This window comes from Pseudomonas sp. BP11-1-1, from assembly GCF_052112105.1.
GTDB lineage: Bacteria > Pseudomonadota > Gammaproteobacteria > Pseudomonadales > Pseudomonadaceae > Aquipseudomonas > Aquipseudomonas alvandae.
Genome location: NZ_JAUTYU010000001.1, coordinates 400,944 through 458,614 on the forward strand (window position 1 = coordinate 400,944; position 57,671 = coordinate 458,614).

A 57,671-nucleotide genomic window follows, 5' to 3' on the forward strand; every position below is an offset into this window, starting at 1 on the left:
CTGGGCCGACTGCGTGCGCCTTGACCGTGCCCTGAACCTGATCGACGTAATGGTCGAAGGAGAAGCCGTTGACTTCCAAAATGCTTGAAGAGGCCCTCGCCTCAGCCGAAGCCGTCGAGCGTCAATTGCAGCGACTGGATCCGACGCTGGCGGAAATCGCCGGACGCTTGCGTCGTCAACCGCCGCAAGTGGCGATGACCGTGGCTCGGGGCAGTTCCGACCACGCCGCCAGTTATTTCGCTTACCTGACCATGCAGCAATTGGGCTTGCCGGTGGCATCGCTGCCGATGTCGGTGGTCACGCTGCAACAGGCGCCGCTGAAGGTCAGCGGCCAGGTGGCGTTCGCGTTCTCGCAGTCGGGGCAGAGCCCGGACCTGGTCAACAGCCTGCGCCTGTTGCGCAAGCGCGGCGCGTTGAGCGTGGCGATGGTCAACGCAGAGGATTCTCCGCTGGAGGCGGCCTGCGAATTCAGCGTGCCGTTGTGCGCCGGCATCGAGAGCAGTGTAGCCGCGACCAAGAGTTTCATTGCCACCCTCAGCGCCAGTGCGCGGTTGGTGGCCCACTGGAAGGACGACACCGAGTTGCTCGAAGCCGGCCATGCGCTGCCCGAAGGCCTGCGCGACGCGGCGAGCCAGGATTGGAGCGCCGCCGTCGAAGCGCTGCGTGACTGCCAACGGCTCATGGTGATTGGTCGTGGCGCCGGTTTTGCCATCGCCCAGGAAGCGGCACTCAAGTTCAAGGAAACCTCGGCGATCCAGGCCGAAGCCTTCAGCAGCGCCGAAGTCCGTCACGGGCCGATGGCCCTGATCGACGAAAACTATCCGCTGCTGGTTTTTGCTCCGCGCGGTGCCGAGCAGGCTGGCGTGTTGAGCCTGGCCGCCGACATGCGCGAGCGCGGCGCCCGGGTACTGCTGGCCGCCCCCGATGACATCGCCGAGCGCGACTTGACGCTGAGTCGCGCCGGGCATCCGGCCCTGGACCCGATCCTGGCGATCCAGAGCTTTTACGGCATGGCCGCCCGATTGGCCGTGGCCCGAGGCCTGGACCCCGATCAGCCACGGCACTTGAGCAAGGTCACCCGGACCCACTGAACCGCCAGCGTTCTTTTCATGCAAGGCCAATGATCCCAAAGAGAGCGAGCCCATGCCCAACAACAATAAAGAGCTGATCCTCAGCGCCCCGCTCAGCGGTCCGGTGCTCACCCTCGCCAACGTGCCGGACGCGGTGTTCGCCAGCGGTGCGATGGGCGATGGGATCGCCATTGATCCACTGAACGATACCCTCTACGCCCCCTGCGACGGCGAGGTGATCCACGTCGCTCGTACCGGCCACGCCGTAACACTGCGGGCCGACAACGGCGCCGAATTGCTGCTGCACCTCGGGCTGGACACCGTCGAGTTGCAGGGCGACGGTTTTTCCATACTGGTCAAGGAAGGTGCGCGAGTCAGCAACGGCCAGGCGCTGCTGCGCTATGACCTGGACAACGTGGCCCAGCGCTGCAAAAGCCTGGTCAGCCTGTTGGTCATCACCAACGGCGAACACTTCCAGGCACGGCCGATCACACTTAAAGGCGTCAAGGTCGGCGAACCGTTGCTGCACATCGTCAGCAAGACACCGAATGAAACACGTGACGATGAGTTGGACGTCGGCATCGAGGTGTTCGGCCAGATCCGTATCGCCCATCGGGGAGGCCTGCACGCCCGACCGGCAGCCTTGGTCCGCCAGACCGCGCAAGGGTTCAAGAGTCGCTCGCAGCTGCACTTTGGCGGTCGGTCGGCGTCCTGCGACAGCGTCATGGGCATGATGGGCCTGGCGATCAACGAACAGGCTGAGGTGCATGTCAGTTGTCGCGGCAGCGATGCCGAAGCGGCGTTGCAAGCGCTGTTGACCACCCTGTCCACGGCCCTGGCCGAAGAGGCTCATACCCAGGCGCCCCAGGCCAAGGCACCGAGCCGGGCCGCTGAAGAGGGTGTGCTGCACGGCGTCTGCGCCGCCCCCGGACTGGTCAGCGGGACGCTGGTCCGGCTGGAGGGCATTCAATTGCCCGAGGATGTCGGTGGACATGACGTCGAAGAGCAACGTCAACGACTGCGCCAAGCCCTGGCCCACGTCAGTCGCGACATCCAGATCACGCTGGAACACGCCAAGGCCCGGCGCCACATCGATGAGCAGGCCATTTTCAGCGCCCATCTGGCGTTGCTGGAAGACCCGGTCCTGCTGGACGCCGCTGACCTCTCGATCGATCAGGGCCGTGCCGCGCCCCATGCCTGGAGCCAGTCCATCGACATGCAGTGCCAGGTGCTACGGCAATTGGGCAGTGCACTGCTGGCCGAGCGCGCCAATGATTTGCACGACCTGCGCCAGCGGGTTCTGCGGGTGTTGCTGGGTGAAGCCTGTAAGTTCGACGTACCGACAGGCGCGATCGTCGCCGCGCGAGAGCTGACCCCCTCAGACCTGTTGCAACTCAGCGCCCAAGGCGTGGCCGGCGTATGTATGGCCGAAGGCGGCGCGACCTCCCACGTGGCGATCCTGGCCCGGGGCAAAGGCCTGCCCTGCCTGGTGGCGTTGGGCGAGGCCCTGCTTGCACAGGCGCCGGGCCAATCGGTGGTGCTGGACGCAGACGGCGGCCGCCTCGAACTCACGCCAAGCGCCGAGCGACTGACACAAGTGCAGCAAGTGCACAGTCAACGCGTCGCCTTGCGCGCCCAGCAACAGACCCTCGCCCATACGCCGGCGCGAACGGTTGATGGAATAGGGATCGAAGTCGCCGCCAACGCTGCCTCCAGCATCGAAGCGGGCGAGGCCTTCGCCAACGGTGCCGATGGCATCGGCTTGCTGCGCACCGAATTTCTCTTCGTCGACCGCCACACCGCCCCCGACGACGAAGAACAACGCGAGGCCTATCAGGCCGTGCTCGATGCCATGGGCGACAGGCCCGTGATCATCCGCACCATCGACGTCGGTGGCGACAAGCAATTGGACTACCTGCCGCTGCCGGCCGAAGCCAACCCGGTGCTCGGCCTGCGAGGCATTCGCCTGGCCCAGGTACGGCCGGAACTGTTGGATCAGCAATTGCGGGCGCTGCTGCAAACCCGTCCACTGCAGCGCTGCCGCATTCTGTTGCCGATGGTCACCGAGGTTGACGAACTGCTGCACATCCGCCAGCGCCTTGATGCCTTGGCCGCCGAACTCGGCCTGGAGGAGCGCCCGCAGCTTGGGGTGATGATCGAAGTGCCAGCCGCCGCACTGCTCGCCGAACAGCTGGCCGAACACGCAGATTTCCTGTCCATCGGCACCAACGACCTGTCCCAGTACACCCTCGCCATGGACCGCGACCACGCCGGTCTCGCCGCCCGGGTCGATGCCCTGCACCCGGCGCTGTTGCGGCTGATCGCCCAGACCTGCGTCGGTGCGGCCAGGCATGGGCGCTGGGTCGGGGTGTGCGGGGCCCTGGCCTCCGATCCGCTGGCGACGCCGGTGCTGATCGGGCTGGGTGTACGGGAACTGTCGGTCAGCCCGCCGCAGGTCGGTGAGATCAAGGACCGCGTACGCCACCTGGATGCCGCCCAGTGCCAGCGCATCAGTACCGACTTGCTGAACCTGGCCAGCGCCGCCGCCGTGCGCCAGGCCTGTCATCAACATTGGCCCCTGGGCTGAAGCCCGTCGAAGAACAATAAAAGGAGAGACGCCATGTACCAGCATTTCATCGAAGGGCTGCAACGCCTCGGCCGGGCGCTGATGCTGCCGATCGCGATCCTGCCGATCGCCGGCCTGCTCCTGCGCCTGGGTGACACGGACCTATTGAATATCGCGATAATCCACGACGCTGGCGAAGCGATTTTTGCCAACCTGCCGATGATCTTCGCCATCGGCATCGCCGTGGGGTTCGCCCGGGACAACAACGGCACCGCCGGACTGGCCGGGGCCATCGGTTACCTGGTCATGATCGCGACCCTGAAGGTGCTCGACGCGACCATCAACATGGGCATGCTCGCCGGGATCATCAGTGGCCTGTTGGCCGGCGCGCTGTACAACCGTTTCAAGGACATCAAGCTGCCGGAGTACCTGGCGTTCTTTGGCGGCCGGCGCTTCGTGCCGATCGTCACCGGTTTCAGCGCCGTCGGCCTGGGCCTGGTGTTCGGCCTGGTCTGGCCGCCGATCCAGCACGGCATCAACAGCTTCGGCGAGCTGCTGATGGCCAGCGGTAGCTTCGGTGCGTTCGTCTTCGGTGTATTCAATCGATTGCTGATCGTCACCGGCCTGCACCACATCCTCAACAACATGGCCTGGTTCATCTTCGGCAGCTTCACCGACCCGACTACCGGCGCGGTGGTCACTGGCGACCTGACCCGTTATTTCGCCGGCGACCCCAAGGGCGGCCAGTTCATGACCGGCATGTTCCCGGTGATGCTTTTCGGCCTGCCCGCCGCGTGCCTGGCGATGTACCGCAACGCCCTGCCCCAGCGGCGCAAGGTCATGGGCGGGATCCTGCTGTCGATGGCGCTGACTTCGTTCCTGACCGGCGTCACCGAGCCGATCGAATTTGCGTTCATGTTCCTAGCGCCGCTGTTGTACCTGGTCCATGCGCTGCTCACTGGCCTGTCGATGGCGGTGACCAACCTGCTGAATATCCACCTGGGCTTTACCTTCTCGGGCGGTTTCATCGACATGGTCCTGGGCTGGGGCAAATCCACCAACGGTTGGTTGGTCATCCCGGTGGGCCTGGCCTACGCGGCGATTTATTACCTGGTGTTCGACTTCTGCATCCGCCGCTTCGACCTGAAGACGCCGGGGCGTGAGGAAGTACCGGTGCGCGATAAACCGGTCATCGCCGAAAACCAACGCGCCGCTGCGTATATCCAAGCCTTGGGCGGTGCCGACAACCTGATCACTGTCGGCGCCTGCACCACCCGCCTGCGCCTGGACATGGTGGATCGCGGCAAGGCGTCCGACGCGCAGCTCAAGGCCCTCGGCGCGATGGCCGTGGTCAGACCGGGTAATGGCGGCAGCTTGCAAGTGGTGGTGGGGCCGATGGCGGATAGCATTGCGGATGAAATTCGCTTGGCGTTGCCCTCTTCCGATCAGATCGTCAGTGCGCCCGCGAACGCTGCGGTCGAGCCGGCTTTACCGACAACTGCCTCGGAGGCCGAAGCACAGCAATGGCTCGATGCCCTGGGCAGTGGCAGGAACGTGTTGCAGCTCGATTGCGTGGCGATGAGCCGTTTGCGCGTGCGGTTGGCCGATGGCAAGAGGTTGTCGGAAAGCCAGCTCAAGGCGCTTGGGTGCCAGGGGATCAGCTCACTGGACGGTGGCGTTTGGCATTTGTTGTTGGGGGAGAAGGCGCCGGGGTTGTGGCGGGCGTTGGAGGCGCTGCTGCTGAGTCGTAAGGCGGATGTCAAAGCCTAGGCCTTCGCCGACTGTCTGGCCCTTCGCGAGCAAGCCCGCCCCACAGGGGTTCGGTGTCGATTACGTGTTTTGTGAACAACACACATCCACTGTGGGAGCGAGCTTGCTCGCGATGGGGCCTGCACACACCCAACACCTATATCTGACACAGCACAACCCCTGTGGCGAGGGAGCTTGCTCCCTCGCCACAGGGGTTTGTGTACACAGGAATCACATGCAATAAAAAACCCGCTGAATCGATCAGCGGGTTTTTTATTACAACAGCGGGAGAATCAGAATTCCTCCAACCGCCACACCTCATACGCCGGTGTCTCGTAGGGATGGCTCTGTTTCAGCGCCTCCACCACGGGGCGGATCAACTCATCGGCGACAACAAGCTCTACCTTCCACTCCTCGACCTGCTCGACCTGCCCGGCCTCGCCGATGAACGGCTGGCTGCCGTCCAACGGGCGAAACTGACCCAGGCCCAGCACCTGCCAGGCGCAGTGGTCATAGTCGCCGATTCGTCCGCCACCGGCAGCGAATACGGCGCTTTTGACCTCGTCCACATGACTGGCCGGGACGAAGAAGCAGAGCTTGTACACCGCCTCAGTTCACCCAGACGCGGGCGTTGCGGAACATGCGCATCCATGGCGCGTCTTCGTTCCAGTCGTCCGAACGCCACGAGTTCTGCACCGCGCGGAACACCCGCTCAGGGTGCGGCATCATGATCGTGACGCGGCCGTCGCGGCTGGTCAGGCCAGTGATCCCGCGCGGCGAGCCGTTCGGGTTGGCCGGGTAGGTTTCAGTGACCTTGCCGTGGTTGTCGACGAAACGCAGCGACACGCAACCGGACAGGTCGGCTTCGAGCAACGCTTCTTCGCTCTGGAACTCCGCATGGCCTTCGCCGTGGGCGATGGCGATCGGCATGCGCGAACCGGCCATGCCCTGCAGGAAGATCGAGTTCGATTCTTGCACCTGAACCATCGCGACACGGGCTTCGAACTGCTCGGAACGGTTACGCACGAAGTGCGGCCAGAACTCGCTGCCCGGGATCAGCTCGTGCAGGTTGGACATCATCTGGCAACCGTTGCACACGCCAAGGGTGAAGCTGTCGGTGCGTTCGAAAAAGCCTTGGAACGCATCGCGGGCGCGGCTGTTGAACAGCGCCGACTTGGCCCAGCCTTCACCGGCACCCAGCACGTCACCGTAGGAGAAGCCGCCGCAGGCGACCATGCCCTTGAAGTCGTTCAGATCGACACGACCGGCGAGGATGTCACTCATGTGCACGTCGATCGCGTTGAAACCGGCGCGGTCGAACGCTGCCGCCATCTCCACCTGGCCGTTGACGCCCTGCTCGCGCAGGACGGCCACTTGTGGGCGAATGCCTTTCTTGATGTACGGCGCGGCCACATTGTCGTTGACGTCGTAGCTGAGCTTGGCGCTCAGGCCCGGATTGTCTTCTTCCAGCAGCGCGTCGAATTCCTGCTCGGCGCATTCGACGTTGTCACGCAGGCGCTGGATCTGGTAGCTGGTCTCGGCCCACTGGCGCTGCAACAGGCGGCGCTGGCCTTCGAAGACGGTGTCGCCGTTGAAGGTGATGTTGATGTGGGCGTTGTTGATCGGCTGGCCGATCACCGAGACGCACTCGGCCAGGCCGGCGGCGCTGAACTGGGCGAGGATGTCCGGGGTGGCGTCCTGGCGAACCTGGATCACCGCACCCAACTCTTCGTTGAACAGGATCGCCGGGATCTCGGCGGCGGATTCGGCGACGCTGTCCAGGGTCAGGTTCAGGCCGCAGTGACCGGCGAAGGCCATTTCCATCACGGTGGTCAGCAAGCCGCCATCGGAACGGTCGTGGTAGGCCAGCAGGTGACCGTCGGCGTTGAGGCCCTGGATCACGGCGAAGAACGCCTTCAGGTCTTCGGCATCGTCGACGTCCGGCGCTTGCGAGCCGAGCTTGCCATGCACCTGGGCCAGGATCGAGGCGCCCATGCGGTTCTGGCCACGGCCCAGGTCGATCAGGATCAGGTCGGTGGTGCCCTTGTCCATGCGCAGTTGCGGGGTCAGGGTCTGGCGGATGTCCGTGACCGGGGCGAAACCGGTCACGATCAGCGACAGCGGCGAGGTCACGCTCTTGTCCACGCCTTCGTCATTCCAGCGCGTGGCCATGGACATGGAGTCCTTGCCCACCGGAATGGTGATGCCCAGCTCAGGGCACAGCTCCATGCCGACAGCCTTGACGGTGTCGTACAGGCGGGCGTCTTCACCCGGGTGACCGGCGGCGGACATCCAGTTGGCCGACAGCTTGATGTCGGAAATCTTGCCGATGCGCGAAGCCGCGATGTTGGTCAGGGTTTCGCCGATCGCCATGCGGCCCGACGCCGGGGCGTCCAGCAGCGCCAGCGGCGTGCGCTCGCCCATGGCCATGGCTTCGCCGGTGTAGACGTCGAAGCTGGTGGCGGTCACGGCCACGTCGGCCACCGGTACCTGCCACGGGCCGACCATCTGGTCGCGGGCCACAAGGCCGGTGATGGTGCGGTCGCCGATGGTGATCAGGAAGCTCTTGCTCGCCACGGCCGGGTGATGCAGCACGCGCTCGATGGAATCGGCGATGTCGAGGGTGGACGGATCGAAATCGTCGCCCAGCTCGGTTTCGCGAACGGCCGAACGGTGCATGCGCGGGGCCTTGCCCAGCAGCACTTCCAGCGGCATGTCCACCGGGCTGTTGCCGAAATGGCTGTCAGTCACGGTCAGTTGCGGTTCGGCGGTGGCTTCACCGACCACGGCGAACGGGCAACGCTCGCGCTCGCAAATGGCCTGGAAGCGCTCGAAGTCGGCCGGGCCGACCGCCAGGACATAACGTTCCTGGGATTCGTTGCTCCAGATTTCGTGCGGGGCCATGCCCGGCTCGTCGTTCGGAATGTTGCGCAATTCGAAGCGACCACCACGGCCACCATCGTTGACCAGCTCCGGGAAGGCGTTGGACAGGCCGCCCGCGCCGACGTCGTGGATGAAGCTGATCGGGTTGTGCTCACCCAACTGCCAGCAACGGTCGATGACTTCCTGGCAGCGGCGTTCCATTTCCGGGTTTTCCCGTTGGACCGAAGCGAAGTCCAGGTCTGCCGAGCTGGTGCCGGTGGCCATGGACGAAGCCGCGCCGCCACCCAGGCCGATCAACATGGCCGGGCCGCCGAGGACGATCAGCTTGGAGCCGACCACGATCTCGCCTTTCTGCACGTGTTCGGCGCGGATGTTGCCCATGCCGCCGGCGAGCATGATCGGCTTGTGGTAGCCGCGAACCTCTTCGCCACGTGGAGTGGTGATGGATTGTTCGAAGGTACGGAAGTAGCCAGTCAGGGCCGGGCGACCGAATTCGTTGTTGAACGCCGCGCCGCCCAGTGGGCCTTCGATCATGATGTCGAGGGCGTTGACGATGCGCTCAGGCTTGCCGTACGGCTTTTCCCACGGCTGTTCGAAGCCCGGGATCTGCAGGTTCGACACGGTGAAGCCAGTCAGGCCGGCCTTGGGCTTGGCACCGCGACCGGTGGCGCCTTCGTCGCGGATCTCGCCACCGGAACCGGTGGACGCGCCCGGGAACGGGGCAATGGCCGTCGGGTGGTTGTGGGTCTCGACCTTCATGAGGATGTGCACCGGCTCCTGGACCGCACCGTACTGGCGGGTCTCAGGGTTCGGGTAGAAACGACCGGCAACGTTGCCGACGATGACTGCGGCGTTGTCCTTGTAGGCCGACAGCACACCTTCGTTGTGCATCTGGTAGGTGTTCTTGATCATGCCGAACAGGCTTTTTTCCTGGCTCTGGCCGTCAATGTCCCAACTGGCGTTGAAGATCTTGTGGCGGCAGTGCTCGGAGTTGGCCTGGGCGAACATCATCAGTTCGATGTCATGCGGGTTGCGCTTCAAGCCCTGGAAGGCGTTGACCAGGTAATCGATCTCGTCTTCGGCCAGGGCCAGGCCCAGCTCGGCGTTGGCTTTTTCCAGCGCGGCACGGCCACCGCCCAGCACGTCGATGGCGGTCAGTGGCTTGGGTTCGGCGTGGCTGAACAGGCCGGCAGCCTGTTCCAGGTTGCCCAGGACGACCTGGGTCATGCGGTCATGCAGGCCATCGGCGATCAGTTGGGCCTCGGCCTCGCTGAACTCACCGGCGACATAAAAGGCAATGCCGCGCTCCAGGCGCTGGATTTTTGCCAGGCCGCAGTTGCGGGCGATGTCGCTGGCCTTGCTCGACCATGGCGAAATGGTGCCGAAACGCGGCAATACCAGGAACAGGCGACCGGTTGGCTCCTGGACCGGAACACTTGGACCGTACTTCAGAAGGCGCGCGAGCACCTGCTGTTCGTCGCCGGTCAAACCGCCGGTGACTTCGGCGAAGTGAGCGAATTCAGCATACAAGCCGCTGACAGCCGGGACTTTCTGGCTCAGTTGCTCAAGAAGTTTGCTGTGGCGAAAGGCAGAAAGGGCAGGAGCGCCGCGCAGGATCAACATCTTCGGGACAGCCTCGGGAAGGGGTGTGCTTTGAGGCCGTGCATTCTAGCCTAAACCGCTGGCGACGGCACCCGAAACGGTACGTGTGATGCCAGCCGAACGTCGGTCGTGCCGCCGGCCGCTCGCTGGCGCGGCCATCCGGCGCGCGCCCCGGAGTTATTTTTTATCGGAAGGAACCCCGCCGGGCGCCGGCCCGCCTGGCTCGCGGACATGTTTTGCAACCTCTAGCAGACTGGCCTTTTGCTGTCGATATATGGCGGTCGAGGCCGTTTGCGTATACTGCGCAGATGTTTTCCCCAACGGCTTTGCGTCCGCGGTACGCCAGATGGCTGATCGCAACCGGACTCTTCCTGGTGCTCAGTGGTTGTGTTGAGAAACCCAACACACTGGAGCGCGTAAAGGAGGATGGCGTGCTGCGGGTCGTTACCCGGAACAGCCCCGCCACCTACTTCCAGGATCGCAATGGTGAGACCGGCTTCGAATATGAGCTGGTGAAGCGCTTCGCCGAGGATTTGGGGGTCGAGCTGAAAATCGAGACCGCCGACAACCTGGATGACCTGTTCGGCCAGATAGGCAAGCCGAATGGCCCGGTATTGGCCGCCGCGGGCCTGGTCAGCAGCGAGCCACGCAAGCAGCAGGTGCGGTTCTCCCATCCGTATCTGGAAGTCACCCCCCAGATCATCTACCGCAACGGCCAGTCACGCCCCACCGACGCGGCAGGCCTGGCCGGCAAGAAGATCATGGTGCTCAAGGGCAGCACCCACGCCGAGCAATTGGCGCAGTTGAAGCAGCAATATCCAGGCATCGAATACGAAGAGTCCGACGCGGTTGAAGTCGTCGACCTGCTGCGCATGGTCGATGAGGGCCAGATCGACCTGACCCTCGTCGATTCCAACGAAGTGGCGATGAACCAGGTGTATTTCCCCAACGTGCGCGTGGCGTTCGACCTGGGCGACGCCCGCAGCCAGAGTTGGGCGGTCGGCCCCGGCGAAGACAACAGCCTGCTCAACGAGATCAATGCTTACCTGGACAAGGTGCAGAAGAACGGCACGCTGCAACGCCTCAAGGACCGCTATTACGGGCACGTCGATGTCCTCGGCTACATGGGCGCGACAACCTTTGCCCAACACCTGCAGCAACGGCTGCCCAAGTATGAGCAGCACTTCAAGGCCTACGCCAAGAAAGAAAAAGTCGATTGGCGCTTGCTGGCCGCCATCGGTTACCAGGAATCACTCTGGCAACCGGCGGTCACGTCCAAGACCGGCGTGCGCGGCCTGATGATGCTGACCCAGAACACCGCCCAGGCCATGGGCGTGTCCAATCGCCTGGATCCGAAGCAGAGCATCATGGGCGGCGCCAAATACCTGGCCTACATGAAGGATCAACTGGACGAGAGCATCGAAGAACCGGACCGCACCTGGTTCGCCCTCGCCGCCTACAACGTGGGCAGTGGCCACCTCGACGACGCGCGCAAGCTCGCTGCCAAGGAAGGCCTGAACCCGAACAAATGGCTGGATGTGAAGAAGATCCTGCCGCGCCTCTCCCAGAAGCAGTGGTACAGCAAGACCCGCTACGGCTACGCCCGGGGCGGCGAGCCGGTGCATTTCGTGGCGAACATCCGTCGCTACTACGACATCCTCACCTGGGTGACGCAGCCGCAGCTCGAAGGCAACCAGGTGGCCGAAGGCAACCTGCATGTGCCGGGCGTGGACAAGAGCAAGCCAAACCAGGAATCCCCGCAGCTCTGACAGCCGTACACAACCAAATGTGGGAGCGAGCCTGCTCGCGAAAGCAGTGCATCAGTCGACATGATTGTTAACTGACACTCCGCTTTCGCGAGCAGGCTCGCTCCCACAGGGTGTGGTGGTGGGTCAGGGTCGGGCAGCCGCCAGGATCAGCGCCTTCATCTCCGCCACCGCCGACTTGAACCCGACGAACAACGCATGGGCCACCAGCGCATGGCCGATGTTCAGTTCGTTGATGCCCTTGATCGCCGCGACGGCTTCGACGTTGTGATAATGCAGGCCATGGCCGGCGTTGACGACCAGGCCTTGGGCCAGGCCAAAAGCGACGCCGTCGGCCACTCGTTGCAATTCATCGGCCACGTCGGTGGGCGTCTCGGCATCGGCGTAACGACCGGTGTGCAATTCGATGGCCGGGGCGCCGACCCGCTTGGAGGCTTCGATCTGCCGCTCGTCGGCGTCGATGAACAGCGACACCTCGGCGCCGATCTTCGAGAGGCGTTCCACCGCCAGGCTGATCCGCGATTCCTGCCCCGCGACGTCGAGGCCGCCTTCGGTGGTCAGTTCCTGCCGGGTTTCCGGTACCAGGCAGATATGCGCCGGGCGGATGCGCTCGGCGAACGCCATCATTTCCTCGGTCACGCCCATTTCGAAATTCATGCGGGTCTGCAGCACATCCTTGAGCAGCAACACGTCGCGCTCCTGGATGTGGCGACGGTCTTCACGCAGGTGCACGGTGATGCCGTCGGCACCCGCCTCTTCGGCGTCCAGCGCAGCCTTGACCGGATCCGGGTAGCGCGTACCACGGGCCTGGCGGAGGGTGGCGACATGGTCGATGTTCACGCCGAGAAGAATGCGATTGCTGGTGCTCACGAAAAGCGCTCCTGAATGGACAGAGATTCGGCCCACAGCATACGGGGAGATCAGGGCTTGCGAAACAGCTCGCGACTGACCAACGGCCGCCCACCCAGATGAACCGCCAAGGCCTGGCGCATCAAACGCTTGGCCGCCGCCAGGGCACCCGGTGCGGTCCAGTCGGCTTCGGCCATGGCCAAGAGCTCAACGCCATTGAACAGCCCCGGTTGCAACTGGTAGACCTGCTCCAGGCCCGCGTCCACTTGCAAGCGGTACAGCCCGTCGGCGGCGATGGGCTGGCCGTGCAGGTCGGTGTCGAGGGAAAAGCCATAGCCCAGGTCGTCCAGCAGGCGCCATTCGAAGGAGCGCAGCAACGGCTCCAGCGGCCGGCCTTCGGCCAGGGCCAGCAGCGTCGCGGTGTAATGATCGAAAACGGCGGGATGGGGATCTTCGGCGGGCAGCAGGCGGATCAACAGCTCATTGAGGTACAAGCCGCTGAACAACGCCTCGCCGTTGAGCCAGGCCGCGACGCCGTTGCTTTCCATGCGCCCGACGTTCTTCAACTCGCCCCGCCCGCGAAACTCGACCTCCAGCGGCACGAACGGCCGCGCCAGCGTCCCGGCCTTGCCCCGCGCCCCACGCAACACCGCCCGCAGCCGCCCCTGGGGCGTGAGGAAATCCACCAGGGCGCTGCTTTCGCGGTAGGCGCGGCTGTGGAGGACGTAGGCGGGTTGGGCGATGGGTTGGGACATTAAAGTCGCAGTTCTCACTGGGCGAGCAAAATTTTATAAACAACCCGAAACCAATGTGGGAGCGAGCTTGCTCGCGATAGCGGTCTGTCAGTCAACGTCCATGTTGAATATCAGGCCCTCATCGCGAGCAAGCTCGCTCCCACAATGGTTCTCGGTATATCCAGCTAATCAGAGGTCGCCGTAACCCAACGAACGCAACGCCCGCTCGTCATCGGACCAGCCGCCCTTCACCTTGACCCACAGGTTGAGCATGATCTTGGAGTCGAACAGCAGCTCCATGTCCTTGCGCGCCTCGGTGCCGATGCGCTTGATGCGCTCGCCCTTGTCGCCAATGATGATCTTCTTCTGGCCGTCACGTTCGACGAGGATCAAGGCATGGATATGCAGGGTCTTCCCCTGTTGCTTGAACTCTTCGATCTCGACGGTGATCTGGTATGGCAGCTCGGCACCCATCTGGCGCATGATTTTCTCGCGCACCAGTTCAGCGGCGAGGAAGCGGCTGCTGCGGTCGGTGATCTGGTCTTCGGGGAAGAAATGATCGTTTTCCGGCAGGTGCTCGGCAATCACCCGCTCCAGCGCGTCGAGGTTATGGCCATGCTGGGCGGAGATCGGGATGATCTGGGCATTCGGCAACTGCTCCTGCAACCAGCTCAGGTGCGGCATCAGTTCTGCCTTGTCTTCGATGCGATCGGTCTTGTTCAGCGCCACGATCAGCGGACCGGTCACGTACTGGACGCGCTCGAGGACCATCTGGTCTTCTTCGGTCCACTTGGTGCGATCGACCACGAAGATCACCACATCGACGTCTTTCAGCGCCGCCGAAGCAGTCTTGTTCATGTAGCGGTTCAGGGCCTTTTCACCGCCCTTGTGCATCCCCGGGGTGTCGACGTAGATCGCCTGCACGTCGCCTTCGGTCTTGATGCCCAGCATGTTGTGGCGTGTGGTTTGCGGCTTGCGCGAGGTAATCGCCAGCTTCTGGCCCAGGATGTGGTTCAACAGCGTGGACTTGCCCACGTTCGGCCGACCGACAATGGCGACATAGCCGCAGCGGGTGACGGTTGTATCAGTCATTGCCATTCTCCACGCCCAAGGCGATCAGTGCTGCAGCGGCCGCGACCTGTTCGGCAATACGACGGCTGACGCCCTGGCCTCGGCTTTTTTCATTCAAAAGGACCACTTCGCACTCGACGAAGAAGGTTCGGCAATGCGGCTCACCCTGGATATCCACCACTTCATAGCGTGGCAGTTCGCAACTGCGCGATTGCAGGAATTCCTGCAAGCGGGTCTTGGGATCCTTGTTGGTGTCCACCAGCGTCAGGCTGTCGATCTCGGACGTCAGCCAGGCCAGCACGCGCTCGCGCGCCATTTCCATGCCCGAATCCAGGTAGATCGCGCCAATCAATGCTTCCAGGGCATCGGCGAGGATCGACTCGCGACGGAAACCGCCGCTTTTCAGCTCACCCGACCCCAGGCGCAGATAATCGCCCAGGTCGAAACCACGGGCCAGTACGGCCAGGGTCTCACCTTTTACCAATCGTGCGCGCAAACGCGACAATTGGCCTTCGCGAGCCAGGGGAAAGCGTTCGAACAACGCCTCGCCGGCGACGAAATTGAGGATGGCATCGCCGAGGAATTCCAGGCGTTCGTTGTTGCGCCCGGCAAAACTGCGGTGAGTGAGGGCCAGGAGCATCAGCTCCTGATCCTTGAAAGTGTAGCCGAGCTGACGCTCGAGGCGGCTTAGAGAAACGCTCACGGTTTACCCACGCTGAGTTCGTGGCTGGATTCCACCGCCACGGCGACGAGGCGCCGCTGGCTTGGGACAATTAACGCTGTGTTCAAAAATGACGTCCTGACTATCGTTGGCTTCATGCCTTCGGGCAACCTTGTGCAGGCTCCAGAAAAGCATTCGGCGCTGTGTTCAACAGCGCCGTGTGTGATTACTTGATCAGGCCAACCCGCGAGAAATTCGGCAGGTGGCTGAGTTTGGGTTCCGGCCAGCTCATCCAGACCGCAAAGGCCTTGCCGACAATGTTGCGGTCGGGGACCATGCCCAGCAGGTCCTTGGGAATGCTCGGATCATCCCAGTAGCGGCTGTCGTTGGAGTTGTCGCGGTTGTCACCCATCATGAAGTAGTGCTCCGCCGGCACGGTCCACGAATGGTCCGGGGTGGCGCGGTAGCGGCTCATTTCCTTGCGGATCAGGTGTTCGGCTTCGCCGAGTTTTTCCTTGTAGAGCTCGGCGCTGCCCAGCGTGCCCGGCTCGGAGCCGATCAGTTGCTCGGCTACCAGCTCGCCATTGACGAACAGACGCTTGTCGGCGGTGTAGCGGATCTTGTCGCCCGGCAGGCCGACCACGCGCTTGATGTAGTTGACGTTCGGATCGCTTGGGTAGCGGAACACCATCACATCGCCGCGTTGCGGGTCGCCGATCTCGATGACTTTCTTGTCGATCACCGGCAACCGGATCCCGTAGGAAAACTTGTTCACCAGGATGAAGTCGCCCACATCCAGGGTCGGCTTCATCGAGCCGGACGGGATCTGGAACGGCTCCACCAGGAACGAGCGCAGCACGAGCACGATGAACAGCACTGGAAAGAACGACTTGCCGTACTCGACCAGCAGCGGTTCCTTGTTGAGCTTTTCAATGACCACGCCATCAGGCTGGCTGACGCTGCCCTGATAAGAGGCAATGGCGGCCCGGCGCCGGGGCGCCAGGAACAATAGATCGAGCAACCCCAACAGGCCGCAGACAAACACGGCGATAACCAGCAACAGCGGGAAATTTAGCGACATAGGACCTAACTATCCAACCTGAGCACCGCAAGGAAGGCTTCCTGTGGAATTTCCACGTTACCGACCTGCTTCATGCGTTTTTTACCGGCCTTCTGCTTTTCCAACAGCTTGCGCTTACGGCTGACGTCGCCGCCGTAGCATTTGGCCAATACGTTCTTTCTGAGCGCCTTGACGGTTGTACGCGCCACAATCTGACCGCCAATGGCGGCCTGGATTGCCACGTCGAACATCTGCCGCGGAATCAGTTCCTTCATCTTCTCGGTCAACGCGCGACCTTTGTAATGCGCGTTGTCACGGTGCACGATCAATGCCAGGGCATCGACTTTCTCGCCGTTGATCAGCACATCCAGCTTCACCAGATTAGCCGATTGGTAGCGATCGAAATGATAGTCCAGCGAAGCATAGCCGCGACTGGTGGATTTCAGCCGATCGAAGAAATCCAGCACCACTTCGTTCATCGGCAAATCGTAGGTCACCTGGACCTGCGTGCCGAGGAACAGCATGTCGTGCTGCACGCCGCGTTTTTCGATGCACAGGGTAATGACGTTGCCCAGGTGTTCCTGAGGCACAAGGATGTTGGCGCGCACGATCGGCTCGCGCATGTCCTCGATGGCCGACAGGTCCGGCAGCTTGGACGGGTTGTCGACGTAGATCGTCTCGCCGTTCTTGAGGAGCAGTTCGAAGATCACCGTTGGCGCCGTGGTGATCAGGTCCAGGTCATACTCGCGCTCCAGGCGCTCCTGGATGATTTCCATGTGCAGCATGCCCAGGAACCCGCAACGGAAACCGAAGCCCAGGGCGTCGGAGCTTTCCGGGGTGTATTGCAGGGACGAGTCGTTCAGGGTCAGCTTCTGCAGGGCTTCGCGGAAGTCCTCGAAATCATCGGAGCTGACCGGGAACAGGCCGGCGTAGACCTGCGGCTGGATACGCTTGAAACCGGGCAGCACTTCGACGTCGGGGGTGGTGCTCAAGGTCAGGGTGTCGCCGACCGGCGCACCGTGGATGTCCTTGATACCGGCGATGATGAAGCCCACTTCACCGGCCTTCAGGTCGACGGTGGCGGTGTGTTTCGGGTTGAAGACACCGACGCTGTCCACCAGGTGGATCTTGCCGGTGGATTTGACCAGGATCTTGTCGCCTTTCTTCACGCGGCCGTGGCGCACGCGAACCAGGGAGACCACGCCCAGGTAGTTGTCGAACCAGGAGTCGATGATCAACGCTTGCAGCGGATCTTCGATATTGCCGGTCGGTGCGGGAATGGTCGTTACCAAGCGCTCGAGCACTTCGTCGACGCCCAGGCCGGTCTTGGCGCTGCAGGTGACCGCGTCGGTGGCGTCGATGCCGATGATCTTCTCGATTTCTTCCTTCACGCGTTCCGGATCGGCCTGTGGCAGGTCGATCTTGTTCAGCACCGGCATGACTTCCAGGCCTTGCTCGATGGCCGTGTAGCAGTTGGCGACGGACTGGGCCTCGACGCCCTGGCCGGCATCGACCACCAGCAACGCGCCTTCACAGGCCGCCAGGGACCGGCTGACTTCGTAGGTGAAGTCGACATGGCCCGGGGTATCGATGAAGTTGAGCTGGTAGGTAATGCCGTCTTTGGCCTTGTAGTAGAGGGTAACGCTGTGGGCCTTGATGGTGATCCCGCGTTCACGCTCGAGGTCCATGGAGTCCAGGACCTGGGCTTCCATTTCACGCTCGGCCAGGCCGCCGCACATCTGGATGAAGCGATCAGCCAGCGTCGACTTGCCATGGTCAATGTGGGCGATGATGGAGAAATTGCGGATATGACTCAAATCACTCACGGATCAACACTCAAAAAGGCTGCAGGCAAGGCCCGCCGAAAAATAGCCGGGAATTGTACCTGATCCATTGAGCAAGCGTCACGTTCGCCTGTCGATGAGCACTTGTGGCGAGGGGATTTATCCCCGTTGGACTGCGCAGCAGTCCCAGAATCCATCAGGCGTCGCGATGTGTCAGACAGGACGCAGGGGGTTGCTGCGCAACCCAGCGGGGCGGTGCGACGTTTCGCTAAATCCCCTCGCCACAGAAGCTCCCCCGCCACAAGAAAATGGGATCAACCCGCCCGACGCAGCAGCCAGAGGCCGGCCAACGCGCAAACACCGGCCGGCACCAGCACCGCAAACAGCGGTGAGAAACCGAACACCAGGCTCGATGGACCCAACAAGTCCTGGGCAATACGGAAGGTAAAGCCCACCAGCACGCCGGTGAACACCCGCTGGCCGAGGGTCACCGAACGCAGCGGACCGAAGATGAAGGAAATCGCCATCAGCACCAGGGCAGCGGTCACCAGCGGTTGCAACACCTTGACCCAAAAAGCCAGCCAGTAGCGCCCGTTGTTCAGGCCCTGGTCTGCCAGGTAGTGGATGTAGCCCCACAGGCCGGTGATCGACAGCGATTCTGGCGCCATCACGACGGTGCTGAGCAGTTGCGGGCTCAACGCCACGTCCCAGCGCTCCGTTGGAGCGGCGACCACTTCGGTGCGTTTGTCGTGGAACAGAGTGGTGGTGACGTCGCTCAGTTGCCAGTGATCTTCGGCGAATTTGGCGCGTTTGGCGAAACTCGAGGACAGCATGTGCCGCTGATCGTCGAAACGATAGCGAGTCACGCCATACAAGGTACCGTTCGGCTGGACCGAGTTGATATGGATGAACTCATCACCCTGGCGGTGCCAAAGGCCGTGCTTGGCGCTTTGCGCATCGCCGCCACCCTGGGCCAGGGAACGGTTGGCCTGGGCGGTGTTCTCGGTGGCCGGGGCAACATATTCGCCGATCAGCACACCGACCAGCATCAGTACCAGCATCGGCTTCATCACTGCCCAGACAATCCGACCGATGGATACGCCAGCCGCGCGCATGATGGTCAATTCGCTGTTGCTCGCCAGGCTGCCCAAGCCAATCAGGCAGCCGATCAACGCAGCCATCGGCAACATGTCATACAGGCGCCGCGGCGCGGTCAGCAACACGTAGCTGAGGACGTCCGCCAGGGTGTAAGTGTCGCTGACGTCGCTCATTTCATCAATGAACGCGAACAAGGTCGCCAGGCCAAGAATGATCCCCAGCACAGCAAGGATCGCCATGAATACGCTGCTGCCGATGTAGCGGTCGAGTTTAACCACGGGCCACCTCCAGCGCACTGCGACGGCTGGCGAGCTTCAGGCGCATGGGCTCCCAATAGAGCAACCCGAGCCCAATGGCGAGGAATATCGAATGCACCCACCACAGGCCCAGCGCCGGCGGGATCTTGCCTTTTTCCAGGGCGCTGCGGGCGGAAATCAGGATGGTCAGGTAAGCCATGTACAAAAGGATCGCTGGCAATAGCTTGAGGAAACGGCCCTGGCGGGGGTTGACCCGCGACAGCGGAACCGCCATGAGCGTCACGATGAACACCAGCAGCGGCAGCGACAAGCGCCACTGCAGCTCGGTACGGGCGCGGATGTCATTGCTGCCCAGCAGGCTTGAAGTCGGCATCGCATCGCGATCGGTGACTTCGTCGCTGGCCTCGGGCTTGGGCAGCAACACGCCGTAGGTGTCGTATTTGATAGCGCGATAATCGGCCTGGCCCGGCTTGCCGTCGTAGCGGTAGCCATTCTCGAGAATCAGGTAGCGGTTACCGTCCGGGTTGATTTCCTGCCGACCCTTCTCGGCCACCAGCACGGAGATCCCGCGGTCTTTCTTGGCATCCGAAGACAGGTTTTTCTGGGTGATGAAGACGCCCCCCAGGTTGATCCGGTCATCCGAAAGCTGTTCGGTGTAGGTGACACGCGTCCCGTCACGCAGGGCCTGGAAGCGCCCCGGCACCAGGGTGTCGAATTCGGTCATGGCGTCCTGCTGGTTGATCAGCAGCTGGAATTGGTTGGCTCCCTGGGGCGCCAGGCTCAGGCTCAGCCAGGCCACCACCAGCGCCACCAGCGTTGCCGGGAACAACGTGATGCGAAACAGTCGCTGCTGGCTCATGCCCGTGGCGGACAGCACGGTCATTTCGCTGTCCAGGTACAGGCGACCGTAAGCCAGCAGGATGCCGAGGAACAACCCCAGCGGCAGGATCAGTTGCAGGAAGCCCGGCAGGCGGAATCCCATGATCAGGAACAACGAGCCCGGGTCCAGGGCGCCGGAGGCCGCCTGCGCGAGGTACTTGATGAAGCGCCCGCTCATGATGATGACCAGCAGCACGGCGCTGACCGCGCTCAGGGTCAGCAGGACTTCGCGGGACAGATAACGAAAGACGATCAAACCAGACACTCCACGATTGTCAGGCTATGGCGGCCAAACAAGGAAACGTATCGAGCCAGCTCACGCAGCGAGCCGCCGAAAAAAGAGCCGCATTATCCTGTGATTGGACGCGCCTGTCACTGCGCACGCTTTAACCAGACGCTTCATGGCCAAAAAGTTAACGACTACGAGGGTTGTCAGGCTCGGGCGCCGAGGTTCAAACTGCGGCCTTTGTCGCCGGCAAGCCCGGCGCTTCTTTTATATAGAAGACAGCTGTTCAGCGCGCCACTGTCTCGGCGCCTGGCCTCTTGACCATTCATTCAGGGATCCGGACATGGAACTGGTTGTAAAAAGCGTCAGCCCAGAAACGTTGAAGACCGCCACGCTGGTGGTTGCCGTTGGTGAAAACCGCAAGCTCGGCGTCGTCGCCACCCAGCTTGACGCCTTGAGCGGCGGCGCGATCAACGCCGTACTCAAGCGCGGCGACCTGGCCGGCAAAGTCGGCCAGAGCCTGTTGCTGCACAGCCTGCCCAACCTCAAGGCCGAGCGCGTGCTGCTGGTCGGCGTAGGCAAGGAAGCTGAACTGGGCGACCGTCCGTTCCGCAAGATCATTGCCGGCGTGCTGGGCACCCTGAAAAACCTCGGCGGTGGCGACGCAGCACTGGCGCTGGACGAACTGGTGGTCAAGGGCCGCGACAGCTATGGCAAGAACCGCCTGCTGGCCGAGACCCTGGTGGACGGCGAATATCAATTCGACCAATTCAAGAGCCAGAAAGCCGAACCCCGCGCCCTGAAGAAAGTCACCCTGCTGACCATCAAGGCCGCCCAGGCCGAAGTCCAGCGCGCCGTGACCCATGCCACCGCGATTGCCAACGGCATGGCCTTCACCCGCGACCTGGGCAACCTGCCGCCGAACATCTGCCACCCGACGTTCATGGGCGAACAGGCCAAGGCACTGGGCAAGGAATTCAAAGGGCTCAAGGTCGAAGTCTTCGACGAGAAGAAAATCAAGGACCTTGGCATGGGCTCGTTCTATGCCGTCGGCCAGGGCAGCGCCCAGCCGCCACGCCTGATCGTCATGCAATACAACGGCGGCAAGAAAGCCGAGAAGCCGTACGCACTGGTCGGCAAGGGCATCACCTTCGACACCGGGGGCATCAGCCTCAAGCCCGGCGCCGGCATGGATGAAATGAAATACGACATGGGCGGCGCCGCCAGCGTGCTCGGCACCTTGCGCGCCGTGCTCGAGCTGCAACTGCCGATCAACCTGGTCTGCATTCTCGCCTGCGCTGAAAACATGCCCAGCGGCACGGCTTCGCGTCCTGGCGACATCGTCACCACCATGAGCGGCCAGACCGTCGAAATCCTCAACACCGACGCAGAGGGCCGCCTGGTCCTGTGCGACGCCCTCACCTATTCCGAGCGCTTCAAGCCGCAAGCGGTGATCGACATCGCCACCCTGACCGGCGCTTGCGTCGTCGCACTTGGCGCCCACACCTCGGGCCTGCTGGGCAACAACGACGAACTGATCGGCCAGTTGCTCAGCGCCGGCCAGCAAGCCGATGACCGCGCCTGGCAATTGCCGCTGTTCGACGAGTACCAGGAACAGCTGGACAGCCCGTTCGCCGACATCGCCAACATCGGCGGCCCGAAAGCCGGGACCATCACGGCGGCGTGCTTCCTGTCGCGCTTCACCAAGAACCTGAACTGGGCGCACCTGGACATCGCCGGCACGGCCTGGACCAGCGGCGGCAAGGACAAGGGCGCCACCGGCCGTCCGGTTCCACTGTTGACCCAATACCTGCTGGACCGCGCCAAGGCCTGACACCAATGACTGCCGTTGGCGTCGCCCTCGGGTGGCGCCAGCGGCTGTTCAGGAACCGCAATGACCAAAGTCGATTTCTATATCCTGCCCAGCGCCGATCCCTCGGCGCGGCTGGATTTCGCCTGCAAGCTGACTGAAAAGGCCTGGCGAATGGGCCATCGCATCTACCTGCACTGCAGCGATGCCGCCCAGCGCGAAGACCTCGACGCACGACTGTGGGCTTTCAAGGGCGAAAGCTTCGTGCCCCATGGCCCGGCAGAAAGCGAGCCCGAGGGCTTGATCGTGCTCGGCTTGGGGAATGACTGCGGGCAACATCAGGACCTGCTGGTCAACCTTGACCTGAAAGTGCCGGCCTTCGCCCAGCGCTTCGCCCGCGTGGCGGAAGTGGTGGTTGAGGACCCGGCCATCCGGCAAGCCGCGCGGGAGAGTTTCCGTTTCTACCGCGAACAGGGCTATCCTCTGCAAGACCACCGTTTACAGCGACTCTGAGCCTACGATGGACACTCCTAAACCGCCGCAAAAACCCGCCCAATTGCTGGATGACCTCGAGTCGATCCGCCAGTTGCTCGGCGATGACAACCTGCAACCGCCGCTGTTGACCGATACGGTGGAACACGAGCCGGTGCATGACGAACAGATCCCGCTGCTGTTCGACCCGATCAACGGCCAGCCCGAACCCCAGCCAGCCCCCCAGCCTGAACCCAAGGGCCCCGATGCCCTGCTGCACCTGGACCGCGAACTCCGCGCCGCCGCGCAGTTGATCATGCAAGACGTCATCGACGACTTCGCCCCGCACATCGAGACCGAGATCAAGCGCCGGCTGGAAGCGCGGATGGAACGGTTGCTCAGTCAGTACGAGTAGCATCCAACACTCAACTGATTGCACTTCCTGTGGGAGCGAGCTCGCTCGCGATGGGGCCGGCACATCCAATATCAGTGCAGGCTGAACCACCGCTATCGCGAGCAAGCTCGCTCCCACAGGGTTCAACTGCGCTCCCATTCGGCTTCTCGCTCGCAGCTTGTGGCTTGCACCAGCCCCGCCCGCTATACTTCCCGGCTTTTCCTGAATAAATGCCAATAGGGTCCCGCCGCGCATGGATAAGACCTACCAGCCGCACGCCATTGAAACTTCCTGGTACAACACCTGGGAGTCCGAGAATTATTTCGCTCCGCAAGGCGCGGGCGATTCCTACACCATCATGATCCCGCCGCCGAACGTCACCGGCAGCCTGCACATGGGCCACGGCTTCAACAACGCGATCATGGACGCCCTGATCCGTTTCCGTCGCATGCAAGGTCGCAACACCTTGTGGCAACCGGGTACCGACCACGCCGGTATCGCCACGCAGATGCTGGTGGAGCGTCGTCTCGAAGCCCAGGGCCAGAATCGTCATGACCTCGGTCGCGAGAAATTCCTCGAGAAAGTCTGGGAATGGAAAGACGAGTCCGGTGGCAATATCAGCCGCCAGATCCGTCGCCTCGGCTCATCCGTGGATTGGAGCCGCGAGCGCTTCACCATGGACGACGGCCTTTCGGAGGCGGTGAAAGAAGCCTTCGTCCGCCTGCATGAAGACGGCCTGATCTATCGCGGCAAGCGCCTGGTCAACTGGGACACCAAGTTGCACACGGCCATTTCCGACCTCGAAGTGGAGAACCACGACGAGAAAGGTTTCTTGTGGAACCTGAAATACCCGTTGGCCGACGGCGCGAAAACCGCTGAAGGCAAGGATTACCTGATCGTCGCCACCACCCGTCCGGAAACCATGCTGGGCGACTCTGCCGTGGCGGTGAACCCGAACGACGAGCGCTATCAGGCGCTGATCGGTCAGTTCGTCGAGCTGCCGCTGGTTGGCCGGCGCATCCCGATCATCGGCGACGATTACTGCGATCCTGAATTCGGCACCGGCTGCGTGAAGATCACCCCGGCCCACGATTTCAACGACTATGAAGTCGGCAAGCGCCACAACCTGCCGCTGCTGAACATCTTCGACAAGAACGCCAATGTCTTGCCAGCGGCCCAGGCGTTCAACCTCGACGGCACGCTGAACGAAAGCGTCGATGGCCAGATCCCGGCCGAATACGCCGGCCTGGACCGCTTCGAGGCACGCAAGCAGATTGTTGCCGCGTTCGACGCCGCCGGCCTGCTGGTCAGCGTCGACGATCATGCCCTGAAAGTCCCGAAAGGCGACCGCTCCGGCACCATCATCGAGCCATGGCTGACCGACCAATGGTACGTGTCCACCAAGCCGTTGGCCGAACCTGCAATTGCCGCCGTCGAAGATGGCCGCATCCAGTTCGTGCCCAAGCAATACGAGAACATGTACTTCTCGTGGATGCGCGACATCCAGGATTGGTGCATCAGCCGCCAGCTATGGTGGGGCCATCGCATCCCGGCCTGGTACGACGAGTCGGGCAAGGTCTACGTCGGCCGCGATGAAGCCGAAGTCCGCGCCAAGCACAACCTCGGTCCGGACGTGGCGCTGGCGCAGGACAACGACGTCCTCGATACCTGGTTCAGCTCGGGCCTGTGGACCTTCTCCACACTGGGCTGGCCGCAACAGACCGAGTTTCTGAAGAAATTCCACTCCACCGACGTGCTGGTTACCGGCTTCGACATCATTTTCTTCTGGGTCGCCCGGATGATCATGTTGACCATGCACCTGGTGAAGAACGAGGACGGCACGCCGCAAGTGCCGTTCAAGACGGTCTACGTCCATGGCCTGGTGCGCGACGGCCAGGGCCAGAAGATGTCCAAGTCCAAGGGTAACGTCCTGGACCCGTTGGACATCATCGACGGCATCGACCTGGAAACCCTGGTGCAGAAACGCACCTCCGGGCTGATGCAGCCGAAACTGGCGAAGAAGATCGAGAAAGCCACCCGCGAAGAATTCGCCGAGGGCATCGCCAGCTACGGCACCGATGCACTGCGTTTCACCTTCTGCTCGCTGGCGTCCACCGGTCGTGACATCAAGTTCGACATGGGTCGCGTCGAAGGCTATCGCAACTTCTGCAACAAGATCTGGAACGCCGCGCGCTACGTGCTCGACAAGGGCGAGGACTGCGGCCAGAATGGCGAAGCCTACGAGCTGAGCCTGGCCGATCGCTGGATCATTTCCCAGTTGCAACGCACCGAAGCCGAAGTGACCCGCCAACTTGACCAGTTCCGTTTCGACCTGGCCGCACAAGCGTTGTACGAGTTCATCTGGAACCAGTATTGCGACTGGTACCTGGAACTGTCCAAGCCTGTGTTGTGGGACGAAAATGCGCCGGTCGAGCGCCAGCGCGGCACCCGTCGCACCCTGGTGCGCGTACTGGAAGTGGCCTTGCGCCTGGCGCATCCATTCATGCCGTTCATCACCGAGGAAATCTGGCAGCGCATCGCGCCGCTGGCGGGCATTCAAGGCAAGACGATCATGCTGCAACCGTGGCCGGTGGCCAACGAAAGCCGCATCGATCCGGCAGCGGAAGACGACATCGAATGGCTGAAGACCTTCATGCTCGGCCTGCGTAACATCCGCGCCGAAATGAACATCGGCCCGGGCAAGCCATTGACCCTGTTCCTGAAAAACGCCAACGCCGAAGACCTGCGTCGTCTCAATGAGAACGAAGCACTGCTCAAGAAGCTGGCGAAGCTTGAATCGGTGACCGTGCTGGCGGCGTGCGAAGAAGCGCCGCTGTCCGCCACCGCATTGGTTGGCGAAATGGAAGTGCTGGTGCCAATGGCCGGCCTGATCGACAAGGCCGCCGAACTGGCGCGCCTGGACAAGGAAATCCTGCGTCTGAAGGGCGAAGTCCAGCGGGTTGGCGGCAAGCTGTCCAACGCTGGCTTCGTCGACAAGGCGCCGGCCGAGGTCATCGAGAAGGAACGGGCCAAGCTGGCCGAGGCCGAACAGGCCCTGGGCAAGCTGGCTGAGCAGCACGCGCGGATTGCCAGCCTGTAACGGCGGTTCGCAACGAAAAAGGAGGTCCAGCTGGACCTCCTTTTTTATGCCTGTCACTTTCTCCCGGACAATGAAGAACCCTTGTGGGAGCGAGCTTGCTCGCTCCCACATTTAATACGCGCAATCATCAAGAGCGCGCGGGATGTGGGACAATACCCGCCATTTTCAGCCATACCCGAATCGACCACGCCCATGAACGCCCCCCGCACTCCCAAACCTGCACGCAAGAAGCCAGACGCCGCGCCCCCAAGCAAAACCGTCGAGCCGCGCGAGAAGGCCAGCCTGCACCCGCGCAATCGCCATCAGGGTCGTTACGACTTCCCGGCGCTGATCAAGACCTCGCCGGAGCTGGCGAAGTACGTGATCACCAATCCGTACGGCAAGGAAAGCATCGACTTCGCCAGCCCCGACGCGGTGCGAGTGTTCAACCGGGCATTGCTCAAGGCGTTCTATGGCATCCAGCACTGGGACATCCCGGCGGATTACCTCTGCCCCCCGGTTCCAGGCCGCGCCGATTATGTGCACTTTCTCGCTGACCTGCTGGCGAGCATGAACGACGGCAAGGTGCCGCGTGGTGCGATCGTCAATGTGCTGGACATCGGCATGGGCGCCAATTGCGTGTACCCGCTGATCGGCAACAGCGAATACCGTTGGCACTTCCTCGGCTCCGAGATCGACCCGACAGCGGTCGCGGCCGCCAGGGCCATCGTTCAATCCAACGACTTGAGCAAGGTCATCCAGCTGCGCCAACAGGAAAACCGCAAGCACATCCTCATTGGCCTGCTGGAACCGGGCGAGCGCTTCGACCTGACCATGTGCAACCCGCCGTTCCACGCCTCGATGGAAGAAGCGACCAAGGGCAGCGAGCGCAAGTGGCGCGCCTTGGGCAAGGCTGACCCGAAACGCAAGCTGCCGGTGCTGAACTTTGGCGGGCAATCGGCAGAGCTATGGTGTGAAGGCGGTGAAGCGCGTTTTGTGACGCAGCTGATTGCCGAAAGTGCGAACTTCCAACACAAAGTCTTGTGGTTCAGCACGTTAGTATCGAAAGCCTCGAACCTGCCGGCCATCGAAACCGCGCTGAAGAAGGCTGGCGCGCTGGAGAGCCAGGTGGTGGAGATGTCGCAGGGGCAGAAGCAGAGTCGTTTTGTGGCGTGGACTTTCCAGACCAAGTCCGAGCAGCAGATATGGCGGCGTGAGCGCTGGGTCCGCTAATACGGCTCAGGCCAAGGTGGGAGCAAACTCGCTCCCACAATGAGTACAGCGTCGATACGGAATCGCAAGCACAAAAAAACCGTGTCCGGATCACTCCGGAGCACGGTTTTTTTATCGCTGCGTCTTACTTGTTCACAGCGTCGGTCAGGCCTTTGGCCACAACCAGCTTGATCACTTTCTTGGCCGGGATTTCGATGGCTGCGCCAGTCGAAGGGTTGCGACCGGTGCGGGCAGGACGCTCGGTGACTTTCAGCTTGCCAACGCCTGGCAAGGTCAGTTCGCCGCCGTTTTCCAGCTGATCGGCAACGACTTGGCCCAGTTGGTCCAGCAGAGCACGCACGGTAGCTTTTGGTGCGTCTACAGATTCAGCCAAATCAGCGATCAGTTGGTCTTTAGTAAGAGCCATGTAGTGTTCCTTCCCTATCAAATTCATATGGATTGCAGAGTGCAGTGTCAGCCATCGAGCCCGATCTATCTGATCAGCCGCCCTCGGTCATCACCACGACGGATCGGGGTAATAGATGCCGAAATCCGGGTTTGGTTCGACCTGACAAATGCTGAATGCACGCTTAACGCAGTGACATCGCGTAAGACCGGGCAAAACTAGCACAACGCCTGTGAAATATCCGCCTCTACCTACCCATTTGGTCAGCTTTATTGCGCTAAATCGGTAAAAAAACGCCCGCTGGGTGTCGGAAGGGTCTGAAAGGGCCTTCGACGCGTCGCAAAACCAGTGATTGCGGTACACTGGGCCCTTTTCGGGGAGCGCGCCCTCCCCTCTTTCATCAGCCGAGAAATCCATGCCGATCCGTCATTGCATCGTCCACCTGATCGACAAAAAACCCGACGGCACCCCTGCTGTACTCCATGCCCGCGACTCCGAACTGGCAGAGTCAACGGCCATCGAGAACATGCTCGCCGACCTCAATGAAAGCTATAACGCCAAACAAGGCAAGGCCTGGGGTTTCTTCCACGCCGAGTCCGGGGCGCATCCGTTCAGCGGCTGGCTAAAGGAGTACTTGGATGGCGGCAAGGATTTCACCGCGTTCAGTCGCGTGGCGGTGGAACACCTGCAAAAATTGATGGAAGAATCCAACCTGTCAGTGGGCGGCCACGTGCTGTTCGCCCATTACCAGCAAGGCATGACCGACTACCTGGCCATCGCCTTGTTGCACCACAGCGAAGGCGTTGCCGTCACCGACGAACTGGACGTCACCCCGTCCCGTCACCTGGACTTGGGCCAGTTGCACCTCGCGGCGCGGATCAACGTGTCGGAATGGCAGAACAACAAACAATCCAAGCAATACATCTCGTTCATCAAAGGCAAGAACGGCAAGAAAGTCTCGGAGTACTTCCGCGACTTCATCGGTTGCCAGGAAGGCGTCGACGGCCCCGGCGAGACCCGCACCCTGCTCAAGGCCTTCAGCGACTTCGTCGAAAGCGAAGACCTGCCCGAAGACGATGCCCGGGAAAAGACCAAGACCCTGGTGGATTACGCCAGCAGCCAGGCCAAGCTCGGCGAACCCATGGGCCTGGAGGAACTGTCCGAACTGATCGACGAAGAGCGCCCGAAAGCGTTCTACGACCACATACGCAACAAAGATTACGGCCTGTCGCCGGAGATCCCGGCGGATAAACGCACCCTCAACCAGTTCCGCCGCTTCACCGGCCGCGCCGAAGGCTTGTCCATCAGCTTCGAAGCGCATCTGCTGGGCTCCAAGATCGAGTATGACGAAGAAGCGGGCACGCTGATCATCAAGGGGTTGCCGACGTCGCTGACCGATCAGCTCAAGCGCCGCAATTGATGCTCAGTGGTGTGCTGAAGAAATGCCTGCTGGTTCTTCTGGTGGTGGTGGCTTACCAGAATTGGGGCAAGATCGAGCGGGTGTTCAACCCGTCGCAGATGGTTTCAGAGCAGATTCGCAGCAGCGCCCGCGTCGTGCTGTATGCCACCGATTGGTGCGGCTACTGCAAGGCCACCCGGCGTTTCCTGGATGAGAAAGGCGTACCGTTTCGCGAGTTCGATATCGAGAAAGACGCCGAGGCGCGCAAGACCTACGAGGCGCTGGGCGGCCGGGGGATTCCGATCCTCGACGTGAACGGCACGTTGATTCGCGGATATGAGCCGGAGAATATCCTCAGGGCGTTGTCCGCGACTTAAGACGACCCGCCAACAGTGACGGCCCCTTCGCGAGCAGGCTCGCTCCCACATTGGATCTGCGGTGATCATGGTATCCGGCGCGATCTCTGTAGGAGCGAGCCTGCTCGCGAAAGCGATGGCTCAGTCACCGCCTCCGGGAAGGTCAGACTGCCTCGATCCGAAACCCGAATCGCGGAAAGTGCACATGCACAACGCCGCCGCGCTCATCTTCACGGCGCAGGATCAGTTCTTCGCGCCCGGCAAACAGCAATTCACCGACCACCGGATCGACACCATAGTCCGTCGCGGCGATGGTGACCTGCTGCCCCATCGCAAAGCCATTCGGCTCATTGAACAATTCATCCGGCAGCGCTGCTGGTGCAGTGTTCCGGGCCACGTCCAACGCCTCTTCGGAGCTCATCTCTTTCGGCGCGCCATGACCAAAGCCCAGCACCCGCGCGAGCCAAGCCGACACAGCCGGATGCTCATCCACCAACGGTGAAGTGACGGGTGTGCCCTTGAGGAACCACAGCGAATGCGCCATGGCGAAATCGGCAATCGACGGATCGCCCAGGAGGAAATCGCCCTCTTCGCGCTGCAACTGCTGCTCGAGCCGCGCCATGATCGTCGGCCACTGATGCTTGGCCTGCTCGGCAGACAGACGCGTGGTCGTGCCGCCACTGAACAACCCGGCGCGGTCGCGGATGAACGCCTTGATGGCTTCAGGCGTCAGCCTGGCAAAACGCACCGCCACCGATTCAGGCTGGAACACCAGGCTCACCGCGTGCTGGAACACCACCGAATCAGCCCACGCCGCGAAAGACGCTGCGATCATTTCACGGCCTTCAGGGAACAGCGCTGGCGAGGCCTTTTCCTGTTCCAGCCGACGGGCCATCAGGGACGTGTCGCAATAGATATCCGCGCCGATCTGCAACACCGGTGTCTTGCGATAGCCGCCCGTCAATGCCGTCAGGTCGGGCTTGGGCATCATCGGCGGGATGCTCACCGAACGCCAGGCCAGGCCCTTGAAGCCCAACAGCAGGCGGGCCTTTTCCGCGAAAGGAGATGTCGGATAATGGTGAAGGATCAGCTCTGACATGAGATTCGCCAATGCAGGTAGGAAGTCCCGCACTTTAGCGCGCCAAGAAGCAACAGCCTACCCGCCTGATGAAGGACTATCAGCGCGGTTGATCGAGCACCGTTGCACTGGCCACCAAACATTCCTTGGCACTCTTCCTGAGCTTCTTGATCAGCCTTTCCTGGCGCAGGGCCTCGCCCTTGTCGCGACAGGCCTCGGTATACACCAGGGCCACCGCCGGGCTGGACAGAAAGAAGCGCGCGCCCTTGCCGCTCTGGTGCTTGGCGAAGCGCCGCACCGGGTCATCGCTGATGCCGCAGTACAGCGAGCCGTTGGCGGCCCGCACCAGGTAGACGAACCAGGGCTTGTCCGGCTCGGTCGCCTCGGGCACGCATAGATCTGAAGATTCGTTGGCGGTCGTCACGAAATGTTCTGCAAACGTGTAAAAAACAAGCCGCGATCTTATCAGCGACTGGCCTGGAACGCCCGCAGCCCCTTCAGCGCCTGGGCCCTGACGGCGTTGCGCACCAACGGCGTCCAACCCAACAACAGGCCCTTGGTGCCCAACGCCTGGCGAGACCAGCGCCACAGATCGAAGCTGTCATGGTGCTCGCAAATCTTGCCGTCACGGAAAACGAAGCGCGCCTGGATGTCGTTGATCACAATGTTGCCGGTCTGGCTGAACAGGTAGGTCGCCACCCAGTGCGCACCGCCGCTGCGCTCGTCGCTGCGCACGTTGTCGAAGGTCAGGGAAAAGTCCTTGGCCCGGGTTGTCAGCATGCGCCACATGTCACCAGCATCGAGCCCGCGCAGTTCGCCAAACGCCGGATCGCTGAACACCACGTCATCGGTGTAGCAAGCGCTCATGGCTTCAGCGTCCAGGCGCTGGAAGGCCTGATAAAAACGGGTGATCAAGGCGTTGTGGGCATCACTCATGGGCAGGCTCCGAAACGTTTCAGTAGGCCTGCACGATAATCTGCCGCTGCGGGGAAGACCACCGTCATTCGCCATGAAAATGATATCAACGACGATCCGTGACTCGTTCGCTGACCACGCCCACATACAATGCCCGTCCAGCCCCCACGCCGGCGATGATCGCCCCCACGCCAACCAGGCCGAAGATCCAGCCCAGGGCATTCCAGCCGCCGGTCAAGTCATGGACCACGCCGACCGCGAACGGCCCCAGCGACGCCAGCGTATAACCAAAGCCCTGGGCCATGCCGGAGAGGTTGGCGGCCACATGGGCGTCCCGCGAACGCAACACGATCAGGGTGAGCGCCAGGCTGAACGTCGCGCCCTGCCCCAGCCCCAACAGGATCGCCCAGCCCCACAAACCGTCAATGGGCGCGTAGAGGCAACCGAACAAACCGCCCAGGGTCATGAGCATGACGATCACGATGGCCAGGCGCTGGTCCTTGCCACGCGTTGCCAGCCAAGGCGCACTCAGTGAACTGATCAGTTGCACGATGACCGAGCCAGACAGCACGAGCCCAGCCTCGGTCGGACTCAGCCCTCGACCGATGAGAATCGAGGGCAGCCAGCCGAACACGATGTAGGCCAGGGACGATTGAAGCCCCATGTACAAGGTCACTTGCCAGGCCAACGGATCGCGCAGCAAGCCACGGACCCGGTACGCCACTTGGTGGGCGCCGTGTTTCTGCCCCACTTGCGGCAGCCAGAACACCGCAGCAAGCAGCGCCGGGACCACCCAGAACCCCAGGCCCAAGGCCCAGTTTTCGCCGAGCTGCTCGCTCAGCGGCACCGTGGCCCCTGCCGCCATCGCGGCGCCCAGGCAAAGGGCCATGGTGTAGACACCGGTCATGGTGCCAGCCTGCTTGGCGAAGTCGCGCTTGACGATACCCGGCAACAGCACGCCGATGATCCCGATACTCGCGCCCGCCAGGATACTGCCGGCGAACAAGCCGATCTGGCCGAACGAACTGCGCAGGACGATTCCACCGGCCAACGTCAGCAAGATCCCCAGCACCACACGCTCGGCACCAAAACGCCGCGCCAGCACCGGCGCCAACGGCGCGAACAGGCCCAGGCAAAGCACCGGCAGCGTCGTCAACAAACCCGCTTGCGCAGCCGACAGCCCCAGGCTCTTTGAAACCTCGCTGAGCAGCGGCGCCATGCTCGACAGCGCCGGACGCAAATTCAACGCCACCAGGATCAACCCGAGCAACAACAGCCAGGGCCGGCGCACCAACGGGTGGTCCTGCTGGGTTTGCTCATCGTCCGCTTCGGCGTCGATCAGCAGTTCTTCGAGTTCGGCGGCGCGTTTGTGCGTCGTCACCGGGGTGCGGTCAAGCGAATCGCGGGACATGGAAAACTCTGGTTCAGGGTTCATTGATCAACTGCCGACACAGGGCCTTGGCCCGCTCCGGATCCTGTCGCTCGACGGCTTCGAGGATTTCGATGTGCAGATCGAACACGTGTTGATGTCGGGGAATGATGTTGAGGCTATGGCGCAATTGCGCGCCGATTACGCTGGAAAAATAGCGATACAGCTCGCTGAGGGCCGGGTTGTGGGCGGCATCTACCAACAGACGATGGAAGATCAGATCGCAGGCAATGTAGTGCTCCAAGTCGCCGTGGTAATGCTCGCCGCTGGTTTTCAGCGCCTGGCGCAACGCAAGCAAATCCTCATCGGTACGCCGCAGTGCCGCCAGGCCGATGGCCTCCACCTCCAGGATGTGGCGGGTTTCCCGAGCCTGTTCCAACGAACAGCGCGACAGCACCTTTAGCGTGTCCAGCGGATCGACCACTGCCCGCACGTAACTGCCGTCCCCCTGGCGAATCTCGATCAACCCGGAGAACGCCAGCACGCGCATGGCTTCCCGCACGGTGTTGCGGCTGATGCCCAGCTCGGCCACCAGCTCCGGCTCGGTGGGCAAGCGCTGGCCTACGGGCCAGACGCCGTCGCTGATGCGGCGGCGCAATTGCTCCAAGGCCTGGTCGACCAAGGAGCGCTTTATCAATGGAGAAATATCGGACATGGATTCGCCTTTTCATCCAATCATAGGATGAATTTTCTGACATGTTAGTCAGCTTCGTGTAGGACGGCAACCGCCTAGGGTCAATGGGAGGCCAAAGAAACGAGATTTTCGATTAGTCAAAATTACCCTTTAAGGGTAATTTTACGAACAAGGCGTACCGTTCCATGGAAAAGAACACACCCCATTACACCTTGGTAGCAATACAGGCGGATGTCAGGCGGCTTAAAGGGAAAGCTTTCACCAGCACTGCGAAGAACACTGCTCGAACGCTCGGTTTAAACGTCTCGGACATGCAGCAGGTCATCCATGGGCTTGAGCGAAAACAGTTCTACAAATCGATGACCACCTATGACGATCATCGAGTCTGGCATGACGTCTACCACGCCAATTCACACGGTCTGCAGATTTACCTGAAGGTGACGTACCGCCCATGCGGAGGCCCACCGGTAATTTCCTTCAAGGAGAAAAACTCATGAAACACCAGCAATGCTTCAGCTGTGGTGCCCCGGAGGGCATGTTGCATTTCGAAGGTCGCGGCGAAACCATCAGCGTCAAGGGGCTGGAACGCCGGGTCGATGACTTGTCTGGCTGGGAATGTCAGATGTGCGGCGAAGTCGAGCTCGATTCAAGCTGCTCGGATCGCTACGACCAGGCAGGTGATGAGCTGGTCAATGCGGCCAGGCGAATGATCGGTGAAGAGATCAAACGTGTCCGGCGCAAACTGCATCTATCGCAAAAGGAAGCGGTACTGCTGCTATCGGGCGGTGGACACAACGCTTTTTCCCGCTATGAGCGTGGCGAGGTCCTGGCGCCAAAAGCACTGACATTGCTGATGCGCCTGCTTGATCGCTACCCGCATTTGCTTGCAGATGCACAAGCCCTGGCTGAAGGCGCGGACTTGAAAGGATTCAAGACGACAGTGCACAAGGAGCACGAAACCCTCACGGCTTCCTGAGCCGCCGGCACTGCAAAAAATAAACCCGGACAAGTCCGGGTTTATTTCACTGCCTGACGCCGATCAATGTAGGATCTGGCTCAGGAACAGCTTGGTGCGGTCGTTCTGCGGGTTGTCGAAGAAGTCGTTCGGCGCGGCCTGTTCGACGATTTCACCCTTGTCCATGAAGATCACACGGTTGGCCACGGTGCGGGCGAAGCCCATTTCGTGGGTCACGCAGAGCATGGTCATGCCGTCTTCGGCCAGGCCGATCATGGTGTCGAGCACCTCTTTCACCATTTCCGGGTCGAGGGCCGAGGTCGGCTCGTCGAACAGCATGATCTTCGGCTTCATGCACAGGGCACGGGCGATCGCTACGCGCTGCTGCTGTCCACCGGAGAGCTGGCCCGGGTACTTGTGCGCCTGCTCTGGAATGCGAACGCGTTCCAGGTAATGCATGGCGATTTCCTCGGCCTTGCGCTTGGGCATCTTGCGAACCCACATCGGCGCCAGGGTGCAGTTCTGCAGGATCGTCAGGTGCGGGAACAGGTTGAAGTGCTGGAACACCATGCCGACTTCACGGCGGATCGCTTCGATCTGCTTGAGGTCGTTGGTCAGTTCCACGCCATCGACCACGATGCGACCCTGCTGGTGCTCTTCCAGGCGGTTGAGGCAGCGGATGGTCGTGGACTTGCCGGAACCCGACGGGCCGCACAGCACGATACGCTCGCCCTGCTTGACGTTCAGGTTGATGTCTTTCAACACGTGGAACTGGCCGTACCACTTGTTCACGCCCTGCATCTGAATAATGCCTTCAGGGCTCACAGGCTGTTTGATCGCTTCACTCATGAGTCAACTCCTAACGCTTGTGGCCAGTGTCCAGCTTGCGTTCCAAATGCATGGAATAGCGGGACATACCAAAACAGAAAATCCAGAACACCAGGGCGGCGAATACATAGCCTTCGGTGGCCATGCCCAGCCATTTCGGGTCGGCGGCAGCTTGTTTCACGCTGTTGAGCAAGTCGAACAGGCCGATGATGATCACCAGGCTCGTGTCCTTGAACAACGCGATGAAGGTGTTGACGATACCCGGGATCACCAGCTTCAGGGCTTGTGGCAGGATCACCAGGCCCATGCTGCGCCAGTAACCGAGGCCCATCGCCGCGGCCGCTTCGTATTGCCCCTTGGGAATCGCTTGCAGGCCACCGCGCACCACTTCGGCCACGTAGGCCGACTGGAACAGGATCACGCCGATCAGCGCACGCAACAGCTTGTCGAAGTTCATGCCTTCAGGCAGGAACAACGGCAGCATGACCGAGGACATGAACAGCACCGTGATCAACGGCACGCCGCGCCAGAACTCGATGAACGTCACGCAGACCACGCGGATCGCCGGCAGGTTCGAGCGACGACCCAGCGCCAGGACGATGCCCAGTGGCAAGGCGCCGGCGATGCCGACGGTGGCGATCACCAGGGTCAGCATCAGGCCGCCCCATTGGCTGGTCGCTACAGCGGCCAGGCCCAGCACGCCACCGTGCAACAGGCACCAGGCGACGATCGGGTACACCACCAGGAAACTCAGGCCGTAGATCGCCTTGCGCGGGAAGCGCGAGATGAACAGCGGCGCCACGCCGATCACGGCCAACCACACGGTGAGGTCCACGCGCCAGCGCAGCTCCGTCGGGTAGTAGCCATACATGAACTGGCCGAAGCGCTGCTGGATGAACACCCAGCAGGCGCCCTCCTTGGTGCAATCGGCGCGCGTGGTGCCTACCCAGTTGGCATCCAGGATCGCCCATTCCAGGATCGGCGGGATGATCAGGTAGATCAGGTAGAACGCGAACAGCGTCAGCAGCGTGTTGATCCAGCTGGAGAACATGTTCGCGCGCATCCATGCCATCGGCCCGAACACTTTGCTCGGTGGCGGCATATCAGGTTTGAAAGTATGGGATGTCATGCGCTTTTCCTCACCGCTCGATCAGCGCAATGCGCTTGTTGTACCAGTTCATCAGCAAGGAAATGCTGATACTGATCGCCAGGTACACGCTCATGGTGATCGCGATCACCTCGATGGCCTGGCCGGTCTGGTTCAACACCGTGCCGGCAAACAGCGAAACCATTTCCGGGTAACCGATACCGGCAGCCAGGGAAGAGTTCTTCGCCAGGTTCAGGTATTGGCTGGTCAACGGCGGGATGATCACGCGCAGGGCTTGCGGGATGATCACCTTGCGCAACGTCGGACCGTTGCGCAGCCCCAAGGAGTGAGCCGCCTCGGTCTGGCCATGGCTGACCGACTTGATACCCGAACGCACGATCTCGGCGATGAACGCCGCGGTGTACACGGTCAAGGCCAGGGTCAACGCCAGCAGCTCAGGGATCAACACCCAGCCGCCAACGAAGTTGAAGCCTTTCAGCTCCGGCATCTCCCAATGCACAGGCGCCCCGAAGATCAGCGCGCACAGCGCCGGGATCACCAGGAACAACGCCAGGCCCACCCAGAACTTGTGGAACGGCTCGCCCGTTGCTTCGAAACGCTTGTTGGCCCAGCGGGTCATCAGCACGATCGCGACAATCGCCAGCACGATGCTGATCACGAACGGCCAGAACCCGTCGGCCACCAGCGCCGCCGGCATGTTCAGGCCTCGGCTGCTGACGAAGAAGGTGTCGCCGAAGTTGTGGGCAGCCCGTGGTCCCGGCATCGTCAAGAAGACCGCGAAATACCAGAACAGGATTTGCAACAGCGGTGGGATGTTACGAAAGACCTCCACATAGACGGTCGCCAGCTTGGAGATTATCCAGTTCTTCGACAAGCGTGCGACGCCGATGATGAACCCCAGGATGGTCGCCAGGATCACGCCAATGAAGGTTACCAGCAGAGTATTGAGCAGACCGATGACAAAGACGCGGGCATAGCTGTCCGCTTCGGTGTAGTCGATCAGGTGTTGGGCGATGCCGAAACCGGCACTGCGCTCCAGAAAGCCGAAACCGGAAGTGATGCCCCGGTGTGCAAGGTTGGTCTGCGTGTTATCGAACAGAAACCAGCCCAGCGCGATGACCGCCACGATGGTGACGATCTGAAATACCCACGCACGCACTCGTGGATCGCTGAGGCTGAGCCTCTGCTTAGGTGCGCCGATTGAATTTTGCATGAAGTGCCCCGCAAAGAATGGAACAGAACATCACCCGGTGGTTGGCCCACCGGGTGATAGAACCATCAGCGCACTGGTGGTGCGTATTGAATGCCGCCTGCGTTCCACAGAGCGTTCAGGCCGCGATCGATTTCCAGCGGAGTCTTCTTGCCCAGGTTGCGCTCGAACATTTCGCCGTAGTTACCTACTTGCTTGACGATCTTCACGACCCAGTCTTTCGGCAGCTTCAAATCTTTGCCGTATTCACCATCAGCGCCCAGCATACGAGCGACGTCTGGGTTCTTGGTGGACTTGGCTTCGGCTTCGACGTTTGCCGAAGTCACGCCTGCCTCTTCAGCGTTGAGCATGGCGTAGCCAGTCCAACGAACGATGGCCAGCCACTCGTCGTCGCCGTTACGCACGACCGGACCCAGTGGCTCCTTGGAAATGGTTTCCGGCAGCACCACGTAGTCCTTCGGCGAAGCCAGCTTGCTGCGCTGGGCGAACAGTTGGGACTTGTCGGAGGTCAGCACGTCGCAACGACCGGATTCCAGCGACTTGGCGCTTTCATCGGAGGTGTCGAAAGTGATCGGGGTGTACTTCAGGCCATTGGCGCGGAAGTAGTCGGAAACGTTTAGCTCGGTGGTGGTACCGGCCTGGATGCAGATGGTTGCACCGTCCAGTTCCTTGGCACTCTTGACGCCCAGTTTGCTGTTGGCCAGGAAGCCGATGCCGTCGTAATAGGTGATGAAGCCTGGGAATTTCAGGCCCATGCCCGCATCGCGGGAGCTGGTCATGGTGGAGTTGCGCGACAGCAGATCGATTTCGCCGGACTGCAGCGCGGTGAAGCGCTCCTTGGCGTTCAACTGGCTGAACTTGACCTTGGTTGCATCGCCGAACACTGCTGCGGCAACGGCACGGCAGAAGTCAGCGTCGATACCGACGATCTTGCCGGTGGAATCAGGCACCGAGAAACCCGGCAGGCCGTCACTTACACCACATTGCACAAAACCTTTCTTCTGCACGGCATCCAGGGTTGCACCCGCCTGAGCGAACCCGCTGACACCGAGGACTGCTGCTGCAGTCACGACTGCCAGGGTGGATTTCAGTAACTTCATTCAAACCTCCAGTTTTGCTCTTGTTGTGTCGGAGCTCGAGCCCTGTCGCACCCTTTTGAGGCATTGCCGACCCTTGTTGGCTTTTTTTAGGGTCAACCGACGTCTGGGCCTTCGCTATGAGTCTATTAATGAGAGCGCCAATAAACAGTGGGGCTGCTCACTTCTCACCAATCGGCCGAACGGGCTGTAGCCCTTCACGTTCGCGAAGCCCGTAGCGGCTATTGGCGAACATCCATCACCGGATTTCTGATATCCCATGCGTCGCGTCGAGCTGATAGTGTTACCGCGCAGCGTAAGAATCATCACTCAGCTACACCCATAGCAAAGCCCGTACCACACCGCTGCGCTTGCCCCTTACTGAAGAGGTCAAGACAAAAAGTTGTAGTATTGCGACATCTAATTAACTGAGACACCAGGGCTGCACCGTAATCACGCACTGATTGAGCGCGCCCGCACATTTTTGGAGCACACCATGACCGACCCCTTGATTCTCGAGCCCTCCCGCACCGCCGATGCGTGCGTTATCTGGCTCCACGGCCTGGGCGCCGATCGTTTTGACTTCCTGCCGGTCGCAGAAATGTTGCAGGAAAGCCTGCTCACGACGCGTTTCGTTCTGCCCCAGGCACCGACCCAGCCTGTAACGATCAACGGCGGCTATGCCATGCCCAGCTGGTATGACATCCGCGCCCTGAGCCCGGCCCGAGCCATTGACGAAGATCAGTTGGAGGCCTCGGCGCAGCGAGTCATCGACCTCATCGACACCCAGCGAACCAGCGGAATAGACGCCTCGCGGATATTCCTGGCGGGGTTTTCCCAGGGCGGCGCGGTGGTTTATCACACCGCTTTTGTGAAATGGCAGGGGCCGCTGGGGGGCGTGATCGCCCTGTCCACCTACGCGCCAACGTTCAGCGAAGAGCTGCAGTTGTCTGCCAGTCAACAACGCATCCCCGTCCTGGCGCTGCACGGGCAATACGATGAAGTGGTACTCAACCCCATGGGCAGGACCGCCCAGGAGTATTTGAAGCTCCATGGTGTCACCGTGACATGGCAGGAATACCCAATGGGCCACGAAGTGTTACCCGAGGAGATTCGCGACATCGGCACTTGGCTGGCCGAACGGCTGCGCTAAGAGGCAAATCGCCACGCCAGCGCTTTGATGATCACACTACGCCGCGCCCGTTTCTTGCATTACACTGGCCGGCGTACATTCCTTAACCAATCGATGAGATGACCGTGCTCAAAGCACTCAAGAAGATGTTCGGTAAAAGCGAGGCCGAGCAGCTCGCGCCCGTTTCCAGCGCGCCAGTCCAAGCCCAGAGCCGCACCGATGCGCAACAACCGCGCCGGACCGCTCCGCCGGTTGCGCAGGCCATGACAACGCCGACGACCTCACCCGCTGCCCAGCCTGTCGCCGTACCGGCCCAGGAAAAGCCACGTAGCGAAGCGCCAAGGCCACGCCGCGAACGCGCACCAAAACCGCCCGTCGTTGCCTGGAAGCTTGAAGATTTCGTCGTAGAACCCCAGGAAGGCAAGACCCGCTTCCACGATTTCAAGCTCGCCCCTGAACTGATGCACGCCATCCAGGACCTGGGTTTCCCCTATTGCACGCCGATCCAGGCGCAGGTGCTCGGTTACACCCTCGCTGGCAAAGACGCCATCGGCCGCGCCCAGACCGGTACAGGCAAGACCGCCGCGTTCCTGATCTCCATCATCACCCAGTTGCTCCAGACTCCGCCGCCCAAGGAACGCTACATGGGCGAACCGCGGGCACTGATCATCGCGCCGACCCGCGAACTGGTGGTACAGATCGCCAAGGACGCCGCCGACCTGACCAAGTACACCGGCCTGAACGTCATGACGTTCGTGGGCGGCATGGATTTCGACAAGCAACTCAAGCACCTCGAAGCCCGCCACTGCGACATCCTCGTGGCCACGCCCGGTCGCCTGCTGGACTTCAACCAGCGCGGCGACGTGCACCTGGACATGGTCGAGGTGATGGTGCTGGACGAAGCCGACCGCATGCTCGACATGGGCTTCATCCCGCAGGTGCGCCAGATCATTCGCCAGACCCCACCGAAAAGCGAACGCCAGACCCTGCTGTTTTCCGCCACCTTCACCGAAGACGTGATGAACCTGGCCAAGCAGTGGACCACCGACCCGGCCATCGTCGAGATCGAAGCCGAGAACGTCGCCAGCGAGAACGTCGAGCAGCATATCTACGCCGTTGCCGGTGCCGATAAGTACAAGCTGCTCTACAACCTGGTCAACGACAACGGGTGGGAGCGGGTGATGGTATTCGCCAACCGCAAGGACGAAGTACGCCGCATCGAGGAACGCCTCGTGCGCGATGGCGTCAACGCCGCCCAGCTCTCGGGCGACGTACCGCAGCACAAGCGCATCAAGACCCTCGAAGGTTTCCGCGAAGGCAAGATCCGCGTGCTGGTCGCCACCGACGTGGCCGGTCGCGGCATCCACATCGACGGCATCAGCCACGTGATCAACTTCACCCTGCCGGAAGTGCCGGACGATTACGTGCACCGTATTGGCCGCACCGGTCGTGCCGGGGCCGCAGGCGTCTCGATCAGCTTCGCCGGCGAGGACGACTCCTACCAGCTGCCGTCGATCGAAGCGCTGCTGGGTCGCAAGATCAGTTGCGAGATGCCACCGACGCATCTGCTGCGACCGGTTGAGCGCAAACGCCCTTAATCCTCCCAGCAACACGAAAAAGCGCAGCCAATACAGGCTGCGCTTTTTTTTGCCTTGGGATATTGCTCGTATAAACTAAAAGTCCATAATGGACAAATTAGTTTATACAGGCATCCGGAGCACACGATGACCAGCACGCCTCAAGTCATGACCCAAGCCCAGGCCCGAGCGCTGCTCGAAAACATCGATGTGCTGCAGATCCTTCGCAAGCTGTTCCGCGATCTCGCGGCCGGGCAAGCGGTGCAGCCGCCCCAGCAACTGGTGGCGTTTCCACAAGGCGCCGGGGATTTCATCAATTACCTGGGCGTACTGGCTGAAGACCAGGTCTATGGCGTCAAGACCTCACCCTATATCGTCCGCGAACAGGGTCCGTTGGTCACCGCCTGGACTTTGTTGATGTCGATGCAAACCGGCCAGCCGCTGCTGTTGTGCGATGCCGCCGAGCTGACGACGATCCGCACCGCCGCCACTACTGCCGTCGCCGTCGATGCCCTCGCTCCGCCCAACGCCCGGCGCCTGGCGGTCATCGGCAGCGGCGCGGTGGCACGCGCCCATGTGCAATACGTCAAGGGACTGCGGGATTGGCAAGCCATCAGTCTCTATTCGCCAGGCCTGAAGGCCAGGTCGGCAGAACAACTTGCCTCGATCACAAGCCTGGATCCTCGCCTGCAAATTGCCGAGACCCTCGAAGCCGCACTGCACGACGTTGACGTGGTGATGCTCTGCACCTCATCCGCCAAAGCGGTATTTGATCCACAAACCCTGGGTAAACCGGCGTTGATCACGTCGATCAGCACCAACGCCCCGCGCGCCCATGAAGTCCCGCCCGGGCGCCTCAACGACATGGACGTGTTCTGCGACTATCGTCAGACCACCCCGGGCTCGGCTGGCGAGATGTTGATCGCCGCTGAACAGCATGGTTGGGAATCTTCAAGCATTGTGGGTGACTTGCCCGAGCTGCTGAGCGAACGGGTGGCGCGACCGAACTTTGAACGCCATGTGTTCTTCCGTTCCATTGGGTTGGGGCTGGAGGATGTTGCGCTGGCGAATGCGCTGTATCGACTTCATAACTGAGACGCCCATTTCCCTTGTGGGAGCGAGCAGACTCGCTCCCACAGGTTCTCGGAAACTCCCGGCACTGCGCTCGACAGGAGAGCTTCATGACACAAGCAGACTTCATCATCATCGGCGGCGGCATCGCCGGTGCTTCCACCGGCTACTGGCTGGCGCCCCACGGCCGGGTCATCGTGCTTGAACGCGAATCGCACCCGGCCTACCATTCCACCGGCCGTTCGGCGGCGCTGTACACCGCCGCTTATGGCACACCACAGGTGCGCGCGCTGACCCAAGCCAGCCGGGATTTTTTCGACGCCCCGCCAACCGGCTTCTGCGAGCACCCGTTGCTCACACCGCGCGGCGAAATGACCGTTGATTTCACCGGTGACCCGGCCGAACTGAACAACCAATACCTCAGTGCCAAGGCCACGGTACCGCAGATGCAGCTGCTCAATGCCGAAGAAGCCTGCGTGCGGCTACCGATCCTGCGCCGAGATAAAGTCCATGGCGCGATCTATGACCCCACCGCCTGCGACATCGACACCGATGCGCTGCACCAGGGTTACTTGCGAGGCATTCGTCGCAGCGGCGGCGAAGTGCACACCGACAGCGAAGTGCTCGACTTGATCCGCGACGATCAAGGGCAATGGCAGGTCAGGACCGCCAGTCAGACCTTCCGCGCACCCGTGCTGGTCAACGCAGCCGGCGCCTGGGCCGACCAAGTGGCTGAGATGGCCGGCGCACGCAAGCTGGGCCTGCAACCAAAGCGGCGGGCAGCGTTCATTTTTGCCGGCCCCGAGGGCGTGGACATTCATGACTGGCCGATGCTCGTGAGCCTCGACGAATCCTTCTACATGAAACCGGACGCCGGCATGTTCCTCGGCTCACCCGCCAATGCCGACCCGGTCGAGCCCCACGACGTGCAGCCCGAAGAGCTGGACATCGCCATGGGCATCTACCAGATCGAAGAAGCCACCACGCTGACCATCCGCCGCCCGACCCGCGCCTGGGCCGGGTTGCGCAGCTTTGTGCATGACGGAGATCTGCTGGCCGGTTTTGATGTGCAGGTACCCGGTTTTTTCTGGGTCGCGGCCCAGGGCGGCTATGGCATCCAGACCTCCCCGGCCATGGGCCAGGCCAGCGCGGCGCTGGTACGCGAAGAACCGCTGCCCGACGGCCTCGCCCGTTTCGGCTTGAACGCCGCAATGCTATCGCCCGCGCGCCTGGGCTGACTTTTACCGAGGTGACGCATCGCCAAGATTGCGGCACACTCCCTCGCGCCCCTGCTCCACGGGGCGCTGACCGCCTGGAGTCTGTCATGAATGCCCCGCTAGCCGATCCGGCGCTGGATAACTTCCGCACCATCGCCGATGCCATCGCCACGCTTTTCTACCCCCACGCCGAAGTGGTGCTGCATGACCTGCGCACGCAACGGGTCGATTACATCGCCAACAACCTGTCCAAGCGCGAAATTGGCGATGACTCATCCCTGGAAGACATGCTCAGCGAAGACGTCAGCGAACGAAACATCGGGCCTTACGAGAAGTTGAATTGGGACGGGCAAAAGATCCGCAGTCTCAGCAGCGTGCTGCGAGACGCCAAGGGCCACCCATTGGCAGTCTTGTGCATCAACCTGAACATTTCGCTGTTCGAAAACGCCAAGGCGGCGCTGGACCTGTTCCTGTCACCGAACAAATTGATTGCGCAGCCCGACTCGCTGTTTCGCGATGATTGGCAGGAGCGGATCAACACCTTCCTCCACGCCTGGATGCGCGAGCGTCAATTGAGCCTGAACCTGCTGACCCGCGACCACAAACGCGAACTGGTGCTGGCGCTGCACGCCGAAGGCGCGTTCAAGGGCAAGAGCGCGTCCAACTATGTGGCCAATGTGCTGAACATGGGGCGGGCGACGGTGTACAAGCATTTGAAGGAATTGAAGGGCTGAGGTTTTGTTGCCTGGCCTGACCTCATCGCGAGCAAGCTCGCTCCCACAGGGGATCTGTGTCGGACACAAACATTGTGTATAACGAAGAGCCACTGTGGGAGCGGGCTTGCTCGCGAAGATGATTAATCAGTCGCCGTAGATATCCGACTTGAAATACTTGGCCTGGATCTTCTGGTACTCGCCATTGGCCCGAATCCCATCGATGGCCTTGTTCAAATCCGCCACCAATTGAGTATTGCCCTTGCGCACCGCGATCCCGGCGCCCTCACCGACGTATTTCGGATCCTTGAGCTCCGGCCCGACAAACGCGTAGCCCTTGCCACGAGGCATCGACAGGAAGTCTTCCAGCGGGATGGTGTCTGCAAAAATCGCGTCCAGGCGCCCCGACGCCAGGTCCATGTAGATTTCTTCGTTATTGCTGTAGCGCTTGACCGTCACGCCTTTGGGCTCGAAGACTTCCGTGGCGAAACGATCCGTGGTGGTAGCGCGCTGCACGCCCACGGTCTTGCCCTTGAGGCTGGCGTACTGGTCATCGACTACGGCGCCTTCCTTCATCACCAGCCGCGACGAAGTGAAATAGTACTTGTGGGTGAAATCCACCGACTTCTTGCGCTCTTCGGTGATGGTCATGGACGACAGCGCCAGGTCGATCTTCTTCACCTTGAGGGACGGGATCAGCCCGTCGAACTCACCCTCGATCCACTCACACTTGACCTGCATCTGCGCGCACAAGGCGTTGCCGATGTCGTAGTCGAAACCTTCGATCTTGCCTTCCGAAGTCTTGGAGGCAAACGGTGGATAAGCCGCCTCGATGCCGATGCGCAAGGTTTTATCGGCAGCAAACAGAGTGCTGGAGGCCAACAGGCTCAAGGCCAGGCCGGTGATGAGGGGAAATTTCTTCATGGACGTTCTCTCGCGGATTGTTGTTGGTTTGGCAGAGAAAAAATAGGCGTGGCTCAATTTGTACTTATAAATCCATACTGGACTTTAATGTACATATCGTCAATTGGAGAAACAGGGGAAAGTGATGGGAGGCTGGCGGCCCCTCCGCGAGCAAGCCCGCTCCCACAAGGGACCTGTGTACAACAAAGATCCAGTGTGGGAGCGAGCTTGCTCGCGATAGCGACTTATGCCTTGCGAAAAAACAACAGATTACCTACTGCTTCCAGCGATCCGCCGCCGCATGATCACTGTCCCGCCCTTCCACCCAGCGCGGGCCATCGACGGTGTTTTCCTTTTTCCAGAACGGCGCACGCGTCTTGAGGTAGTCCATGACAAAGGCGCAGGCGTCGAACGCTGCCTGGCGATGGGCGCTGGCAGCACCGACAAAAACGATTGGCTCCCCCGGTTCCAGGGCACCAATGCGATGCAACACCTCGAGCTTGAGCAATGGCCAGCGCTGTTCGGCCTCGATGGCGATCTTGCCCAGGGCCTTCTCGGTCATGCCCGGGTAATGCTCCAGGAACATCCCGGACACATCGAGGCCGTCATTGAAGTCGCGCACGTAGCCAACAAAACTCACCACCGCTCCCACGCCGACATTCGCCGCGTGCATCGCGTTGACTTCGGTCCCGGGATCGAACGGCTCGGCCTGCACCCGAATCGCCATGGCTCAGCCTCCTGTCACAGTCGGGAAGAACGCGACTTCATCGCCGTCGGCCAAAGGCTCGTCGAGTTGGCACAGGTCTTCGTTGCGTGCGCACATCAGGTTTTGCTCGGTGAGCACTTCGGCGCCGTCACGCTGCGCGAGCAACGCACGGACATCGTTGACCGTCGCAAAATCGCCCTCCACCTTGACCGAGTCCACGCCAAGCGCTTCACGATAGCGAGCAAAAAATTTCACGGTGATTTTCATGAGGCATCCGCCTGGAAATGGCCGCTCTTGCCGCCGAGCTTTTCCAGCACCCGCACGCCTTCGATGGTCATGCCACGGTCCACGGCCTTGCACATGTCGTAGATCGTCAGCGCGGCGACGCTGGCGGCGGTGAGCGCTTCCATTTCCACACCGGTCTGGCCCGACAACTTGCAACGGGCAACGATGCGTACCCGGTCCTCACCTTCGGCATTGAGCTCGACCTTGACGCTGGTGAGCATCAGCGGATGGCAGAGCGGAATCAGGTCGCTGGTTTTCTTCGCCGCCTGGATACCGGCAATGCGCGCAACGGCGAACACATCGCCCTTGGGATGGCCGCCGCTGACGATCATTTGCAGGGTATCGGGCAACATGCGCACAAAAGCTTCAGCCGTGGCTTCACGGAACGTCACGGCCTTGTCGGTCACGTCGACCATGTTGGCGCGACCTTGGGAATCGAGATGAGTCAGCACAGGGTTACTCCTGATCAGGAGCGTCGATTGTAAACCCGTGGGTCAGATTCCGGCAGGGCTGATTGTCGCACCTGCTTCCATTTTGGATTCTGAAGTCACTGCAAAACCCTTGTGGGAGCGAGCTTGCTCGCGATGACAGTGGGTCAGGTACTTATTTTTATCTGATACACCGCTATCGCGAGCAAGCTCGCTCCCACAGGAGGTTTCGTATCGCCATAAAAAAACCAGGCGACTTGTGGTCGCCCGGCTTGGCTCGGGTTACAGGTGGGATTCAGCGTATTCGGCCAGGATCGAGCGCGGTACGCCTTGCAGGGTGATGTGGACCCCGTTGGGGAAATCCTTGAAGCGTTCGGTCAGGTAGGTCAGCCCGGAGCTGGTCGCGGACAGGTAAGGGGTGTCGATCTGTGCCAGGTTGCCCAGGCACACCACTTTGGAACCGGCGCCGGCACGGGTGATGATGGTTTTCATCTGGTGCGGGGTCAGGTTCTGGCATTCGTCGATCAGGATCAGGCTCTGCTGGAAGCTGCGGCCCCGGATGTAGTTGAGGGATTTGAACTGCAACGGCACTTTGCTGAGGATGTAGTCGACGCTGCCATGGGTACTCTCGTCGTCCATGTGCAACGCTTCGAGGTTGTCGGTAATCGCACCCAGCCACGGCTCCATTTTTTCCGCTTCGGTGCCGGGCAGGAAGCCGATCTCCTGATCGAGGCCCTGCACGCTGCGGGTGGCGATGATGCGCCGGTAGCGCTTGCTGACCATGGTCTGTTCGATGGCGGCGGCCAGGGCCAGGATGGTCTTGCCGGAACCGGCGGCGCCGGACAGGTTGACCAGGTGGATATCCGGATCGAGCAGGGCGAACAGCGCCAGGCTCTGGTAGATGTCCCGAGGCTTGAGGCCCCACGCCTCCTGGTGCAGCAACGGTTCCTGATGCAAATCGAGGATCAGCAGTTTGTCGACCTGGATTTCCTTGATCCAGCCGACGAAGCCTTGTTCGTCGATGATGAATTCGTTGATGTGCACCGCCGGCAGGTTGTCGATCAGTTGCACCTGGTGCCAGGTGCGACCATGGTCCTGGCGGGTTTCGACCTTGCTCACGCGGTCCCAGAAGGAGCCGGTCATGGTGTGATAGCCGTTGGGCAGCAGCGACACGTCGTCGACCAGTTGGTCGGTGCTGTAGTCCTCCGCCGCGATCCCGCAGGCGCGGGCCTTGAGGCGCATGTTGATGTCTTTGGTCACCAGCACCACGGCTTGATCCTTGTTGCGCGCGTGCAGGTCGATCAACTGGTTGATGATGATGTTGTCGTTCAGGTGTTCAGGCAGCACCAGGTTGGGTTCGGTGCGCTTGCTCATCAGGATTGAAAGCAGGCCCTTGGGACCGCTTTTGCCGCGCTGGATCGGTACGCCCAGCTCGACGTCTTCGGGAGAAGCGTCACCCAGGGTCTTGTCGATCAGGCGGATCGCCTGGCGACATTCGGCCGCTACGCTGTGATGGCCACTCTTGAGCTTGTCCAGCTCCTCAAGGACGGTCATCGGCAGGGCAACGTGGTGTTCTTCGAAATTCAGCAGCGCGTTTGGATCGTGGATCAATACGTTGGTATCGAGTACATACAGGATTGGCTGGTTGGAGGAAGGGCTACGTCCGTGGTCATCCATACTCGGTCACCTTTGTGGGGGCCATTCGACGCAATACCGTGACAGTGCTGCGCCTCGAGGTAGCCACCGAATTCACCCGCGACGATTCGGGTGAACTGCACACAAACTGGGTCTTGGAAGACGCCACCTGTGTTGCAGGTTTCGGCGGTCTGTCTTCTTGATACTCCAAAACACATGACAGGAAAAAGCACTTTGACGGTTTTTTGAAGTTTATTTTTCAGAGTGACGAATAACCCTTGGCGTACCGTTGCTGCACCGTTAAAGTCGGAAGTCCGGTCGCCATGAAAGCCCGATCGAATTTACCTCCAGCCCAACGTTTACAGGCCTTTCGCATTCAGCGAAACGCGTCCTGGCAATCTTCCCAACCGATCCCGCTTTGCGCTGTTTGCGCGATGAGCCACGGCATAGCCGTTTTGACCGCATCCTGCTTGGCGTTGAAATTGATTACGCCGTGACGCCACAACAGCATCAGGGTCAGCACACGCTGGGCACTCTGCTCGGGCTTGAGGCGGTTGGTGCTGTCCTGGGGATCGATATCCCACAGCGCCACTTGCAGGCCCTGGTTCCGGAAGAACGACTGCGCGTCACCCCGGCGCTGCCCCTGGGGCGGACGGAACAGCGGCACGAAATTCTCCGGCAGCTTGCCCTTGACCAGGTCGACACTGCGCCGCACCGAGTCCTGCCAATCCTGCCAGTAACTGTGGGAACGAAACTCCCAACCCTGCACACCGACGCACTGCCCGGAATAGACCGTCTGGAGATCATTGACCGAGCGATCCGCGAGGCGCGCCTGGATGTCCTTGCCCAACACGAAGAACGTCCCGCTCATGTTCGACTTGCGCAGGTAATCTGTCAGCCACGGCGTGTTGTCCGGCGCGACGTTGGCCCCGCTGTCGAAGGTCAACAGGAACAGCCGGTCATTCATCTGCTCGCCGTTGCGCTCGTAATCGCCGAAACGCTCGATTTCGCTGGTGACCTGGGGAAACAGCGCCGCCTTGCGCAGCAGTTCGTCCCGATACCGGGTGTGGAAGATCCGGCTTGGCTCGGCCCACTTGATGTAATACGAGTTGTCGTCGAGCTGAAACCTGCCCGCCTCTTCCCGCAAGGTCGCCATGTTTTCCACCAGATAGCAGAACGACGCGTCCAGTTCGCAGCTTCGCTGGGCAAAGTTGTAGCTGGACAGCAATCGCTGCCACAGCCGCGCGCGCAGGGCATTGACCGCCGCCATGTTGACCGTGCGCAGCCCCAGGTATTGCTTGAGGGCGATTTCGTCCATGGCATCGGTGTCCAGCAACACCCGGGCAAACATCAGCACCTCGGCCCGGGAGGCCACATCGAACAGCGTCGGGTTGGTGAGCTGCTCGGGCCAGGTGCTGCGGTCCAGGGTGGCGACGTCATTGGGCGCGGCGATGGCACCGAAACTCAACAACCACACCGACAGTAGAAGGACGATACGCAAAAGGGATGTCTCCATAACGAAACCCGCGCGGCATGATAGCTGATCCTGGTGTGGCACCTCTTCGCAAACTGGCGAATAAGCCTCTGTGGCGAGGGAGCTTGCTGTGGCGAGGGGATTTATCCCCGCTGGGCTGCGCAGCAGCCCCAACAAAGGTGCAACCAATCAGTTCCACCAGGCTGTAGATTTTTCAGGGCTGCTTCGCACCCCAGCGGGGCGGTGCGACGTTTCGCTAAATCCCCTCGCCACACAAAACTCGGCAATTCGCGCCTCACCATCCATCCCCTATCACCCCAATAGCTGGAGTCCACCCCGACAACCCCCTAGAATCGCCGCACCCTTAAAGGAGACGTTTGCATGCTGATGGTGATTTCCCCCGCCAAGACCCTCGACTTCGAAACACCGCCGGCTACCGAGCGCTTCACCCTGCCCCAATACCTGGATCATTCCCAGGAGTTGGTCGAGCAATTGCGTGAACTCTCGCCTGCCCAGATCAGTGAATTGATGCACGTTTCCGACAAGATCGGCGGCCTCAATGCCGCGCGGTTCGGCAGCTGGACCCCGGCGTTCACCCCGGCCAACGCCAAGCAGGCGCTGCTGGCGTTCAAGGGCGACGTTTATACCGGCCTCGACGCACAAAGCCTTGGTGAAGCCGACTTCGACTATGCGCAACAACACTTGCGCATGCTCTCGGGCCTTTACGGCCTGCTGCGCCCGCTGGACCTGATGCAGCCGTATCGCCTGGAGATGGGCACCAAGTTGGCCAACGCCCGGGGCAAGGACCTGTACGCCTTCTGGGGCATCCGCATCAGTGAATGGCTGAACGAGGCGCTGGCCGACCAGGGCGACGACCTGTTGTTGAACCTGGCCTCCAATGAATACTTCAGCGCAGTCAAACGCAGCGCACTGAAGGCCCGCATCATCGATACCGAGTTCAAGGACCTCAAGAATGGCCAGTACAAGATCATCAGTTTCTACGCAAAAAAAGCCCGAGGCTTGATGAGCCGGTTTGTCATTGAACAACGCATCAACGATCCAACGGCACTCAAGCAATTTGATGTGCAGGGGTATCGCTACAGCGCCGAGCAATCTTCTTCAGACAAGCTGGTTTTCCTGCGCGACCACGCCCCGCAATAACGCAGCGTCATTTCCGGGCCCCGATAAGGGGCCTCGATCAAAGCCGAATTTGTCATCCAACTTCCCCGCCCTATTCGCCACTTTCTTGGCGTCAACAAAACAAACACTCCCCGCGCTAACTTTTCTTTCACTCGACAAATGTCAGATTTTTCCGTAGTGGCACCGATTTTTTTCTTCAGTACTGGCACAAAACTATCTACCCCCTTTAACTCCCCGAAACTAAAGGGCGAAATCGGTGGTGCTATCAATATGAGAGCAGTGCCATCTAGGCAAATATTTCGAAAAATTTCGAAAATCACGATGAGCGGATCGGAACTATGTGAAATTGCACGGCTCATACCACCCGTAACGATTCTCGCCGAGCGTGTACGAGATAACTTACAAGGCACGTCGTCCGAAGTAACGGAGTTGTAACGACAACTTAGCGAAACGGTCGTCTTATTGGATCCACCCTTAAAGGACGGGAGATAACGCACCATTACTATCCCCTACAAGGCCAAGGCTGCGCCCCTATTAACGTGCTCACCCGAGCACCCAACCTTCTGATTTTGTGGGCTTTTTGCCAGGAGTCTGAAGTGAAAGATCTTTTGCACGAGCGTCCCGCCAACGAGGACTGGCTGCATAACAGGGCAGGTCATAACAACTAGGCCGCTTTGCGCACAACTTGAGTGCACTTATTTAGACACTCGGAACTTTGTATGCCTGCACACGGCACTGTGGCGCCTGCATTTCCACACTTCCGAGTGCACGATGACCGCTGAACACTATTAACTCCGGCCATTTAATGGCGTGAAAACAGAGGTAAATGCGATGCGCATTAGCATATTTGGTTTGGGTTACGTCGGTGCAGTATGTGCCGGTTGCCTGTCTGCACGGGGCCATGATGTAGTTGGCGTAGATGTCGCCAAAGACAAGATCGACATGATCAATGCTGGTAAGTCTCCGATCGTTGAACCGGGTCTTGGCGAGCTGTTGGCGCAGGGCATTCAAACGGGTCGGCTGCGCGGCACTACCAACTTCGCCGAAGCCATTCGCGATACTGACCTGTCGATGATTTGCGTTGGCACGCCAAGTAAGAAGAATGGCGACCTGGAACTGAACTACATCGAAGCCGTGTGCCGCGAGATCGGTTTTGTCCTGCGCGACAAGACCACCCGCCACACCATCGTGGTGCGCAGTACCGTACTGCCAGGCACCGTGGCCAATGTGGTCATCCCGATCCTCGAAGACTGCTCCGGCAAGAAAGCCGGCGTCGATTTCGGCGTCGCGGTCAACCCGGAGTTCCTGCGTGAAAGTACCGCGATCAAGGACTACGACCAGCCGCCAATGACCGTCATCGGCGAGTTCGACACCGCCTCGGGCGACGTCCTGCAATCGCTGTACGAAGAGCTCGACGCACCGATCATCCGCAAGGACATCGCCGTTGCCGAGATGATCAAGTACACCTGCAACGTGTGGCACGCCACCAAGGTCACCTTCGCCAACGAGATCGGCAACATTGCCAAGGCCGTCGGCGTCGATGGTCGCGAAGTGATGGACGTGGTCTGCCAGGACAAGGCCCTGAACCTGTCGCAGTACTACATGCGCCCAGGCTTCGCCTTCGGTGGCTCCTGCCTGCCTAAAGACGTGCGCGCCCTGACCTACCGCGCAAGCTCCTTGGACGTGGAAGCGCCGCTGCTCAACTCGCTGATGCGCAGCAACGAATCCCAGGTGCAGAACGCTTTCGACATCGTCTCCAGCCACGACAAGCGCAAAGTCGCCCTGCTGGGCCTGAGCTTCAAGGCCGGTACCGACGACCTGCGTGAAAGCCCACTGGTAGAACTGGCGGAAATGCTGATCGGCAAGGGCTATGACCTGCGCATCTACGACAGCAACGTCGAATACGCCCGTGTCCACGGTGCGAACAAGGATTACATCGAGTCGAAGATTCCTCACGTCTCGTCCTTGCTCAACTCCGACTTCGACGCGGTGATCGACAGCTCCGACATCATCATTCTCGGCAACCGCGACGAGAAGTTCCGTGCGCTGACCGAGAACGTACCGGAAGGCAAGCAGGTCATCGACCTGGTTGGTTTCATGTCCAAGGCCACCTCCCCGAGTGGCCGGACCGAAGGCATCTGCTGGTAAGTCTGTTAGCCGGCCGGGGCTCGCCCTGGCCGGCCTTTCGCCTGCCTTAACCCATCGGGCCGCCCACAAGGCCCGCCCGAGATAGAGACGGATGCAGATTATGCACAGGCTAAAGCACGGCCTGCTTCAGGCCGCCGGTTGGCTGTTTTACTTGAGTTTACTGATGGGCATCGCCATGGCGCTGCCCACGTCCACGTTCGACTCCGAATCCAAGGATTTCATCTTCCTGATCGGCGCCGTGGGCATCTGGCGTTACTCCATGGGCGCGACGCATTTCGTGCGCGGCATGATCTTCCTGTACATCGTCTACCCACACCTGCGCCGCAAGGTACGCAAGCTGGGCAAGGCGGCGGACCCGTCCCACGTGTACCTGATGGTCACCAGTTTCCGCATCGACGCGCTGACCACCGCCCAGGTCTACGGCTCGGTGATTCGCGAAGCCATTGAGTGCGGGCTGCCGACCACCGTGGTCTGCTCCATCGTGGAAATGTCCGATGAACTGCTGGTCAAGAGCCTCTGGGCCCGCATGAACCCGCCGGAGCACGTCAAGCTGGACTTCGTGCGCATCCCCGGCACCGGCAAGCGCGACGGCCTGGCCTACGGCTTCCGCGCCATCTCCCGCCACCTGCCGGACGATCGCGCAGTGGTCGCGGTGATCGATGGCGACACCGTCCTCGCCGAGGGCGTGGTGCGCAAGACCGTGCCGTGGTTCCAGCTGTTCGGCAACGTCGGCGGCCTGACCACCAACGAGTTCTGCGAAGTGCGCGGCGGCTACATCATGAGCGAGTGGCACAAGCTGCGCTTCGCCCAACGCCACATCAACATGTGCTCGATGGCGTTGTCCAAGCGCGTCCTGACCATGACCGGACGCATGTCGGTGTTCCGCGCGACCGTCGTCACCAACCCGGACTTCATCGCCGACGTGGAAAGCGACTCGCTGCAACACTGGCGCCTGGGCCGCTTCAAATTCCTCACCGGCGACGACAAATCGAGCTGGTTCAGCCTGATGCGCCTGGGCTACGACACCTTCTACGTGCCGGATGCGGCGATCAATACGGTCGAGCACCCACCGGAAAAGAGCTTCATCAAGGCGAGTCGCAAGTTGATGTTCCGTTGGTACGGCAACAACCTGCGGCAGAACTCCCGGGCCTTGGGCCTGGGTCTGCGGCGTCTGGGCCTGTTCACTTCGGTGGTGCTGTTCGACCAGCGTGTATCGATGTGGACGTCGCTGCTGGGCCTGACCGTGGCGATCATCGCCAGCTTCAAGTACGGCACCGCGTTCATCCTGGTGTACCTGCTGTGGATCGGCATCACGCGGTTGATCCTGACCTTGCTGCTGTCGTGCTCCGGACACCGGATCGGCCCGGCCTACCCGGCGATTCTCTATTACAACCAGATCGTCGGTGCCCTGGTGAAGATCTACGTGTTCTTCCGCCTTGATCAACAGTCCTGGACCCGCCAGCCCACCCACCTGACCCGTGATCTCGCCAGCTTTCAACGTTGGTTCAACACTTGGTCGTCTCGGACCATGACCTTCTCCGCCGGCAGCATCTTTGTCGCCGTGCTGCTGACGATGGTCTGACCGGACTTGAATGAATTAACTAGGAAATCGCCCCTATGAACACCGCCGTGAATGTCAACGTAGTGCATGAATCCGAAGCCCAACGCCAACACGCCCGGGTCAAAATCCCGGCCAAGTTGCGTTTCTTCGGCCCTGACCGTACGCCCATGGAAGTCAAGGTCCTGGACCTGTCGGCCGGCGGCCTGTGCTTCAACGCCGGCCAACTGCCGCTCAAGGTTGGCGAGACCTACAAGGCTCGCCTGCAGTTCGTGATCGACAACCTCGGCCTGGCCATGGACGTCGAATTGCAGATCCGTTCCTACGACCGCCAGACCGGCCGCACCGGCTGCCAGTTCCAGAACCTGGAGCCGCGGGACATCTCGACACTGCGTCACATCATCACCTCGCACCTGGCCGGCGACATCGTCGGCGTCGGCGATGTGCTGGCGACCCTGCAGCGCGACAACTTCACCAAGGCCCGCAAGCAGAAAGATGACAACGGTGGCATGACCGCCTTCGGTCGCCTGCGCGCCGTGACCTTCAGCCTGGGCGTATTCGTCGTTGGCCTGGCGGCGTTCGGTTTCATCTTCAAGTCGGTGTACGGCATGTACTTCGTCAGCCACGCGCAGGCCGGCATCGTCAACGTACCGGGCATGGCCATCACCATGCCGCGCGACGGCACCGTGCAGAGCCTCGTCAAGGCCGACGGCGTAGCCGCCAAGGGTGCCCCGCTGGCGACCTTCAGCACCAGCATGCTCGACGTGCTCAAGGGCCACCTGGACGACAACCAACTGCAACCAGCCAAGGTCGAGGAATTGTTCGGCAAGCAGATGACCGGCACCCTGACGTCGCCATGCGATTGCATCGTCACCCAGCAACTGGTCTCCAACGGCCAGTACGCGAGCAAGGGTGACGTGATCTTCCAACTGGTACCACGGGGCACCGAGGCCAACGTTGAGGCACGCTTCTCCTATCGCCAGTTCGGCGACGTGCGTCCAGGCACCCCGGTCAGCTTCCAGGTTGCCGGCGAAGACACCACCCGCACCGGCAAGATTGTCAGCAGCACCAGCCTGAAAAGTGCCGACCTGTCCTCCGACATCCGTGTGCTGATCCAACCTGACGAAGCCCTCGACAGCGCGCTGGCCGGCCGTCCGGTGGAAGTCGTCAGCGATCGTGGCCCAAGCCTGAACTGGCTGATCGACAAAGCCATGGCCGTTGGTCTTTAAGTCGAGGATATGCCCGTGACCATTATAAAAATCCTGAACAGCCCACAGACCCTGTGGGAGCGAGCCTGCTCGCGAAAGGATCAACGCGGTCAGGACGATGCGCCGCAAGCTCGTTCCCAAGTGGGAACCCTCTGTGCCTTGGCATTGGCAGTGAGCCTGGCCGGTTGCGCCGGCCTGCCCGACCAACGCCTGGCCAACGAAGCCCTCAAGCGCGGCGACACGGCGTTGGCGCAGCAGAACTATCAGCAACTGGCAGACCTGGGCTACAGCGAAGCCCAGGTCGGCCTGGCCGATATCCAGGTGGACAGCCGCGACCCCGAGCAGATGCGCAAGGCCGAGGCGACCTACCGCGCCGCCGCCGATATCTCGCCGCGCGCCCAGGCTCGCCTGGGTCGCCTGCTGGTGGCCAAGCCCGGCTCCACCGAGGCTGAAAAACACGAAGCCGAAGGCCTGTTGAAAAAAGCCTTCGCCAACGGTGAAGGCAACACCCTGATCCCGCTGGCGATGCTGTATCTGCAATATCCCCACAGCTTCCCGAACGTCAACGCCCAGCAGCAGATCAGCCAATGGCGCAGCGCCGGCTACCCGGAAGCGGGCCTGGCGCAGATCCTGCTCTATCGCACCCAAGGCACTTACGACCAGCACCTGGACGAAGTGGAAAAGGTCTGCAAGGCCGCCCTGGCCACCACCGACATATGCTACGTCGAACTGGCCACGGTCTATCAGAAACGCGGCCAACCGGAACAGCAGGCCGAGCTGATCAAGCAAATGCAAGCCGGTCACGCCCGCGGCGTGGTCTCGGCCCAGCGTGTGGACAGCGTCGCCCGCGTCCTGGCCGATCAAAGCCTGGGCAAGACTGACGAGAAAACCGCCCAGTCGTTGCTCGAAGGCATCGCTCCCGGCAACCCCGCTTCCTGGGTCAGCCTGGCGCAACTGCTCTACGACTTCCCGGAACTGGGTGACGTCGACAAGATGATGCAATACCTGGAAAACGGCCGCGCCGCCGACCAGCCTCGTGCCGAGCTGTTGCTGGGCAAGCTGTACTACGAAGGCAAGTGGGTACCGGCCGACGCCAAGGTCGCCGAGGCACATTTCCAGAAAGCCGTGGGCCGGGAAGTGGCTGCCGATTACTACCTCGGCCAGATCTATCGCCGTGGTTACCTGGGCCAGGTGTACTCGCAAAAAGCCCTGGACCACCTGCTCAAGGCCGCCCGCAACGGCCAGAACAGCGCCGACTACGCCATTGCCCAGCTGTTTTCCCAGGGCAAGGGCACCAAGCCCAACCCGGTCAACGCCTATGTGTTCAGCCAGTTGGCCAAGGCGCAGAACACCCCGCAGGCCACCGAGCTCGCCCAGACCCTCGAAGCACAATTACCGCCGGAACAACTTGCACAAGCGCAACGCCTGCTACAACAAGAGCAGGCCATTCGCGGCGCAATGAGCCCCGATACGCTTGAACTGCAAGCCCTAAAAGAAGATGACGGCGAGGAACCTCTATGAAGCTTTTGAAGCTCAATCCTTTTGTGCAGGCTGGTATTGGCCTGTCGTTTGCCCTGCTGTGGTCCTGCCCGACCCTGGCGGCGTTGACCGAAAGCAAGAATTTCGGCCTGGAAGTGAAGATCACCGGCCAGTCTGAAGACGACCGCGACCTGGGCACCCAACACGGTGGCGACGTCAACGGTATCGGCCTGGACCTGCGTCCTTGGGTCTATGGCGAAAGCGGTGACTGGAGCGCCTACGCCATGGCCCAGGCCGTCACGTCCACCGACATCATCGAGACCGACACCCTGCAACAGTCCGATGGCGCTACGCAGGAAACCGACAGCGGCGACCGCGAAGC

General features: G+C 61.2%; 51 protein-coding genes (2 of these 51 cut by a window edge). 25 read left to right on the forward strand and 26 right to left on the reverse strand.

The window, feature by feature from the left end; all coding sequences use genetic code 11:
* The 4 genes in view from nagA to nagE are tightly spaced (at most 52 nt apart) and all read left to right on the forward strand, a layout consistent with a single transcriptional unit that may run on beyond the window.
* Positions 1-88, forward strand: partial view of an N-acetylglucosamine-6-phosphate deacetylase gene (nagA, locus tag Q7C33_RS01790; protein WP_407682741.1) — the end only. Its footprint begins 1,019 nt before the window's first position; 88 of the gene's 1,107 nt are visible here — the last part of the coding sequence; its start codon lies off the left edge, out of view; the stop codon is at positions 86-88.
* Positions 69-1,091, forward strand: coding sequence for an SIS domain-containing protein (locus Q7C33_RS01795; protein ID WP_030139603.1), 1,023 nt, complete (start codon positions 69-71; stop codon positions 1,089-1,091). Before nagA ends, Q7C33_RS01795 begins: the two co-directional genes overlap by 20 nt.
* 52 nt (positions 1,092-1,143) lie before the next feature.
* Complete coding sequence (gene ptsP, locus Q7C33_RS01800; RefSeq protein WP_217861322.1) at positions 1,144-3,657, forward strand: phosphoenolpyruvate--protein phosphotransferase; 2,514 nt, start codon at positions 1,144-1,146, stop codon at positions 3,655-3,657.
* A 33-nt stretch (positions 3,658-3,690) separates the two neighbouring features.
* The gene (nagE, locus tag Q7C33_RS01805) at positions 3,691-5,406 is read left to right on the forward strand and encodes an N-acetylglucosamine-specific PTS transporter subunit IIBC (protein ID WP_407682742.1); all 1,716 of its coding nucleotides are present in this window, start codon (positions 3,691-3,693) and stop codon (positions 5,404-5,406) included.
* Between the two features lie 272 nt (positions 5,407-5,678).
* Here the strand turns inward: nagE and Q7C33_RS01810 are convergent, their stop codons facing one another.
* Both Q7C33_RS01810 and purL read right to left on the reverse strand, forming a co-directional pair.
* Entirely contained in the window at positions 5,679-5,990 is a 312-nt protein-coding gene (locus tag Q7C33_RS01810) for a Nif3-like dinuclear metal center hexameric protein (protein WP_030139606.1), read from the reverse strand.
* A 4-nt stretch (positions 5,991-5,994) separates the two neighbouring features.
* Positions 5,995-9,891: a phosphoribosylformylglycinamidine synthase gene (gene purL / locus Q7C33_RS01815; protein ID WP_198796573.1), complete on the reverse strand. Its 3,897-nt coding sequence runs from the start codon at positions 9,889-9,891 to the stop codon at positions 5,995-5,997.
* Positions 9,892-10,178: 287 nt separating this feature from the next.
* On the opposite strand from purL, the gene mltF reads away from it, so the two are divergent.
* Positions 10,179-11,639: a membrane-bound lytic murein transglycosylase MltF gene (gene mltF, locus Q7C33_RS01820; RefSeq protein WP_407682743.1), complete on the forward strand. Its 1,461-nt coding sequence runs from the start codon at positions 10,179-10,181 to the stop codon at positions 11,637-11,639.
* Between the two features lie 123 nt (positions 11,640-11,762).
* Here the strand turns inward: mltF and pdxJ are convergent, their stop codons facing one another.
* The 8 genes from pdxJ to lptF all read right to left on the reverse strand — a co-directional run bounded on the left by pdxJ (position 11,763) and on the right by lptF (position 20,285).
* Positions 11,763-12,506 carry a pyridoxine 5'-phosphate synthase gene (gene pdxJ, locus Q7C33_RS01825; protein WP_407682744.1) on the reverse strand — a complete coding sequence of 248 codons (744 nt, stop codon included), beginning with the start codon at positions 12,504-12,506 and terminating at the stop codon, positions 11,763-11,765.
* Between the two features lie 50 nt (positions 12,507-12,556).
* Positions 12,557-13,240 (reverse strand): DNA repair protein RecO, encoded by a 684-nt coding sequence (gene recO / locus Q7C33_RS01830; RefSeq protein WP_030139610.1) that lies wholly within the window; start codon positions 13,238-13,240, stop codon positions 12,557-12,559.
* A 168-nt stretch (positions 13,241-13,408) separates the two neighbouring features.
* Positions 13,409-14,311, reverse strand: coding sequence for a GTPase Era (era, locus tag Q7C33_RS01835; RefSeq protein WP_030139611.1), 903 nt, complete (start codon positions 14,309-14,311; stop codon positions 13,409-13,411).
* The gene (rnc, locus tag Q7C33_RS01840; protein ID WP_030139612.1) at positions 14,304-14,993 is read right to left on the reverse strand and encodes a ribonuclease III; all 690 of its coding nucleotides are present in this window, start codon (positions 14,991-14,993) and stop codon (positions 14,304-14,306) included. The genes era and rnc overlap by 8 nt, the downstream gene beginning before the upstream one ends.
* Before the next feature lie 184 nt (positions 14,994-15,177).
* The gene (lepB, locus tag Q7C33_RS01845; protein WP_217861321.1) at positions 15,178-16,032 is read right to left on the reverse strand and encodes a signal peptidase I; all 855 of its coding nucleotides are present in this window, start codon (positions 16,030-16,032) and stop codon (positions 15,178-15,180) included.
* A gap of 5 nt (positions 16,033-16,037) precedes the next feature.
* Positions 16,038-17,837: a translation elongation factor 4 gene (lepA, locus tag Q7C33_RS01850; RefSeq protein WP_030139614.1), complete on the reverse strand. Its 1,800-nt coding sequence runs from the start codon at positions 17,835-17,837 to the stop codon at positions 16,038-16,040.
* A gap of 272 nt (positions 17,838-18,109) precedes the next feature.
* Positions 18,110-19,171: an LPS export ABC transporter permease LptG gene (lptG, locus tag Q7C33_RS01855; RefSeq protein ID WP_030139615.1), complete on the reverse strand. Its 1,062-nt coding sequence runs from the start codon at positions 19,169-19,171 to the stop codon at positions 18,110-18,112.
* Entirely contained in the window at positions 19,164-20,285 is a 1,122-nt protein-coding gene (gene lptF / locus Q7C33_RS01860; protein WP_030139616.1) for an LPS export ABC transporter permease LptF, read from the reverse strand. The genes lptG and lptF overlap by 8 nt, the downstream gene beginning before the upstream one ends.
* Positions 20,286-20,598: 313 nt before the next feature.
* Between lptF and Q7C33_RS01865 the strand changes: the two genes are divergently transcribed.
* The 5 genes from Q7C33_RS01865 (at position 20,599) to rlmF (ending at position 27,242) form a co-directional block, all read left to right on the forward strand.
* Entirely contained in the window at positions 20,599-22,089 is a 1,491-nt protein-coding gene (locus tag Q7C33_RS01865; protein WP_030139617.1) for a leucyl aminopeptidase, read from the forward strand.
* A 60-nt stretch (positions 22,090-22,149) separates the two neighbouring features.
* Positions 22,150-22,578, forward strand: a complete 429-nt coding sequence (locus Q7C33_RS01870) for a DNA polymerase III subunit chi (protein ID WP_030139618.1) — start codon at positions 22,150-22,152, stop codon at positions 22,576-22,578.
* Positions 22,579-22,585: 7 nt separating this feature from the next.
* Positions 22,586-22,951, forward strand: coding sequence for a hypothetical protein (locus Q7C33_RS01875; RefSeq protein ID WP_030139619.1), 366 nt, complete (start codon positions 22,586-22,588; stop codon positions 22,949-22,951).
* Between the two features lie 232 nt (positions 22,952-23,183).
* Entirely contained in the window at positions 23,184-26,030 is a 2,847-nt protein-coding gene (locus Q7C33_RS01880) for a valine--tRNA ligase (RefSeq protein WP_407682745.1), read from the forward strand.
* Positions 26,031-26,222: 192 nt separating this feature from the next.
* The gene (gene rlmF / locus Q7C33_RS01885; RefSeq protein ID WP_217861318.1) at positions 26,223-27,242 is read left to right on the forward strand and encodes a 23S rRNA (adenine(1618)-N(6))-methyltransferase RlmF; all 1,020 of its coding nucleotides are present in this window, start codon (positions 26,223-26,225) and stop codon (positions 27,240-27,242) included.
* A 124-nt stretch (positions 27,243-27,366) separates the two neighbouring features.
* Here rlmF and Q7C33_RS01890 read toward each other — a convergent pair whose 3' ends face one another.
* Positions 27,367-27,648, reverse strand: a complete 282-nt coding sequence (locus Q7C33_RS01890) for an HU family DNA-binding protein (RefSeq protein ID WP_030139622.1) — start codon at positions 27,646-27,648, stop codon at positions 27,367-27,369.
* A gap of 394 nt (positions 27,649-28,042) precedes the next feature.
* On the opposite strand from Q7C33_RS01890, the gene yejK reads away from it, so the two are divergent.
* Both yejK and Q7C33_RS01900 read left to right on the forward strand, forming a co-directional pair.
* On the forward strand, positions 28,043-29,047 hold the full coding sequence (yejK, locus tag Q7C33_RS01895) for a nucleoid-associated protein YejK (RefSeq protein ID WP_030139623.1): 1,005 nt from the start codon (positions 28,043-28,045) through the stop codon (positions 29,045-29,047).
* Positions 29,047-29,403: a glutaredoxin family protein gene (locus Q7C33_RS01900; RefSeq protein WP_217861317.1), complete on the forward strand. Its 357-nt coding sequence runs from the start codon at positions 29,047-29,049 to the stop codon at positions 29,401-29,403. The genes yejK and Q7C33_RS01900 overlap by 1 nt, the downstream gene beginning before the upstream one ends.
* Positions 29,404-29,545: 142 nt before the next feature.
* Here Q7C33_RS01900 and Q7C33_RS01905 read toward each other — a convergent pair whose 3' ends face one another.
* The 5 genes from Q7C33_RS01905 to Q7C33_RS01925 form a co-directional block, all read right to left on the reverse strand.
* On the reverse strand, positions 29,546-30,481 hold the full coding sequence (locus Q7C33_RS01905) for a glutathione S-transferase family protein (RefSeq protein WP_407682746.1): 936 nt from the start codon (positions 30,479-30,481) through the stop codon (positions 29,546-29,548).
* A gap of 79 nt (positions 30,482-30,560) precedes the next feature.
* On the reverse strand, positions 30,561-30,884 hold the full coding sequence (locus Q7C33_RS01910) for a GIY-YIG nuclease family protein (RefSeq protein WP_198796578.1): 324 nt from the start codon (positions 30,882-30,884) through the stop codon (positions 30,561-30,563).
* Between the two features lie 41 nt (positions 30,885-30,925).
* A complete protein-coding gene (locus Q7C33_RS01915) occupies positions 30,926-31,396 on the reverse strand; it encodes a nuclear transport factor 2 family protein (protein WP_407682747.1) in 471 nt (156 codons plus the stop codon).
* Positions 31,397-31,481: 85 nt separating this feature from the next.
* A complete protein-coding gene (locus Q7C33_RS01920) occupies positions 31,482-32,810 on the reverse strand; it encodes a CynX/NimT family MFS transporter (protein WP_407682748.1) in 1,329 nt (442 codons plus the stop codon).
* Complete coding sequence (locus Q7C33_RS01925) at positions 32,800-33,459, reverse strand: FadR/GntR family transcriptional regulator (protein ID WP_198796581.1); 660 nt, start codon at positions 33,457-33,459, stop codon at positions 32,800-32,802. Before Q7C33_RS01925 ends, Q7C33_RS01920 begins: the two co-directional genes overlap by 11 nt.
* Before the next feature lie 164 nt (positions 33,460-33,623).
* Between Q7C33_RS01925 and Q7C33_RS01930 the strand changes: the two genes are divergently transcribed.
* On the forward strand, positions 33,624-33,935 hold the full coding sequence (locus tag Q7C33_RS01930; RefSeq protein WP_030139630.1) for a type II toxin-antitoxin system MqsR family toxin: 312 nt from the start codon (positions 33,624-33,626) through the stop codon (positions 33,933-33,935).
* Positions 33,932-34,414: a type II toxin-antitoxin system MqsA family antitoxin gene (locus Q7C33_RS01935; RefSeq protein ID WP_030139631.1), complete on the forward strand. Its 483-nt coding sequence runs from the start codon at positions 33,932-33,934 to the stop codon at positions 34,412-34,414. The genes Q7C33_RS01930 and Q7C33_RS01935 overlap by 4 nt, the downstream gene beginning before the upstream one ends.
* Positions 34,415-34,477: 63 nt before the next feature.
* Here the strand turns inward: Q7C33_RS01935 and Q7C33_RS01940 are convergent, their stop codons facing one another.
* The 4 genes from Q7C33_RS01940 to Q7C33_RS01955 all read right to left on the reverse strand — a co-directional run bounded on the left by Q7C33_RS01940 (position 34,478) and on the right by Q7C33_RS01955 (position 38,639).
* The gene (locus tag Q7C33_RS01940) at positions 34,478-35,242 is read right to left on the reverse strand and encodes an amino acid ABC transporter ATP-binding protein (protein WP_003178331.1); all 765 of its coding nucleotides are present in this window, start codon (positions 35,240-35,242) and stop codon (positions 34,478-34,480) included.
* A gap of 10 nt (positions 35,243-35,252) precedes the next feature.
* Positions 35,253-36,350, reverse strand: a complete 1,098-nt coding sequence (locus tag Q7C33_RS01945; protein ID WP_030139632.1) for an amino acid ABC transporter permease — start codon at positions 36,348-36,350, stop codon at positions 35,253-35,255.
* Between the two features lie 10 nt (positions 36,351-36,360).
* Positions 36,361-37,542: an amino acid ABC transporter permease gene (locus Q7C33_RS01950; RefSeq protein WP_198796584.1), complete on the reverse strand. Its 1,182-nt coding sequence runs from the start codon at positions 37,540-37,542 to the stop codon at positions 36,361-36,363.
* Between the two features lie 65 nt (positions 37,543-37,607).
* Positions 37,608-38,639 (reverse strand): amino acid ABC transporter substrate-binding protein, encoded by a 1,032-nt coding sequence (locus Q7C33_RS01955; RefSeq protein ID WP_030139634.1) that lies wholly within the window; start codon positions 38,637-38,639, stop codon positions 37,608-37,610.
* Between the two features lie 472 nt (positions 38,640-39,111).
* On the opposite strand from Q7C33_RS01955, the gene Q7C33_RS01960 reads away from it, so the two are divergent.
* The 5 genes from Q7C33_RS01960 (at position 39,112) to Q7C33_RS01980 (ending at position 44,346) form a co-directional block, all read left to right on the forward strand.
* Complete coding sequence (locus tag Q7C33_RS01960; protein ID WP_030139635.1) at positions 39,112-39,768, forward strand: alpha/beta hydrolase; 657 nt, start codon at positions 39,112-39,114, stop codon at positions 39,766-39,768.
* Between the two features lie 98 nt (positions 39,769-39,866).
* Positions 39,867-41,345 carry an ATP-dependent RNA helicase RhlB gene (gene rhlB, locus Q7C33_RS01965; RefSeq protein WP_407682749.1) on the forward strand — a complete coding sequence of 493 codons (1,479 nt, stop codon included), beginning with the start codon at positions 39,867-39,869 and terminating at the stop codon, positions 41,343-41,345.
* 126 nt (positions 41,346-41,471) lie between these two features.
* Positions 41,472-42,419, forward strand: a complete 948-nt coding sequence (locus Q7C33_RS01970) for an ornithine cyclodeaminase family protein (protein WP_407682750.1) — start codon at positions 41,472-41,474, stop codon at positions 42,417-42,419.
* Between the two features lie 86 nt (positions 42,420-42,505).
* Positions 42,506-43,633 (forward strand): NAD(P)/FAD-dependent oxidoreductase, encoded by a 1,128-nt coding sequence (locus Q7C33_RS01975; protein ID WP_407682751.1) that lies wholly within the window; start codon positions 42,506-42,508, stop codon positions 43,631-43,633.
* Positions 43,634-43,719: 86 nt separating this feature from the next.
* Positions 43,720-44,346, forward strand: a complete 627-nt coding sequence (locus Q7C33_RS01980; protein WP_407682752.1) for a helix-turn-helix transcriptional regulator — start codon at positions 43,720-43,722, stop codon at positions 44,344-44,346.
* A gap of 126 nt (positions 44,347-44,472) precedes the next feature.
* On the opposite strand, the gene Q7C33_RS01985 is transcribed toward Q7C33_RS01980, so the two are convergent.
* The 6 genes from Q7C33_RS01985 to Q7C33_RS02010 all read right to left on the reverse strand — a co-directional run bounded on the left by Q7C33_RS01985 (position 44,473) and on the right by Q7C33_RS02010 (position 49,783).
* Positions 44,473-45,249 (reverse strand): ABC transporter substrate-binding protein, encoded by a 777-nt coding sequence (locus Q7C33_RS01985; RefSeq protein ID WP_030139640.1) that lies wholly within the window; start codon positions 45,247-45,249, stop codon positions 44,473-44,475.
* A 253-nt stretch (positions 45,250-45,502) separates the two neighbouring features.
* Positions 45,503-45,955 carry a molybdopterin synthase catalytic subunit MoaE gene (gene moaE / locus Q7C33_RS01990; RefSeq protein WP_030139641.1) on the reverse strand — a complete coding sequence of 151 codons (453 nt, stop codon included), beginning with the start codon at positions 45,953-45,955 and terminating at the stop codon, positions 45,503-45,505.
* A gap of 3 nt (positions 45,956-45,958) precedes the next feature.
* Positions 45,959-46,201, reverse strand: coding sequence for a molybdopterin converting factor subunit 1 (gene moaD, locus Q7C33_RS01995; RefSeq protein WP_030139642.1), 243 nt, complete (start codon positions 46,199-46,201; stop codon positions 45,959-45,961).
* Positions 46,198-46,671: a cyclic pyranopterin monophosphate synthase MoaC gene (moaC, locus tag Q7C33_RS02000; RefSeq protein ID WP_030139643.1), complete on the reverse strand. Its 474-nt coding sequence runs from the start codon at positions 46,669-46,671 to the stop codon at positions 46,198-46,200. Before moaC ends, moaD begins: the two co-directional genes overlap by 4 nt.
* 258 nt (positions 46,672-46,929) lie before the next feature.
* Positions 46,930-48,324 carry a PhoH family protein gene (locus tag Q7C33_RS02005; protein WP_030139644.1) on the reverse strand — a complete coding sequence of 465 codons (1,395 nt, stop codon included), beginning with the start codon at positions 48,322-48,324 and terminating at the stop codon, positions 46,930-46,932.
* Between the two features lie 334 nt (positions 48,325-48,658).
* Complete coding sequence (locus tag Q7C33_RS02010; RefSeq protein WP_030139645.1) at positions 48,659-49,783, reverse strand: polysaccharide deacetylase family protein; 1,125 nt, start codon at positions 49,781-49,783, stop codon at positions 48,659-48,661.
* Between the two features lie 354 nt (positions 49,784-50,137).
* On the opposite strand from Q7C33_RS02010, the gene yaaA reads away from it, so the two are divergent.
* The 6 genes from yaaA to Q7C33_RS02040 all read left to right on the forward strand — a co-directional run.
* On the forward strand, positions 50,138-50,917 hold the full coding sequence (gene yaaA, locus Q7C33_RS02015; RefSeq protein ID WP_030139646.1) for a peroxide stress protein YaaA: 780 nt from the start codon (positions 50,138-50,140) through the stop codon (positions 50,915-50,917).
* An 810-nt stretch (positions 50,918-51,727) separates the two neighbouring features.
* A complete protein-coding gene (locus Q7C33_RS02020; RefSeq protein ID WP_030139647.1) occupies positions 51,728-53,044 on the forward strand; it encodes a nucleotide sugar dehydrogenase in 1,317 nt (438 codons plus the stop codon).
* Positions 53,045-53,144: 100 nt separating this feature from the next.
* Complete coding sequence (gene alg8, locus Q7C33_RS02025) at positions 53,145-54,626, forward strand: mannuronan synthase (RefSeq protein WP_407682753.1); 1,482 nt, start codon at positions 53,145-53,147, stop codon at positions 54,624-54,626.
* Between the two features lie 35 nt (positions 54,627-54,661).
* Positions 54,662-55,831, forward strand: a complete 1,170-nt coding sequence (locus Q7C33_RS02030; RefSeq protein ID WP_030139649.1) for an alginate biosynthesis protein Alg44 — start codon at positions 54,662-54,664, stop codon at positions 55,829-55,831.
* A 15-nt stretch (positions 55,832-55,846) separates the two neighbouring features.
* Entirely contained in the window at positions 55,847-57,331 is a 1,485-nt protein-coding gene (gene algK / locus Q7C33_RS02035; RefSeq protein ID WP_217861308.1) for an alginate biosynthesis TPR repeat lipoprotein AlgK, read from the forward strand.
* A 5-nt stretch (positions 57,332-57,336) separates the two neighbouring features.
* Positions 57,337-57,671, forward strand: the 5' end (the start) of a protein-coding gene (locus Q7C33_RS02040; protein WP_407682850.1) for an alginate export family protein. The gene runs 1,150 nt beyond the window's last position; only the first 335 of its 1,485 coding nucleotides appear in the window; the start codon lies at positions 57,337-57,339; its stop codon lies off the right edge, out of view.

Bases quoted from the DNA above. Each gene is read 5' to 3' on its own strand.
- ptsP (WP_217861322.1), top strand. From the start codon at position 1,144: ATGCCCAACAACAATAAAGAGCTGATCCTCAGCGCCCCGCTCAGCGGT.
- nagE (WP_407682742.1), top strand. From the start codon at position 3,691: ATGTACCAGCATTTCATCGAAGGGCTGCAACGCCTCGGCCGGGCGCTG.
- purL (WP_198796573.1), bottom strand. From the start codon at position 9,891: ATGTTGATCCTGCGCGGCGCTCCTGCCCTTTCTGCCTTTCGCCACAGC.
- mltF (WP_407682743.1), top strand. From the start codon at position 10,179: ATGTTTTCCCCAACGGCTTTGCGTCCGCGGTACGCCAGATGGCTGATC.
- recO (WP_030139610.1), bottom strand. From the start codon at position 13,240: ATGTCCCAACCCATCGCCCAACCCGCCTACGTCCTCCACAGCCGCGCC.
- era (WP_030139611.1), bottom strand. From the start codon at position 14,311: ATGACTGATACAACCGTCACCCGCTGCGGCTATGTCGCCATTGTCGGT.
- lepB (WP_217861321.1), bottom strand. From the start codon at position 16,032: ATGTCGCTAAATTTCCCGCTGTTGCTGGTTATCGCCGTGTTTGTCTGC.
- Q7C33_RS01865 (WP_030139617.1), top strand. From the start codon at position 20,599: ATGGAACTGGTTGTAAAAAGCGTCAGCCCAGAAACGTTGAAGACCGCC.
- Q7C33_RS01870 (WP_030139618.1), top strand. From the start codon at position 22,150: ATGACCAAAGTCGATTTCTATATCCTGCCCAGCGCCGATCCCTCGGCG.
- Q7C33_RS01875 (WP_030139619.1), top strand. From the start codon at position 22,586: ATGGACACTCCTAAACCGCCGCAAAAACCCGCCCAATTGCTGGATGAC.
- Q7C33_RS01880 (WP_407682745.1), top strand. From the start codon at position 23,184: ATGGATAAGACCTACCAGCCGCACGCCATTGAAACTTCCTGGTACAAC.
- rlmF (WP_217861318.1), top strand. From the start codon at position 26,223: ATGAACGCCCCCCGCACTCCCAAACCTGCACGCAAGAAGCCAGACGCC.
- Q7C33_RS01890 (WP_030139622.1), bottom strand. From the start codon at position 27,648: ATGGCTCTTACTAAAGACCAACTGATCGCTGATTTGGCTGAATCTGTA.
- yejK (WP_030139623.1), top strand. From the start codon at position 28,043: ATGCCGATCCGTCATTGCATCGTCCACCTGATCGACAAAAAACCCGAC.
- Q7C33_RS01900 (WP_217861317.1), top strand. From the start codon at position 29,047: ATGCTCAGTGGTGTGCTGAAGAAATGCCTGCTGGTTCTTCTGGTGGTG.
- Q7C33_RS01905 (WP_407682746.1), bottom strand. From the start codon at position 30,481: ATGTCAGAGCTGATCCTTCACCATTATCCGACATCTCCTTTCGCGGAA.
- Q7C33_RS01915 (WP_407682747.1), bottom strand. From the start codon at position 31,396: ATGAGTGATGCCCACAACGCCTTGATCACCCGTTTTTATCAGGCCTTC.
- Q7C33_RS01920 (WP_407682748.1), bottom strand. From the start codon at position 32,810: ATGAACCCTGAACCAGAGTTTTCCATGTCCCGCGATTCGCTTGACCGC.
- Q7C33_RS01925 (WP_198796581.1), bottom strand. From the start codon at position 33,459: ATGTCCGATATTTCTCCATTGATAAAGCGCTCCTTGGTCGACCAGGCC.
- Q7C33_RS01930 (WP_030139630.1), top strand. From the start codon at position 33,624: ATGGAAAAGAACACACCCCATTACACCTTGGTAGCAATACAGGCGGAT.
- Q7C33_RS01935 (WP_030139631.1), top strand. From the start codon at position 33,932: ATGAAACACCAGCAATGCTTCAGCTGTGGTGCCCCGGAGGGCATGTTG.
- Q7C33_RS01940 (WP_003178331.1), bottom strand. From the start codon at position 35,242: ATGAGTGAAGCGATCAAACAGCCTGTGAGCCCTGAAGGCATTATTCAG.
- Q7C33_RS01945 (WP_030139632.1), bottom strand. From the start codon at position 36,350: ATGACATCCCATACTTTCAAACCTGATATGCCGCCACCGAGCAAAGTG.
- Q7C33_RS01950 (WP_198796584.1), bottom strand. From the start codon at position 37,542: ATGCAAAATTCAATCGGCGCACCTAAGCAGAGGCTCAGCCTCAGCGAT.
- Q7C33_RS01955 (WP_030139634.1), bottom strand. From the start codon at position 38,639: ATGAAGTTACTGAAATCCACCCTGGCAGTCGTGACTGCAGCAGCAGTC.
- Q7C33_RS01960 (WP_030139635.1), top strand. From the start codon at position 39,112: ATGACCGACCCCTTGATTCTCGAGCCCTCCCGCACCGCCGATGCGTGC.
- rhlB (WP_407682749.1), top strand. From the start codon at position 39,867: ATGACCGTGCTCAAAGCACTCAAGAAGATGTTCGGTAAAAGCGAGGCC.
- Q7C33_RS01970 (WP_407682750.1), top strand. From the start codon at position 41,472: ATGACCAGCACGCCTCAAGTCATGACCCAAGCCCAGGCCCGAGCGCTG.
- Q7C33_RS01975 (WP_407682751.1), top strand. From the start codon at position 42,506: ATGACACAAGCAGACTTCATCATCATCGGCGGCGGCATCGCCGGTGCT.
- Q7C33_RS01980 (WP_407682752.1), top strand. From the start codon at position 43,720: ATGAATGCCCCGCTAGCCGATCCGGCGCTGGATAACTTCCGCACCATC.
- Q7C33_RS01985 (WP_030139640.1), bottom strand. From the start codon at position 45,249: ATGAAGAAATTTCCCCTCATCACCGGCCTGGCCTTGAGCCTGTTGGCC.
- moaE (WP_030139641.1), bottom strand. From the start codon at position 45,955: ATGGCGATTCGGGTGCAGGCCGAGCCGTTCGATCCCGGGACCGAAGTC.
- moaD (WP_030139642.1), bottom strand. From the start codon at position 46,201: ATGAAAATCACCGTGAAATTTTTTGCTCGCTATCGTGAAGCGCTTGGC.
- Q7C33_RS02005 (WP_030139644.1), bottom strand. From the start codon at position 48,324: ATGGATGACCACGGACGTAGCCCTTCCTCCAACCAGCCAATCCTGTAT.
- yaaA (WP_030139646.1), top strand. From the start codon at position 50,138: ATGCTGATGGTGATTTCCCCCGCCAAGACCCTCGACTTCGAAACACCG.
- Q7C33_RS02020 (WP_030139647.1), top strand. From the start codon at position 51,728: ATGCGCATTAGCATATTTGGTTTGGGTTACGTCGGTGCAGTATGTGCC.
- alg8 (WP_407682753.1), top strand. From the start codon at position 53,145: ATGCACAGGCTAAAGCACGGCCTGCTTCAGGCCGCCGGTTGGCTGTTT.
- Q7C33_RS02030 (WP_030139649.1), top strand. From the start codon at position 54,662: ATGAACACCGCCGTGAATGTCAACGTAGTGCATGAATCCGAAGCCCAA.